At 59.7% G+C, this 57,671-nt stretch carries 50 protein-coding genes (2 of these 50 only partly in view); 12 read left to right on the plus strand and 38 right to left on the minus strand.

Annotated elements, in window-relative coordinates; all coding sequences use genetic code 11:
* Nucleotides 1-557, minus strand: the 5' end (the start) of a protein-coding gene (gene ilvA, locus HMPREF1267_RS08415) for a threonine ammonia-lyase IlvA (RefSeq protein WP_023017264.1). Its footprint begins 712 nt before the window's first position; 557 of the gene's 1,269 nt are visible here — the first part of the coding sequence; the start codon lies at nucleotides 555-557; its stop codon lies beyond the left edge, outside the window.
* 122 nt (nucleotides 558-679) lie between these two features.
* Between ilvA and HMPREF1267_RS08420 the strand changes: the two genes are divergently transcribed.
* Together HMPREF1267_RS08420 and HMPREF1267_RS08425 are read left to right on the plus strand one after the other, a co-directional pair.
* Nucleotides 680-2,569, plus strand: a complete 1,890-nt coding sequence (locus HMPREF1267_RS08420; RefSeq protein WP_023017263.1) for a choice-of-anchor I family protein — start codon at nucleotides 680-682, stop codon at nucleotides 2,567-2,569.
* A gap of 65 nt (nucleotides 2,570-2,634) precedes the next feature.
* Nucleotides 2,635-3,114, plus strand: coding sequence for a hypothetical protein (locus HMPREF1267_RS08425; RefSeq protein WP_023028951.1), 480 nt, complete (start codon nucleotides 2,635-2,637; stop codon nucleotides 3,112-3,114).
* Nucleotides 3,115-3,281: 167 nt separating this feature from the next.
* Here the strand turns inward: HMPREF1267_RS08425 and dnaE are convergent, their stop codons facing one another.
* Nucleotides 3,282-6,854, minus strand: a complete 3,573-nt coding sequence (dnaE, locus tag HMPREF1267_RS08430; protein ID WP_005278490.1) for a DNA polymerase III subunit alpha — start codon at nucleotides 6,852-6,854, stop codon at nucleotides 3,282-3,284.
* Between the two features lie 45 nt (nucleotides 6,855-6,899).
* Here dnaE and rarD point away from each other — a divergent pair, with 45 nt between their 5' ends.
* On the plus strand, nucleotides 6,900-7,775 hold the full coding sequence (gene rarD / locus HMPREF1267_RS08435) for an EamA family transporter RarD (protein WP_023028952.1): 876 nt from the start codon (nucleotides 6,900-6,902) through the stop codon (nucleotides 7,773-7,775).
* Nucleotides 7,776-8,046: 271 nt separating this feature from the next.
* Here the strand turns inward: rarD and HMPREF1267_RS08440 are convergent, their stop codons facing one another.
* From HMPREF1267_RS08440 to lspA, 4 genes are read right to left on the minus strand one after another with little or no spacing between them, the layout of a single operon-like run.
* The gene (locus tag HMPREF1267_RS08440) at nucleotides 8,047-9,069 is read right to left on the minus strand and encodes an HNH endonuclease signature motif containing protein (RefSeq protein ID WP_034667156.1); all 1,023 of its coding nucleotides are present in this window, start codon (nucleotides 9,067-9,069) and stop codon (nucleotides 8,047-8,049) included.
* Nucleotides 9,070-9,129: 60 nt separating this feature from the next.
* Complete coding sequence (locus HMPREF1267_RS08445; RefSeq protein WP_023028954.1) at nucleotides 9,130-9,669, minus strand: hypothetical protein; 540 nt, start codon at nucleotides 9,667-9,669, stop codon at nucleotides 9,130-9,132.
* Complete coding sequence (locus tag HMPREF1267_RS08450; protein ID WP_023028955.1) at nucleotides 9,666-10,592, minus strand: RluA family pseudouridine synthase; 927 nt, start codon at nucleotides 10,590-10,592, stop codon at nucleotides 9,666-9,668. The genes HMPREF1267_RS08445 and HMPREF1267_RS08450 overlap by 4 nt, the downstream gene beginning before the upstream one ends.
* Complete coding sequence (gene lspA, locus HMPREF1267_RS08455) at nucleotides 10,585-11,085, minus strand: signal peptidase II (protein WP_023017259.1); 501 nt, start codon at nucleotides 11,083-11,085, stop codon at nucleotides 10,585-10,587. Before lspA ends, HMPREF1267_RS08450 begins: the two co-directional genes overlap by 8 nt.
* 32 nt (nucleotides 11,086-11,117) lie before the next feature.
* Between lspA and HMPREF1267_RS08460 the strand changes: the two genes are divergently transcribed.
* Nucleotides 11,118-12,062, plus strand: coding sequence for a hypothetical protein (locus tag HMPREF1267_RS08460; protein ID WP_023028956.1), 945 nt, complete (start codon nucleotides 11,118-11,120; stop codon nucleotides 12,060-12,062).
* 6 nt (nucleotides 12,063-12,068) lie between these two features.
* Here the strand turns inward: HMPREF1267_RS08460 and HMPREF1267_RS08465 are convergent, their stop codons facing one another.
* Entirely contained in the window at nucleotides 12,069-12,704 is a 636-nt protein-coding gene (locus HMPREF1267_RS08465; RefSeq protein WP_023028957.1) for a hypothetical protein, read from the minus strand.
* Nucleotides 12,705-12,811: 107 nt separating this feature from the next.
* Here HMPREF1267_RS08465 and HMPREF1267_RS08470 point away from each other — a divergent pair, with 107 nt between their 5' ends.
* Nucleotides 12,812-13,726, plus strand: coding sequence for an asparaginase (locus HMPREF1267_RS08470; RefSeq protein WP_023028958.1), 915 nt, complete (start codon nucleotides 12,812-12,814; stop codon nucleotides 13,724-13,726).
* Here the strand turns inward: HMPREF1267_RS08470 and HMPREF1267_RS08475 are convergent.
* Nucleotides 13,723-15,108, minus strand: a complete 1,386-nt coding sequence (locus HMPREF1267_RS08475; protein ID WP_034667158.1) for a DNA polymerase IV — start codon at nucleotides 15,106-15,108, stop codon at nucleotides 13,723-13,725. The genes HMPREF1267_RS08470 and HMPREF1267_RS08475 overlap by 4 nt on opposite strands.
* A gap of 79 nt (nucleotides 15,109-15,187) precedes the next feature.
* On the opposite strand from HMPREF1267_RS08475, the gene HMPREF1267_RS08480 reads away from it, so the two are divergent.
* On the plus strand, nucleotides 15,188-15,832 hold the full coding sequence (locus HMPREF1267_RS08480) for a GntR family transcriptional regulator (RefSeq protein WP_034654123.1): 645 nt from the start codon (nucleotides 15,188-15,190) through the stop codon (nucleotides 15,830-15,832).
* Entirely contained in the window at nucleotides 15,829-17,061 is a 1,233-nt protein-coding gene (locus tag HMPREF1267_RS08485) for an MFS transporter (protein WP_023028960.1), read from the plus strand. The genes HMPREF1267_RS08480 and HMPREF1267_RS08485 overlap by 4 nt, the downstream gene beginning before the upstream one ends.
* 18 nt (nucleotides 17,062-17,079) lie before the next feature.
* Here HMPREF1267_RS08485 and xylB read toward each other — a convergent pair whose 3' ends face one another.
* Entirely contained in the window at nucleotides 17,080-18,459 is a 1,380-nt protein-coding gene (xylB, locus tag HMPREF1267_RS08490) for a xylulokinase (protein ID WP_023028961.1), read from the minus strand.
* An 18-nt stretch (nucleotides 18,460-18,477) separates the two neighbouring features.
* Nucleotides 18,478-19,422, minus strand: coding sequence for a DeoR/GlpR family DNA-binding transcription regulator (locus tag HMPREF1267_RS08495; protein WP_232215128.1), 945 nt, complete (start codon nucleotides 19,420-19,422; stop codon nucleotides 18,478-18,480).
* Between the two features lie 129 nt (nucleotides 19,423-19,551).
* Here HMPREF1267_RS08495 and HMPREF1267_RS08500 point away from each other — a divergent pair, with 129 nt between their 5' ends.
* The 3 genes from HMPREF1267_RS08500 to HMPREF1267_RS12770 are packed head-to-tail and all read left to right on the plus strand — an operon-like array spanning nucleotide 19,552 to nucleotide 23,431.
* Nucleotides 19,552-20,898 (plus strand): MFS transporter, encoded by a 1,347-nt coding sequence (locus HMPREF1267_RS08500; RefSeq protein ID WP_023028963.1) that lies wholly within the window; start codon nucleotides 19,552-19,554, stop codon nucleotides 20,896-20,898.
* A gap of 9 nt (nucleotides 20,899-20,907) precedes the next feature.
* Complete coding sequence (locus HMPREF1267_RS08505) at nucleotides 20,908-22,404, plus strand: mannitol dehydrogenase family protein (RefSeq protein ID WP_023028964.1); 1,497 nt, start codon at nucleotides 20,908-20,910, stop codon at nucleotides 22,402-22,404.
* Between the two features lie 22 nt (nucleotides 22,405-22,426).
* Nucleotides 22,427-23,431, plus strand: a complete 1,005-nt coding sequence (locus tag HMPREF1267_RS12770) for a zinc-binding dehydrogenase (protein ID WP_023028965.1) — start codon at nucleotides 22,427-22,429, stop codon at nucleotides 23,429-23,431.
* Nucleotides 23,432-23,533: 102 nt separating this feature from the next.
* Here the strand turns inward: HMPREF1267_RS12770 and HMPREF1267_RS08515 are convergent, their stop codons facing one another.
* From HMPREF1267_RS08515 to HMPREF1267_RS08525, 3 genes are all read right to left on the minus strand, one after another.
* Nucleotides 23,534-24,247, minus strand: a complete 714-nt coding sequence (locus HMPREF1267_RS08515) for an L-ribulose-5-phosphate 4-epimerase (RefSeq protein ID WP_023028966.1) — start codon at nucleotides 24,245-24,247, stop codon at nucleotides 23,534-23,536.
* Nucleotides 24,248-24,273: 26 nt separating this feature from the next.
* On the minus strand, nucleotides 24,274-25,950 hold the full coding sequence (locus HMPREF1267_RS08520; RefSeq protein ID WP_023028967.1) for a xylulokinase: 1,677 nt from the start codon (nucleotides 25,948-25,950) through the stop codon (nucleotides 24,274-24,276).
* Nucleotides 25,951-26,049: 99 nt separating this feature from the next.
* Entirely contained in the window at nucleotides 26,050-26,220 is a 171-nt protein-coding gene (locus HMPREF1267_RS08525; protein ID WP_198012000.1) for a hypothetical protein, read from the minus strand.
* Nucleotides 26,221-26,428: 208 nt separating this feature from the next.
* Between HMPREF1267_RS08525 and HMPREF1267_RS08530 the strand changes: the two genes are divergently transcribed.
* Complete coding sequence (locus tag HMPREF1267_RS08530) at nucleotides 26,429-26,599, plus strand: hypothetical protein (RefSeq protein ID WP_023028969.1); 171 nt, start codon at nucleotides 26,429-26,431, stop codon at nucleotides 26,597-26,599.
* A gap of 131 nt (nucleotides 26,600-26,730) precedes the next feature.
* On the opposite strand, the gene HMPREF1267_RS08535 is transcribed toward HMPREF1267_RS08530, so the two are convergent.
* The 4 genes from HMPREF1267_RS08535 to ileS form a co-directional block, all read right to left on the minus strand.
* Nucleotides 26,731-27,945 (minus strand): hypothetical protein, encoded by a 1,215-nt coding sequence (locus HMPREF1267_RS08535; RefSeq protein ID WP_023028970.1) that lies wholly within the window; start codon nucleotides 27,943-27,945, stop codon nucleotides 26,731-26,733.
* Nucleotides 27,946-28,455: 510 nt separating this feature from the next.
* Entirely contained in the window at nucleotides 28,456-29,430 is a 975-nt protein-coding gene (locus HMPREF1267_RS08540) for a hypothetical protein (protein ID WP_023028971.1), read from the minus strand.
* Nucleotides 29,431-29,870: 440 nt separating this feature from the next.
* Complete coding sequence (locus HMPREF1267_RS13385) at nucleotides 29,871-30,467, minus strand: hypothetical protein (protein ID WP_023028972.1); 597 nt, start codon at nucleotides 30,465-30,467, stop codon at nucleotides 29,871-29,873.
* Between the two features lie 443 nt (nucleotides 30,468-30,910).
* A complete protein-coding gene (ileS, locus tag HMPREF1267_RS08550; RefSeq protein WP_023028973.1) occupies nucleotides 30,911-34,075 on the minus strand; it encodes an isoleucine--tRNA ligase in 3,165 nt (1,054 codons plus the stop codon).
* A gap of 285 nt (nucleotides 34,076-34,360) precedes the next feature.
* Here ileS and HMPREF1267_RS08555 point away from each other — a divergent pair, with 285 nt between their 5' ends.
* Nucleotides 34,361-35,359, plus strand: a complete 999-nt coding sequence (locus HMPREF1267_RS08555) for an HNH endonuclease signature motif containing protein (protein ID WP_034667165.1) — start codon at nucleotides 34,361-34,363, stop codon at nucleotides 35,357-35,359.
* A 344-nt stretch (nucleotides 35,360-35,703) separates the two neighbouring features.
* On the opposite strand, the gene HMPREF1267_RS08560 is transcribed toward HMPREF1267_RS08555, so the two are convergent.
* The 21 genes from HMPREF1267_RS08560 to HMPREF1267_RS08660 all read right to left on the minus strand — a co-directional run.
* A complete protein-coding gene (locus HMPREF1267_RS08560; protein ID WP_023028975.1) occupies nucleotides 35,704-35,910 on the minus strand; it encodes a hypothetical protein in 207 nt (68 codons plus the stop codon).
* A 140-nt stretch (nucleotides 35,911-36,050) separates the two neighbouring features.
* Nucleotides 36,051-37,247: a DivIVA domain-containing protein gene (locus HMPREF1267_RS08565; RefSeq protein ID WP_023028976.1), complete on the minus strand. Its 1,197-nt coding sequence runs from the start codon at nucleotides 37,245-37,247 to the stop codon at nucleotides 36,051-36,053.
* 208 nt (nucleotides 37,248-37,455) lie between these two features.
* Nucleotides 37,456-37,746 (minus strand): YggT family protein, encoded by a 291-nt coding sequence (locus HMPREF1267_RS08570; RefSeq protein WP_005278444.1) that lies wholly within the window; start codon nucleotides 37,744-37,746, stop codon nucleotides 37,456-37,458.
* Nucleotides 37,747-37,840: 94 nt separating this feature from the next.
* Nucleotides 37,841-38,314 carry a cell division protein SepF gene (locus tag HMPREF1267_RS08575; RefSeq protein WP_005283848.1) on the minus strand — a complete coding sequence of 158 codons (474 nt, stop codon included), beginning with the start codon at nucleotides 38,312-38,314 and terminating at the stop codon, nucleotides 37,841-37,843.
* A gap of 103 nt (nucleotides 38,315-38,417) precedes the next feature.
* Nucleotides 38,418-39,116: a YggS family pyridoxal phosphate-dependent enzyme gene (locus tag HMPREF1267_RS08580; protein WP_023028977.1), complete on the minus strand. Its 699-nt coding sequence runs from the start codon at nucleotides 39,114-39,116 to the stop codon at nucleotides 38,418-38,420.
* The gene (gene pgeF / locus HMPREF1267_RS08585; RefSeq protein ID WP_023028978.1) at nucleotides 39,109-39,846 is read right to left on the minus strand and encodes a peptidoglycan editing factor PgeF; all 738 of its coding nucleotides are present in this window, start codon (nucleotides 39,844-39,846) and stop codon (nucleotides 39,109-39,111) included. Before pgeF ends, HMPREF1267_RS08580 begins: the two co-directional genes overlap by 8 nt.
* Before the next feature lie 24 nt (nucleotides 39,847-39,870).
* Nucleotides 39,871-41,220: a cell division protein FtsZ gene (gene ftsZ / locus HMPREF1267_RS08590; protein WP_005278433.1), complete on the minus strand. Its 1,350-nt coding sequence runs from the start codon at nucleotides 41,218-41,220 to the stop codon at nucleotides 39,871-39,873.
* Between the two features lie 310 nt (nucleotides 41,221-41,530).
* Nucleotides 41,531-42,202: a cell division protein FtsQ/DivIB gene (locus tag HMPREF1267_RS08595; RefSeq protein WP_023028979.1), complete on the minus strand. Its 672-nt coding sequence runs from the start codon at nucleotides 42,200-42,202 to the stop codon at nucleotides 41,531-41,533.
* Nucleotides 42,202-43,665, minus strand: a complete 1,464-nt coding sequence (gene murC, locus HMPREF1267_RS08600) for a UDP-N-acetylmuramate--L-alanine ligase (RefSeq protein WP_023028980.1) — start codon at nucleotides 43,663-43,665, stop codon at nucleotides 42,202-42,204. The genes HMPREF1267_RS08595 and murC overlap by 1 nt, the downstream gene beginning before the upstream one ends.
* Nucleotides 43,666-44,775, minus strand: a complete 1,110-nt coding sequence (gene murG, locus HMPREF1267_RS08605; RefSeq protein WP_023028981.1) for an undecaprenyldiphospho-muramoylpentapeptide beta-N-acetylglucosaminyltransferase — start codon at nucleotides 44,773-44,775, stop codon at nucleotides 43,666-43,668. It abuts the gene before it with no gap.
* 20 nt (nucleotides 44,776-44,795) lie between these two features.
* The gene (locus HMPREF1267_RS08610; RefSeq protein ID WP_023028982.1) at nucleotides 44,796-46,196 is read right to left on the minus strand and encodes an FtsW/RodA/SpoVE family cell cycle protein; all 1,401 of its coding nucleotides are present in this window, start codon (nucleotides 46,194-46,196) and stop codon (nucleotides 44,796-44,798) included.
* A gap of 25 nt (nucleotides 46,197-46,221) precedes the next feature.
* Nucleotides 46,222-47,619 (minus strand): UDP-N-acetylmuramoyl-L-alanine--D-glutamate ligase, encoded by a 1,398-nt coding sequence (murD, locus tag HMPREF1267_RS08615; RefSeq protein WP_023028983.1) that lies wholly within the window; start codon nucleotides 47,617-47,619, stop codon nucleotides 46,222-46,224.
* Nucleotides 47,620-47,658: 39 nt separating this feature from the next.
* Entirely contained in the window at nucleotides 47,659-48,771 is a 1,113-nt protein-coding gene (mraY, locus tag HMPREF1267_RS08620; protein ID WP_023028984.1) for a phospho-N-acetylmuramoyl-pentapeptide-transferase, read from the minus strand.
* Nucleotides 48,772-48,801: 30 nt separating this feature from the next.
* The gene (gene murF, locus HMPREF1267_RS08625) at nucleotides 48,802-50,331 is read right to left on the minus strand and encodes a UDP-N-acetylmuramoyl-tripeptide--D-alanyl-D-alanine ligase (RefSeq protein ID WP_023028985.1); all 1,530 of its coding nucleotides are present in this window, start codon (nucleotides 50,329-50,331) and stop codon (nucleotides 48,802-48,804) included.
* Nucleotides 50,332-50,333: 2 nt separating this feature from the next.
* Nucleotides 50,334-51,869: a UDP-N-acetylmuramoyl-L-alanyl-D-glutamate--2,6-diaminopimelate ligase gene (locus HMPREF1267_RS08630; RefSeq protein WP_023028986.1), complete on the minus strand. Its 1,536-nt coding sequence runs from the start codon at nucleotides 51,867-51,869 to the stop codon at nucleotides 50,334-50,336.
* A 9-nt stretch (nucleotides 51,870-51,878) separates the two neighbouring features.
* Nucleotides 51,879-53,747, minus strand: coding sequence for a penicillin-binding protein 2 (locus tag HMPREF1267_RS08635; RefSeq protein WP_023028987.1), 1,869 nt, complete (start codon nucleotides 53,745-53,747; stop codon nucleotides 51,879-51,881).
* 211 nt (nucleotides 53,748-53,958) lie between these two features.
* On the minus strand, nucleotides 53,959-54,789 hold the full coding sequence (locus tag HMPREF1267_RS08640) for a hypothetical protein (protein ID WP_023028988.1): 831 nt from the start codon (nucleotides 54,787-54,789) through the stop codon (nucleotides 53,959-53,961).
* On the minus strand, nucleotides 54,786-55,826 hold the full coding sequence (gene rsmH, locus HMPREF1267_RS08645) for a 16S rRNA (cytosine(1402)-N(4))-methyltransferase RsmH (protein ID WP_023028989.1): 1,041 nt from the start codon (nucleotides 55,824-55,826) through the stop codon (nucleotides 54,786-54,788). Before rsmH ends, HMPREF1267_RS08640 begins: the two co-directional genes overlap by 4 nt.
* Nucleotides 55,827-55,994: 168 nt before the next feature.
* Entirely contained in the window at nucleotides 55,995-56,429 is a 435-nt protein-coding gene (gene mraZ, locus HMPREF1267_RS08650) for a division/cell wall cluster transcriptional repressor MraZ (protein ID WP_034654127.1), read from the minus strand.
* Nucleotides 56,430-56,869: 440 nt separating this feature from the next.
* The gene (locus HMPREF1267_RS08655; protein WP_023028990.1) at nucleotides 56,870-57,271 is read right to left on the minus strand and encodes a DUF3040 domain-containing protein; all 402 of its coding nucleotides are present in this window, start codon (nucleotides 57,269-57,271) and stop codon (nucleotides 56,870-56,872) included.
* Between the two features lie 130 nt (nucleotides 57,272-57,401).
* Nucleotides 57,402-57,671 carry the 3' portion of an SAV_6107 family HEPN domain-containing protein gene (locus tag HMPREF1267_RS08660; RefSeq protein ID WP_023028991.1) on the minus strand. It continues 174 nt past the right edge of the window, so the window shows 270 of its 444 coding nt (coding positions 175-444); the start codon falls outside the window, past its right edge — the gene reads right to left on this strand; it ends in the stop codon at nucleotides 57,402-57,404.

The raw sequence follows: 57,671 nt of genomic DNA on the forward strand, positions 1-57,671 counted from the left end.
GGAACGACGATGGTATCGACCGAGGCGCCCTTTGCCGAAAGCTGCGCCAAGACCTCCGCCGCCACGGTGCCCTGGCCAATGATCGTATCGCGGGCATCGAAGGGCTCGATGAAGGTGGCGTGGCGCTCGGCGGCATCGGCATGCGCGGCGGCCGCGGCCTCGTCAAAGTTGCCACCCACTACTACGAGTTCCACCTGATCGCCGCCGTGCACGTGGATGCGGTCGCGCTTTTGCATGGGCGTGGGCTCCGGGACGAAAATCTTGCCCGGAATCCCCATGGTGCGGCACGCATACGCCACGCCCTGGGCATGGTTGCCTGCCGATGCCGTCACGATGCCCCTCTCCCGCTCCTCCTGCGACAGGCTGGAGATGCTATTGAGCGCGCCGCGTATCTTATACGAGCGCACGTCCTGGAGATCCTCGCGCTTTAAATAGACCTCACAGCCCGTTTCCGCAGAAAGCCGGGGGCAATACTGCAGCGGCGTCGGCGCGATTTCAGAGCTGATGCGTGCCTGTGCCTGCTGGATATCGGATGCGTGGATGGTCGATTCAGTCATGATTGCAGAGTCTACTCGCCCTACCTAGTGTTCGACCGATTCACCTAGATTTCATTCCGGTGTAGCGCGCCTGTTACGTGGGCCCGAGACAATGGAGCGCTCAACAAGAAAGGACTCTCTCTATGTTTAAGCGCACATCCATCGGCGTGGCTGCCTGCCTTGCGCTCAGCTGCGCCCCGGCCGCCAACGCGCATATCGTCGATAATGTTTTGGAACGCTCCGCCGACGATGCTGCGGTAAAGCTCAGCCCCATTGGCTCCTATGAAGCTGGGGTCATGGGCAAATCAGCAGCGGAAATCGTGGCCTACCACGCCGCCTCCCAGCGCATTCTCACGGTGAACGCGCAATCGGGCAAGGTGGATATCCTGGATGCCTCCGATCCCACCAACCCCAATAAGGTTGCCTCGGTATCTGCCGGCGGCGATAAGGAAATCAACTCCGTGACCGTGCGCCCCGATGGCCTCGCCATCGCCGCCGTGCAGCAGGCAGACAAAACCGAAAACGGCGAGGCCCTGCTTTTCGATGCCGCCTCCGGCGACGAGCTCGGCCGCGTGCCGCTCGGCGCGCTGCCAGATAACGTGCACATCACTAAAGACGGCGCCTATGCCTTGACCGCGAATGAGGGCGAGCCCTCCGATGAGCTCACCGCCGACGGCACCGAATACGCAAAAGACCCAGAAGGCACCGTATCCGTGATTTCCCTGCCTGATGGTGTCGCGGCGCCCTCTGTTGCCGATGTTCGCACCGCCGATTTCCGCGCTTTCGACGGCCCTGATGCAGAACTTGACCCGTCCATTCGCGTCTTCGGCCCAGAAAACCACCACAACAAACCTTCGCTCGACTTCGAGCCGGAGTATATTTCCTCCGCCGATGGCAAGGCCTATGTCACCTTGCAAGAAAACAACGCCATCGGCGTGATCGATATCGCCTCCGCCACCGTAGAAAAGGTGCTGCCCGCCCACATCGCGGATCACTCCGTTGTCCCCCTCGATCCCTCCAATAAGGACGGCGAGGCAAAGCTGCGCACGATCCCTGTGCATGGGCTATCCATGCCGGATTCGATCGGCGCCTTCCAGACCAACGGCCAGACCTACTTCGCAACCGCCAATGAGGGCGATGCCCGCGACTGGGGCGGCTACACCGATGAGGTCAAACTGAAAGAGCTCGTTGAAGAGGGCCAGGTTTGTGATTCCGTCGACCTGCCAGAAGGCATCGAGGACAAGAAATACGCCGGTAACCTCAAGTTAAGCAATGCCTCTGGGTGGAATGAGGAAAAGGGCTGCTTCGATGGCCTGTATTCCTTCGGGTCCCGCTCCTTTAGCATTTACGATGCCGAGGGCAACGTCGTCTTCGATTCCGGTTCCGACTTCGAGGAAATCACCAAAGACATCGAGGGACTTAACTTCAATGCCGATAACGAAGACCCCGACTTCGACGATCGCTCCAATAATAAAGGCCCCGAACCGGAAGCCCTGACGATTGGATCAGTTGGAGATCGCACCTATGCCTTCATCGGCATGGAGCGTGTGGGCGGCATCTTTGTCTATGACGTCACCGACCCCGCTCAAGCCGAGTTCGTCACCTATACCAATAACCGCGATTTCACCGTGGACTACGACGAAGATAATGTCGCCGCCACCAGCTTGGCCGGCGACTTGGGCCCAGAGGGATTGACGTTCGTTAGCAAGGAAGACTCGCCTACTGCCGATGCCCTCCTTATCGCCGGCAACGAGGTATCCGGCACTACCACGGTCTTCTCCGTCGCCGATCTCGTGGGCGGCGCCCAGGCTGAAGGCGACGACGCCGACTCCGATGAAAATGGCGACGATACTCCCGGGGCGTCGCTGCCTGATGACGGTTCCGGCAGCAGCTTCATCGGGAAAGGTATCGGGATTATCGCCGGTGTCATTGCCCTCGGTGCCATGTTGAGCGGGGTGTTGCACTTCATGCCGCAGGTGGCGGATCAATTTTATAAGATGCTTCCTGAACCCATCCGGCAATTACTTCCATAGATTTTTAGCCTTAAAGCTGCTACGTTTTAACAAGCTAAAATCTGAACTTTAAGGAGCCTTTCCCTATGCGTAAACGACTCAGCACCTCTCTCGTCGCTGCCACCGCTGTGGCGGCGGGCCTTGTCACCCCGGCTGTTGCTTCCGCAGATGAGCCCGGCAAGGGGCTCAGCGCTGAATGCCGGGCCCAGGTAGAGGCTGCCAAGCAAGAGCACCTCAAGAACATCGAAGAGGGCAAGGGCGGGGTCAACCTGTCCAACCCAAATAAGTTCCTCGAGGGCTTGCTCAATGGCTACGGCACCGCCGGCATGCCGAAGCAGCCAGATTGCGTGACTAAAGAGGCACAGCAACAGCAGCTCGATAGCTTGACCAAGCTTGGCTCCTCCGAGGAAACTGCAGAAAAGTTCCTGAAGGTCTCGCAGTGGACCGCCGTCATCGCCGGTGCCGTCGCTGCGGTTCTGCAGACCTACGCCGCCATCGCCAAGTTCAACCCGGCAGTTCTCGAACCGCTGAAGGCTGCGCTTGACCGCTTGGGAATTAAGTACTAATCTCCGATTTCCCAAAAAATGGCCGCCGTTGCATGTGCACGGCGGCCATTTCTTTATGCCCAGCTTTTCGCGCAGGCGGCCTGGCGGCTTCGCCCGAGGCCCGTCGCCACCTCAATCCCTGTTCGCCTCAGAAAGAGGGAGCGCAGGGACGAGGCGGGCAAATTCTACTAGCCCAAAATGCCAGCGCCCATGGTGGCCTTCAGATCCCCCATGAGGTTGCCGGATCGTTGCACGCGGAGGTGCTCGCCTAGGACCATCGTGGTGGTTTGATCGCCTTCGACAAGCTCAAGGTAAACATCGGAATCACCGTGGTTTTTGACCAAGACTTGCTTGAGTCGGGCGATATTTTCCATCGTGCACTGGTCCGTGCGCATGGTCAGGCGCAGCGGCAGGCTCGCGCCACCGCCAGGCCCCAGCTCGGGGACGCGAATATCGGAACAAAACAGCGACCGGCGCTCATCGCGCACCTTGACGTTGACGCGCGCCAAGATGATGTTGTCTTCCACGATATGCGGCGCTGCCAGCGAATAGACCTTATTGAATACCAAGATCTCTACCTGCGCGCCGTTGTGGTCTTCTACCGTGACAATCGCCCACGGGGAACCATCGCGCTTAGAAAAGCGCCGGTCCACGCCGGAAATGATGCCGCCGATGATGAGTTCTTGGCCATTGTGTACCTCATCGTTGAGGATCTTGGTCAGCGGAGTATTGGTCTGCGCAGCTAGGGCCTCTTCGAAACCATCGAGTGGGTGGCCAGAAACGTAGAGGCCCAGCATCTCTCGCTCAAGTGCCAACTCGTGCTTGCGATCCCACGAGTCGTCCGGAACATCAATGGCAAAGGCGCCCTCCGAAGAGGCATCGTCACCACCGCCGAAGCCGGCAAAGAGGTCGAATTGCCCCTTATCCGCCGCCTTCTTGGTGGTCTGCACGGCATCGACGGCGTCCTCGTGAATCAACATGAGGCCCTTGCGCGGCTGCTGGAAATCATCAAAGGCGCCGGCCTTAATCAGCGCCTCGGTCACGCGCTTGGAACACGCCGCAAGGTCGATCTTGTCGAGGTAATCGCTAAAGGACGTAAACGCCCCCTTTGCCTTGCGCGAGGCAATGATGGATTCGACCACTTCAGAGCCCACGTTGCGGATAGCGCCCATGCCGAAGCGAATATCCTCGCCCACAGCTTGGAAGTCCTCCTCGGACTCATTGACCGAAGGCGGCAAGACGTTAATGCCCAAGTGGCGGCAGTCCGACAAGTAGATGGCGGACTTATCCTTCTTATCGCCCACAGAGGTCAACAGCGCTGCCATGTATTCCGGCGCGTAGTAGGCCTTGAGGTAGGCAGTCCAGAACGAGACCAACCCGTAGCCCGCGGCGTGAGACTTGTTAAACGCGTACGACGCGAAGGGCTCGATGGTCCCCCACAGCGCATCCATGGCGGATTTGGAGTACCCATTTTCTTGCATGCCGCCCCAGAATTTATCGTATTGCTGGGCCAGGACCTCGGGCTTTTTCTTACCCATCGCCTTACGGAAGCCATCTGCCTCGCCGGCGGTGTAGTTCGCAACCTTCTGTGAGATACGCATGATCTGCTCCTGGTAGACGATAAGACCATACGTCTCATCCAGGATTTCCTTCAGCGGCTCCTCGAGCTCAGGGTGAATCGGGGTGATTTCCTTACGCCCGTTCTTGCGGTCGGCGTAATCCCAGTGGGCATTGACACCCATCGGGCCAGGGCGGTACAGGGCCAAGGAGGCCACGATGTCTTTGAATCCGGTAGGCTTCATGCGCTTGAGCAGCTCCTGCATTCCGCCGGAGTCCAGCTGGAACACGCCCAAGGTATCCCCGCGCGAGAGCAGGTCATAGACCTTGGAGACCTTGGGGTCATCGGCATGCAGCTGCTCGAGCTGCACTTCTTCGCCGCGGTTGCGCTTGATGTTTTCGATGGCATCGCCAATAACGGTGAGGTTGCGCAGGCCCAGAAAGTCCATCTTCAACAGGCCAATGGCCTCGCAGGCGGGGTAATCCCAGCCGGTGATATAGGCGCCATCGGCAGGCCGCTTCCACATCGGGATGTGGTCCATCAACCGCACCGAGGCCATAATCACCGCGCAGGCGTGCACGCCAGCCTGGCGAACAACACCCTCCAAGCCGCGCGCGGTGTCATAAATCTTTTTCACATCCGGGTCAGTTTCCACCATCTGGCGGACCTCGGCGGCCTCGGAATAGCGCTCGTGGTCGGGGTCAGTAATGCCCCGCAGCGGAATATCCTTCGCCATAATCGCCGGCGGCAGCGCGCCGTTGATACGGTCGGCCATCTGGAAGCCGGGCTGGCCAAAGTGTACCTTGGCGGAGTCCTTAATGGCCTGCTTGGTTTTCACCGTACCGAAGGTAATGACCTGGGCAACCTTGTCCTCGCCCCAGCGCTCGGCGGCGTAGGTAATCATCTCGCCGCGGCGGCGATCGTCGAAGTCGATATCGATATCGGGCGCAGATGGGCGCTCGGGGTTCAAAAAGCGCTCGAAGAGCAGATCATGTTCTAGCGGATCAATATTGGTAATGGTCAGCGCGTAGGCCACGAGCGCGCCCGCCGCGGAACCACGGCCGGGCCCCACGCGGATGCCCACCGAACGCGCATACTTAATAAGCTCCGCCACGATGAGGAAGTAGGACGGGTAGCCCTTCATCTCAATCACGGAAATCTCGTACTTGGCGCGCTCGATATACTCCTCCGGCACATCGCGCCCGGGGAACCGCTGCTGCAGCCCCTCCATCACCTCGTGGGTCAGCCAGGAGGTGGGGGTGTGGCCCTCGGGGACATCGGCAATGGGCATGCGGTCGTGGGGGTGTTCCTCCCACACCTCGCTGTAGTCTTGCACGCGCTCGGCAATCCACAGGGTGTTATCGCAGCCATCCGGAATCAGGTCATCCCAGGTATCGCGCATCTGCGCGGCGGACTTGATGTAGTAGCCGGTACCGCCGAACTTGAAGCGGTCCGGGTCCATGAACGTCTTGCCGGTCTGCACGCACAGCATGGCCTCGTGCGCCGGAGCCTGGGATTCCAGCACGTAGTGGCAGTCATTGGTCACCAGCGGCGGCAGGTCCAGCTTCCGGCCGATTTCGAGCAGCCCATCGCGCGTGCGCTTTTCGATGTCCAGCCCATGGTCCATCAACTCCAAGAAGAAGTTGTCCTTGCCATAGATGTCTTGCCACATCGCCGCAGCCTCGAGGGCCTCGTTGAATTGGCCGAGGCGCAGGCGGGTCTGCACATCGCCGGATGGGCAGCCGGTCGTGGCGATGATGCCATCGGCATGCTCGGCGATGAGCTCTGCATCCATGCGCGGCCACTTGCCCAGCTGGCCTTCGTAGGAGGCGAGCGAAGACAAGGTGAACAGGTTGCGCAGCCCGGTCGCGTTTTCCGCGATCATCGTCTGGTGCAAATACGCGCCCGAGGCGGAGACATCGTCGCGCTTTTGGTCCGGGGTGCCCCACAACACACGCTTTTTATTAAAGCGCGATTCCGGGGCCATGTAGGCCTCGATGCCGATGATGGGTTTGACCCCGGCGCTGGTCATGCGCTTGTAAAAGGCGTCGGATCCATACATATTGCCGTGGTCTGTCATGCCCACGGCGGGCATGTTTTGCTTGACCACCTCATCAGCCAACATATCGACCTTGGCCATGCCGTCCAGCATGGAGAACTCGGTATGGTTATGCAGGTGGACGAAGGAGGAGTTTTTGGCCATGCGGTCATCTTAGCGGGGCGGTCAAGATGACGATATTATGCGGTGATGATCTACACGCTCGCCGCATACATCATGTGGGGGTTCTTCCCCGCGTTCTTCCCGCTCCTGCTGCCGGCCACGCCGCTGGAAATCCTCGCCCACCGCGTGTTGTGGACCGCGGTTATCGTCACGGCGTTTTTAATATTCAGCGGCGGCTGGCGCGAATTGGTGCGCATGGACAAGCGCACGTGGGGCTGGCTTGCCGCCGGGGGCGTATTTATCACGGTCAACTGGGGCACCTATGTGCTGGCGATTAATACTGATCACGTGGCCGATGCCGCTTTAGGCTATTTCATCAATCCCCTGGTATCGGTGGCGCTCGGCATGATCTTCTTAAAGGAGCAGCTGCGCCCATGGCAGGCGACCGCCGTCGCCGTGGCGGCGATCGCGGTGCTGTATCTGACCTTCTTTACCGGCCAGGCGCCGTATATCTCGCTGCTATTGGCGACATCGTTTGGCATCTACGGGCTTATCAAGAAGCAGGTGCGGGTTTCGGCAGCGGTCTCGGTCGCGGCGGAGGCATTGGTGGTCTCCCCGGTTGCCATCGCCTATATCGTGTGGCTCGAGCAAGCCGGCCACGGCACGTTCACTTCGGAAGGCACGCCACACATGCTGCTATTAATCAGCGCCGGCCTGATCACCGCGCTGCCACTATTGTGCTTCGCCCAGGGCGCGCGGACGCTGCGCTTGTCGACGATCGGCATGCTCCAATACCTCACCCCCATCATGCAGATGCTATGGGCGCTCTTTGTCACCCAAGAGCACTTTTCCGCGCACCGGTGGATTGGCTTCGCCATCATCGGCGTAGCGGTCAGCATCTACATTGCGGATCTCATTCGCGTTCGCCAAAGCGCGCCGCGCAAGAGTGCGCGGCGCGGGTAAGCGGCCCACAGGAGTGCGCGGCACGGGAGAAGGGTGCCAGAGCGCTGCACGCAAGAATGCGCGGCGCAGGTTAGCGGCGCCCAGAAGTTCGCGGCACGGGTAAGCGGCACGCAAGAGTCCGCGGCGAGGGGGAATGCGAAATGGTTGCGTGCGCAGGAAAACGGTACGCAGGAATGTCCTGCGTGAAAAGGGGTTCGCGAGAGTGTACGGCACGGGAAAACGGCGCGTAATGGTCGCCGCTGAGGGGCGGGCCTTGGGCTCAAAGCTGTGGCTATCTGGGCCCGGTATCAACGAGGTCCGGCGGTGGCGGCTGCCAGGGTTTAATCCACCGCACGCCGCCGTGTACGCGCTCGAAGCGGCCATTGCGGGGGCGGGCGGCGCGGTCGTCGTCATTGCGGCCGTTGTGGTGCGGGCACGCTACGGTGAGGTTCTTGGCATTGGTCCAGCCGCCGCCGGCCCAGCTATAGATGTGGTGAACCTGGCATTCATCGGCTGGGCGGTGGCACCCGCGCGCCGGGCAGACGGGGTTTTCGGCGGCGGCCATCATAAATTGCTTCCACGTTGCCCCGCGGCGCATGCGGTACAGGTTCACCGGCCCCTCCACGGGGTGGAGAAGAGTGATAAAACCTTCCTCCGCCATTGCGCGCTGGGCCAGCTCGGCGCCGCTAATTTGCGCGCCGTTGGTCATGGTGACCGTGACGTCTTTATCGCCCTGCGCGATAGCGCTCAGCTTATCCAGCGGGATTACCACGTTGGTGCGCACGGTGGAGGTGGAGGCGCCGGAGTGGAAGAGGGCGGCGACATCGGCAAGCGTGCCTGCTTGGTTATGCAGCTCCGCGACGAGGCTGGAGCTGCCCGTAATCGTCAGCGTCCATGGTTTGCCGGCGGCTCGGCGGCGCAGCCGCACCCCGGGTTTGGGCTCGCGCGGCGGGCGCAGCGCGCGCACCTTCTTGCGGGCGAGCTTGTCCATCGCCTGGGTATCGGCCGATACCTGGGCAAGCTCCGCGCGCAGGGCCCAAGCCCGGGCTTGGGTGGGCGCGCGGCGGGCGTGCTTTTCGATGACCTCCAACGTCGGCAGCGAGTGCCCATTGCGCCGCGCTCCCTCAACCGCCCGGCGCTGGCGGCGCGTAAAGCTGGTCGGCCCGAAATAAATCTGGGCAAGGTGGGCTATCGACTCGGCGGCGGCATCCGGCATGCCGGCGGCTGTCAGCTCGGAGGCGGGCATATCAGCGGCCTCGGCGAGGATATCCATCGCCGAGTTTAGAGCCGCAATATATGCCCGAATGTGTTCCATGTCCCCGATGCTAAGCCGCACCCCCGCACCCCGCGCGGCGAAGCGTTCAGGATGGCAATTTTAGCTGGGTAGGCGCACGGCGAAGCTGCCCCAGGCGGCATCGGCAGGCGCGGGCTCGACGGCGGCGACGGCGGGGAGGGAGGCGACATCGGCAAGCTGCGTGCCCGTGCCCCACACTACGGCGGCGCTCACCTCGCTGGGGCGCTGGCCGTAGTAGGCGCCGATGCGGTCGAAGGTGCGGTTAATCACCGCGGCGCGATCTTCGCCGGCGATGGGCTCCGGCACCGCGATGGGCGCGGTCGAGCCCATGAGGATGGCGTCCATGCGCGGAATATCGGTCAGGGCGGCGGCGACGGCGACGGGCGGCAGCTCGGTATCGAAGGTGACCAGCGCATACGTTGCGGCATCCGGATCGATGTCCATGGAATTAACGCGCTCAATATACTCCGCGCGGGATTCCCCATCCGGGCCCAGCTGATCGCCTTGCACCCGCGTGGATGCCTGCGTGCCCAGCGTGCCAAAAAGCACCAGGGCCACCACGATCGCCACCAGCACCAGCGCCAGTGCCGCTAGGCGGCGCCGCCGATAAAACTTCCTCATCCCTGCAGGCGCTCCAGGGCCTGGTGCAGGTCATCCGGGTACGGCGCGCGGGCCTCGAACCACTTCCCGGTGCCGGGGTGGGTAAAACCCAGCTGCACCGCATGCAGCCACTGGCGCTCAAGTCCCAGGCGGGCGGAAAGCTGCGGGTTCGAGCCGTACATGGGATCGCCGACGCAGGGATGCCCGGTGGCGGACATGTGGACGCGAATTTGGTGGGTGCGGCCGGTTTCCAGGTGCACCTCGATGAGGCTGGCCTCGCGAAAGGCCTCGATGAGGCGGTAATGGGTGACAGCGGCCTTGCCATCGTCAAGCACGGCGAATTTCCAGCCCGACTTCGGGTGCCTGCCGATGGGCGCATCGATGGTGCCTTCAATCGGATCGGGCAGGCCCTGGACCACCGCGTGATAGGTCTTTTTCACGGTCCGGTACTTAAACGCATGCTTGAGTGCGGAATAGGCGCGCCCGGAGGAGGCCACGACCATGACCCCGGAGGTGCCCACGTCCAGGCGGTGGACGATGCCCTGGCGCTCGGTGGGGCCAAGCGAGGCCACGTTATACCCCGCCGCGCGCAGCCCGCCGATGACCGTAGGACCATCCCAGCCCACGCTCGGGTGCGCGGCGACGCCCACTGGTTTGTGCACGCAGATGATATCGGCGTCGCTATATAAAACGTCCATGCCCTCCACCAGCTCCTCGCGCGGCAGCAGGGGCTTTTCCGGCTCTGGGAGCAGCACCGAGACCACCTGGCCGGAAGCAAGGCGCTCGGATTTACCCAGCTCCTGCGAATCCACGGTGACCCCGCCTTCGGCGCACAGCTGGGCAGTGGCCGAGCGGGAGAGGCCGAGGAGCTTGGCAAGCGCGGCATCGGCACGCATGCCTTCCAAGCCTTCTGGAATGGGAAAACTACGTAATTGCCTATTCATTTTCCGCCCTCCGTTCCGCGAGCAGCATGGCGCCGATGAAGATGACGACGCCGCAAGTAATGGCCGCATCTGCGATATTAAAGACCGCGAACGAGCCCACCGAGATATAGTCCACGACGTGACCGAACCAGAAGCCCGGGTCGCGGAAGATGCGGTCTGCAAAATTGCCCAATGCCCCACCGGCAATGAGCGCCAGCCCCAGCGCCTGGCCGGTGTTGTGGATGCGCGGGGCGGCGATGGCAACGCCTAAGACGAACGCCAATTGAATGGTGGTAAACAGCCAGGTCGATCCCTCGCCACCGATGGAAAACGCCGCGCCCGGGTTAAAGAGCAGGGTAAACCTGAACCAGTCCCCGATGACATAGTGCGGCACACCCTCCGTCAGGACGGTCAGCATGAGTTGTTTTACGGCTTGATCCACAACCGCCACGGCGATAACCACCGCGGCGATAAGACCTGTCTGACTCCTTCGTTTTTGGCTCACCCACACCATTCTAATCAGGAGCGTCCGGTATTTTGGTAAGCGTGTTTCGAGTCAAAGTTTTTACAGCCCTTTCCGCCGTCGCCGTAGCGCTAAGCGCCTGTTCTTATGAGACCCCCGGCCCCGCCGTGGAGCAGCCCGTCGGCCTGACTATCGATGCCCCGCGCCTAACCGTCGAAGAGGCCGGAACCGGTGAGAAGAAATTGCTGGAATATCACGACATCGATTCCTCGCAGGAGGTAACCTACCGCGCCACAGAGGGATTTTCGCAGGACCTGCTGAATAAATCCGCCGCCGCCGATTTCCAGGCCGCGGATGTGGATAAGGCGACCACTACCCTGCCGCTTTCGGCGTCGGTGGATAAGGCCACCGAGGACGTCGAGGATCAGCTCCCGGCCTCGCGCAACGCGTTTGTCACCGCGGGGGATCCGGAATACTCCGGCGATACCGATGTCTCTTCTGCTTCCGGGTTCCAATTTGGCTGGCGCGGCCAAGACAACGGCCAGATGAATTCCCTGCGCTTGGCCGCCCCGCAGGAGGCGAGCGATGAGGCGCGCGGCACCGTCGAGCAGGCGATCATGAAGCTGACCGCGCTGCCCATCGTCTTCCCGGAAGAAGAGGTGGGCACCGGCGCGACGTGGACCGTGGATTCGCGCGTGACCGGGGAATCGACGCTCTTGCAGACGACCCGCTATACGGTCAAGTCCATCGATGGTGACCGCGTCACGCTATCCGTCGAGGTGGAACAGCGCCCCACCCTGGGCGCATTATCCTTCGAGGGCCAAGCCGAAGGCACGGAGTTAAAGGATAAGGAACTCGACGTGCTGGATTCTTCCACCAACTCCTCGGGAAGCATCACGGTGGATCTAACAAAACCGCTCCCCGTGGGCGGTGACGTCTCCTTCGATACGAAGGTAACCTACGGCACCGCCGATTCAGACCTGCGCGTCGTGCAATCAAGCCTGACGGAGCTGGCGTTTTCCGAGTAGCAGGACTTACTCGGCGGGGGCCTCTACGGGGGCCTCGGCAGGCGCCTGCTCTGCACCGGCCGCGGGGGCATCGCCCTGGGCTGGTGCGCCATCACCCTCATCTGCTGGCAGCGCGCCCGCACCGGTATCGGCGCACATCTCCGGCACCTGCTCAGGCGGCACCGTGTTTTGAATCAGCGTGCAGGCCCAGGTCTTCGACAGCTTCCAGGTGCCGTCCTGATAAATAAATTCCACCTGGTCCGCGGTCTGCTCCTGGCCATCGGCCGTGGAGAAATTCACCGTGGTCAGCACGGACTGCGGGTCATAGCCGGGCAAAACCGGATCCACGACCGCGAACTCCGCGCCGGACTCCTCCTTGGAGCGCGCCATGGTGTCGAAGATCTCCGGGGCGGATTCGCCGCCTTCCACGGTGGCGGTCTTTTCTTCCTGCGATGCCTCCGGATCCGTGGCCTTTGCCAGGATGGCGTTCAAATCGGCGGCGGTTGGCAGTGCGGGGGCCGCGGAGTCGCCGTCGGCGGACGCGGATTCGCTGGATTCGCTGTTCTTGGTGGTGTCTTCTTGCTCGTCATCAGAAGAGCAGGCGGACAGGGCGGCCGCCGCGCTCAATGCGAGGCACGCGGCACCAAATTTGCGGAATTTCACTTCTCACTCCTCACGTCTGGGTTATAAACTCCCATCAGTTTACATTTGCACCAGCTTTTCTGGTCCGCGCCTGCCGCCTCGGCGCGTCTTCTTTTATTCTGGAAGGCATGACTAACCTCGCCCTCATCGCCACCGGCGGCACGATTGCCTGCACCACTGTGCGGGATGGTTCCCTCGTCCCCACCGTCACCGGCGCGCAGCTCGCGGCCGATATCGACGCCGAAGTGGTGGAATTTCGCCAGCTCGATTCCTCTTCTATTACGCTCGCGGACCTCGACGAGCTCATCGCGGTGGTCAACGAGCAGACCGCCCGCGCGGACATCGACGGCGTCATCATCACCCATGGCACCGATTCGATGGAGGAGACGGCGATGGCGCTGGAGATTTTTTGCGCCGGCGATACGCCCATCGTGCTCACCGGCGCGCAGCGCTCCTACGATCACCCGCACCCGGACGGCCCGCGCAATCTCCGCGATGCGCGCGAGCTCGCTCTTAGCGGGCAGCCCGGCGTCTTCATCCGCTTTGGCGGCATGACCATCCCTGCGCGCGGGGCCCGCAAGCAGCACACCTCTGACCTGCGCGCTTTTGAGTCCCTGCGGGTCCCGGATGCCACCCCGCGGCTGCAGCCGCAGCCCTTGGCGCCGCACCCGGTAGAAATCATCCCTGCCTACCCCGGCGCGGGGCGCGTGCTTGTCGATGCCGCCCGCACTTCCGCCGCCGGCCTCGTCATCGAGGCCATGGGCGCGGGCAATATGAGTGGGGATATGGGCCGCGCGCTTGCCGATGCCCTCCGCGATGGCCTCCCCGTCGTTATTTCCACCCGCACCCCGTACGGCGCGACCGCGTTGTCCTATGGCGGCGATGGCGGCGGGGCGAGCCTGCATAGCTTGGGCGCGATCAACGCGGGTGCCTTCCGCCCCAGCCAGGCGCGTATTCTTTTGGCCGCGGTGCTGGCCACCGGCACGGACCCTGCCGAGGTATTCCGGCAAAGCCCTGACCCCAAGCGCTACCGCGAAGCCTAGTCTTGGGTTTCCAGCCAGTCTTGCCAATCTAAGGAATCGAGCGGATCCGCCGGCACCAAATCCCGGTCGCTGGCGGCAAAGGATTTCGTGCGGCCGGGTCCGGTGGCGCGGGTTTCAAAACGCACGCTGACCACCCCGTGCCCGGTGCCCTGGATCCAACCGTGGCCAAATTCCGGGTGGTAGACGTCCTGGGTGGCGTGCCACTGATCCTCCACATCGTCTTCGACTACCACGGTGGTCGGCGCCGGTGGCGGGGAGTCATCGCTCACGCCCGTTTCATAGTCGCTATCCGGCAGCACAGGCCGCACGATTTCGCGGTCGAGCTCAGGAAATAGTACGTCTTGGCGCGCGGCTTCCAGCCCGGAATAGCTCACCCCCACCAGGCGGATGGGGCCCAGCTCATCCGGGTAGCGCGCCAGCTTGAAGGCGGCGGCGGTCAATACCTCCAGGTCATCGGTGGCATAGGCCAGGGTGGTCGATCGCGATTCGATGTGGAAATCCGCCATTCGCAGCTTTACCGTCACCGTGCGCGCGCCGCGGCCATCTTTAAGCAGGCGGCGGTGCGCACCCTCGGCCGCGCGGGTAATCGCCGCGTCCACATCCGGTACCGTCAGCAGGTCCTTGGGATAGGTATGCTCCGTAGAAATCTGCTTGGAAATCGCGCGCGGGGCAACTTCCCTATCGTCGATGCCCTGCGCCAGCTGCCACAACTGCAGCCCAACGACGCTGCCGATGGAGATTTCCACCTCCTTTTGGGTCATGGCGGCCAGCGCGCCGATGGTCTCCACCCCGATGCCCTTGAGCTTGGCCTCCGTAACCGGACCGACGCCCCACAGCTTTCCCACCGGGAGCGGATGCAGCATCTCCAGCTGCTTATCCGCTGGGATGACATAGGTGCCATCGGGCTTGGCTTCGCCGGAGCCAATCTTGGCAAATTGCTTGCCGGAGCCCGCGCCGATGGAACACGGCAGGCCCGTTTCCTCCCGGATGAGCGCGCGCAGGTCGTCCGCCCACTGTTGCACCTCATCAGCCGTCGCACCTACCAGCGCCTCTGGCTCCATAAAGGCCTCATCAATGGATAGCTGCTCGATGACCTCCACGTGCTGGGAGATGATCTCGAATACCCGGCGCGAGGCCGCCGAATAGACCGCCCGGCGCGGACTGACCACCACCGCGTGCAGGCCCACCAATTGCTGGGCGCGATACATCGGCATCGCCGAGTGCGCGCCGTACTCGCGCGCCTCATAGGACGCACCGGCAACAACCCCGCGGCCGCCGACCCCACCGACGAGCACCGGCCGGCCCTGCAAAGTCGGTCGGGTCAATTGCTCGACGGAGGCGAAAAACGCATCCATATCGATGTGTAAGACCCAACGTTGCATGCCCTCCAGTCTAAGCCACGCCAACCCCAGAATTGGGAATAGGTTGACGCTTAAACTAACTTGTATGCAAGATGTATGCATGAGCGATACAAGCATGCAGCCTGCCGCGGAGCGGGTTTATGAATTGGTCAAAGAAAGGATCATCGACGGCACCATCGATTCCTCGCAGATGCTGTCAGAAGCCGCACTCGCGGCCGAGGTTGGGGTCAGCCGGACCCCGGCCCACGAGGCTTTCCTGCGCCTGGAGCTCGAGGGCTTTTTGCAGCTTTATCCCAAGCGCGGCGCGCTGGTCGTGCCGATTAGCCCCCAAGAAATCCGCGAGGTCTACGAGGCGCGCCTGCTTGTCGATGCCCACAGTGCCGAAAAGATCTGCGAGCTGGGTGAGGCGGAACGTGGGGGCATCGCCAAGCGCCTGCAAGAAAACATTGCGGCCCAAGACGCCGCCCTGGATGCCGAGGATCTCCGCGAATACACGCGCCTGGATGCCCAATTCCACCAAATCATCATGGATAGCGCCGGCAATAGCCTGCTGGCCAACGTGGGCCACCAGCTGCGCGAGCGCCAGCAGCGTTTTACCGCCACCGCCATCGGGCGCAATGTGGCGCGGGCTCGCGCGTTCGTCGATCAGCACCGCGTGCTTGCCGATGCCCTCCTCACCGCCAACCTGCCCGCCTACCTTTCCGCACTCCGTTCGCACCTGAAGAATTCGAAGGATCAACTATGAGTCAGGACACCACTAATCGCGACTGGTTACCCGTCGCAGGCAGCATGGTGGCCGTTGCCTGGGGCGGCAATGAATTTACTCCCCTGCTCGTGATGTACCGCGAGCAATCCCACTTCTCGCAGGTCACCGTCAACGGCCTCCTGGCGGCCTACGTCATTGGCATCGTGCCCGCGCTGCTTATCTCCGGGCCGCTGTCGGACTATATCGGCCGCCGCCCGACGATGCTGCCCGCCGCACCGCTCTCCCTGGCCGGGTCCTTCCTGCTGTCCATCGCTCCCGAAGAACCCCTCATCATCGCCGCCGGCCGCGTGCTGTGCGGGCTCGCCCTGGGCATCGTCATGGCGGTCGGCTCCACCTGGATTTCAGAGCTCATCACCCGCTCCGGCGGCGACCCCGCCGCAGGCCCCCGAAAGGCATCGATGTGCCTTACCCTGGGCTTCCTCATCGGCGCCGCCCTAGCCTCGGTGCTGGCCCAATGGGGCCCGTGGCCCACCCACCTGGCCTACGTCCTACACATCCTGCTTACCGTCATTACCGCGGTGTGGCTATTGAAAACCCCCGAAACCCGTCCACCCCGCGGCGCGACCGTCAAAGACACGTTCCTGGATTTAAGCATCCGCGATATGCTGCACATGCTGCACATCCCATCTGCCGCGCACCGCCGCTTTTCCCGCATCGTGCTTCCCGTAGCCCCCTGGGTATTCGGCTGCGCCGGTGCAGCCTATGCCCTCTTGCCGCAGCTGCTTTCCGATTCCGCCGGCGATGCCCCCATCGCCTTTTCCGGCCTCATGACCGTCATCACGCTGGGCTGCGGCGTTGGCATCCAAATGTTTGGCAAGGTCATTGATACCCACCGCTCCGCACGCGCTTCCGCCGTTGCCATGGCCGTCATTACCGTCGGCACCATCTTCGGCGCCATCGCCGCGCGCACGCTATCTCTCCCGCTAGGCATCACCAGCGCCGCCGTCATGGGCGCCGGCTACGGCCTAGCACTTGTCGCCGGCCTTTCCGAGGTCCAACGCATCGCCGGAAAAGATGACCTCGCCGGCCTAACCGCCGTGTTCTATTCCGTGTCCTATACCGGCTTCTTTATTCCCATGGCCTTTAGCGCCCTTGCGCCCTACATCGGCTTCACCGCGCTATTCCTCATCGGCTCCCTTCTCGCCACATGCTGCCTCATCAACGTGATTCACGGCTGGCGTGCCCACCTGCCCGGCCCAGTGCGCTAACGACCACGCCGCCGGAAATTAGAAATTTTCGGTTAAATCTCGCAGGCGTTGATATTTATCCACCGTCTCCGGAGCTGGTTTGCCGCTAAAGGTTTGTTCTTTCGCTAATCCCCATTCCGGAAGACTCCCTGCACCGTTGAGGGCCCATGCTGCTTGGCGAGCCGCCCCAAGCGCCACATACTCCGCCGGTTCCGGCACGATGACATCGACGCCAAAAATTTCTGGTGCAATTCGTCGCATTGCCTCACTACGCGCCCCACCGCCAGTTAGAAGGACGCGTTGCGCCTTATTTCCGGTCACCGCTTCGACCGCGTTGATAGCGTCCTGCAGGGAACATAGAATTCCTTCGACGGCAGCGCGAGCTATATCTTCCCGGGTAGTCCGTGTCGTCAATCCGGCAAAATGGCCGGTAGCGTCCGGCCGGTTCGGGGTTCGTTCACCGTCAAAATACGGAAGCATCGTTACTCCCCCAGCTCCCGGCTTACCGCTCAATGCCAACTGGGAAAGTCCTCCATGATCCACACCTAAGAGCATGGCTGCGAAATCGAGAACCTTGGCCCCATTGAGAGTACAGGCCAGAGGTAAGTAATTTCCTGTCGCATCCGCAAATCCCGTCACCAACCCAGAAGGGTCATGCACACTTTCTTTGCTGACCGCGCTTACTACCCCAGAGGTACCAATAGAGACACATACATCTCCGGGCCGGAGGTTTAGTCCAAGGGCAGCGGCCATATTATCGCCCGTTCCCGGTGCGATCAATGCCCCGGATTCAGTCTTGCCCACCACTTCATTCGGCTCCGCAACGCGAGGCAGTTCTAGAGCATGACCGATATACTGTTCTGCTAGATTCGGCAAGCTTTTCCGATCCCGTGTCGAATAGTATCCCGTACCGGACGCATCTCCATGATCTGTTGTTTTCTCTTTCCGACCACCCAAATGCCACGTTAAATAATCATGCGGCAATAACACGGACGAAGTTTTTCTGGCATTTTCAGGTTCATGATTTCGCAACCACCGCAATTTTGTACCGGTAAGCGAGGCCACGAGTACCGACCCCACTGTGTCTGCGCACGCTTGCTCTCCGCCGAGCTCGTCGATAAGCTCCTCGGCTTCGCTGGCAGAAGAGGTATCATTCCACAACATCGCTGGGCGTACAACCTCTCCGTTCGCATCCAACGGCACCATTCCATGTTGTTGCCCACCCACGGCGACAGCATCGGCACGGTCGATCAACCCTGCTGTAGCCTCCTCCATTGCAGTCAACCACGCCTGTGGATCCACCTGTGTACCGTCAGGATGGCTCGCTCGGCCACTATCTACGATTTCGCCCGTGACGGCATCGACAAGCAATGCCTTGCAAGATTGAGTCGAGGAATCAATTCCTAGAACATAAGTCATGTGCTTCGCTTTCGTTACTTAGGACAGAAGAAATGGCGTTGGCACCGTAGGCTCTGGCTTGGGAGTTTCGACCCAGTGTAATTGCGCTCCGGATGATTCTAACTGTTGGCGCTGCTCTTCTGTCGTATTCATATCCATAACAATGTGGTCAAAGTCAGTCAGTTTCGCGACGAAATGCATCCCTGAGTTTGCAAACTTCGAGGAATCACTGACTAAAATCCGGCGCGCGCCCAACTCGAGAAAGGCCGTTTTAGTCACGGCCGCATCCTCATCCGGGTGACACAGTCCTGCTTTCGTGATGCACGTTGTGGAGACAATGGATACCGTCGCGTTCAGACTTTTCAAGGCTCGGACAGAAGAATTTCCCAAAAATGAATCCGTAGCGGCGACATACCTACCTCCAACACCAGTCAAGGTCACCTCCGGCGCTACTTTGCTTACTTCTTGCATTATATGCAAAGAATGCGTTATGACCCCTGCAGGTTTGGTTTCCAGCAAAGAACGCAAGCAGGCTTCTGCAGTCGTCGAATCATCCAAGGCAATTATCTCCCCAGGCTCAACTAAACTGCGGACTTCCTTAGCCAGCGCTGTTTTTATCTCCTTATTGGTAGTCCGCCTGATGGCGACATCCCTTTCGATGAAATCACTATCCACCGAGCGGGCACCGCCCCAAACACGGCTCAGCTTTCCGCTAGCTTCCAGCTCTGCAAGGTCGCGATGGATGGTCATCGCACTCACATTAAACCGTTCCGCCAAGCTCTCGGTGCGAACTGATTTCTCTACTCGCAGTGTGTCCAGTATTCCAGCGCGCCGCGCACGGGCACCCATCTTTTCCACGTAATCCCTCTCTCCGCGACCGAAAAAATTAACATTACATGTGCTAATTATTAGCAGACTTTCCTCATTTTCAACATGATTGAACAAACAAAACATCATTAAGTTTGTAAAATTCCATATTTCCAAGGACTCTCGCCCTAAAAATGTTGACGTTTGTGGATTTGATGTTAGTTTATGAAATACAGATCACATAAACGCTCTTGCCTACCACAGCTCACTAGTTCGGGCAGAGTTGAAATAAGAAACGGAGAACCCATGGCAAAACAACCACTTGTGGACCGCCTTGGTTTGCCAAGGCCACTGGTTTGGGGCTTCATCGGCTTAACAATTTTCATGATTGGTGATGGCGTTGAGACCAACATCTTGGAGCCTTTCCTCTCCAGCGAACACGGTTTCAGCGTCTCCCTTGCGGGCACCCTCGTAACTGTCTACGGCATCGCCGTGGCAATTGCTGCCTTCTTTGCCGCAGCTCTGTCCGACCTGTGGGGTCCACGCAAAGTCATGATGCTCGGTGCCGCTATTTGGATATTTTTCGAACTCATCTTCCTGCTTCTGGCATTGACCACTAGCAATACAGTGCTCATCTTTTTGTCGTATGGGTTACGCGGTTTCGGTTACCCGCTATTCGCCTACGCTTTTTTGGTCTGGATTACCGCGGTATCTCCTGCCAAAAAACTAGGAACAGGCACGGGCTGGTTCTATGTTTCCTTCTCTGCTGGACTTCCCACCTTGGGTGCCCTCGTCGCTACAATTTCCATTTCCTGGTTCAACCTGGATTTCTATCAGACCCTGTGGGTCTCTCTGACCCTGGTCATCATTGGTGCTGCCTGCGCACTTATCGGAGTCAAAGAGCGCATCGGTCGCAAGCCGCTGGTAGAAGATGCTGATGATGTGACACAAACCCTAGGTGCTTCCTTCCGGCTGATTATCCGGAATCGCAAGGCGCGGTTTGTTACTTATATCCGCACCATCAACTCCATTCCTACCTACGCAATGGCGGTATTTTTCCCAGCCTATTTCACCGACGACCTAAATTGGCCCCTGTCATGGTTCCTCATCTTGACCACCGTGATTTACTCCGTGAACCTGCCGTTCAATCTCCTTTTCGGCAACCTCGGAGATAAGCTCGGCTGGTCCAAAACCGTCGTATGGGCCGGTGCGGTCGGCTGCGGAGTCATGATGGCACTGGTGTACTTCGTGCCCATGATGTCAGTCAGCATTGGCCTGCCGGACGGCGTCGGGTTCGCATTGACTCTTGCCTGCGGCGCGCTCTTTGGCGTCACCTTGGCCGGATTCGTACCGCTTTCGCCACTTGCAGTCTCGCTAAATCCTTCTCGCCCAGGTGCCGCGATGGCTGCGTATAACCTTGGTGTCGGTGGCGCCGTCGCTGCCGGCCCTGCGTTGGTGGCCATCTTTTACCCCTTAGTTGGAGCTACAGGTCTCGTAATCATCTTCGTCATCTTATTTGCACTGGCAGCTCTCATGGCGCATAGCCTTCGGGGGACCCAACCAGGCTTTGATGGTGTCCCTGAGCTTGCCGAAGACGAGACTTTTGAAGAAGCCGCGGCCCAAGGTGACGTTCCCCCAATCCAAAAACCATAGGAGTCTTTCATGCACCTATCCACGAATAATCTCAACGCCCTGTCCGCTCAGGTAAAGGTCCCAGACTATGACCGGAGCGAAGTCGCCCCAGGTATCGTCCACTTTGGCGTTGGCGGATTCCACCGCGCGCACCAGGCGCTATACTTAGATAAGCTCATGAGCCAAGGCAAGGCGATGGATTTCGGCATCATTGGAATGGGCGTTATGCCTTCCGATGCCCGGATGCGCGACGCCCTCCACTCCCAAGACTGCCTCTACACCCTGACTGAAAAATCCCCAGACGGTACGGAAGAATCTCGCGTCGTGGGATCGATAATCGATTACGTCTACTCCCCTGATGACCCAGCAGCTGCGGTAAAGCTTCTCGCCGATCCACAAATCCGCATTGTCTCGCTGACGGTGACGGAAGGTGGCTATAATTTCGACCACGTTAAGGGCGAATTCGACCTAAAAAATGAACATGTCGCTGCCGATATTTTGGACTTGCAAAAAGGAGACTTTTCTCAGCTTCGGACCTTTTATGGGTTAGTCACTGCCGCGTTGATTTCTCGCTGGCGCCAAGAAACTGCTCCATTCACGGTTATGTCCTGCGATAATATCCAGGGCAATGGCGAAATGGCGCATCGCATGTTCAAAGCCTTCGCAGGCGCTGTAGATTCCGAATTAGCGGAGTGGATCGAGGGGCATGTTTCGTTCCCAAATTCCATGGTTGACCGCATTACCCCGGAAACAACCGATGCAGACCGCTCGGAAATTAATGAAAAATTTGGCTACGTTGATGAATGGCCTGTTTCCTGCGAGGACTTCACGCAGTGGGTGCTCGAGGAGAATTTCGTCAATGATCGTCCGCCTTATGAAGATGTTGGTGTAGAAGTAGTCGACGATGTTGTTCCTTATGAGCTCATGAAACTACGCCTGCTCAATGCTTCTCACCAGGGCCTATGCTATTTCGGCTATCTCGCAGGTCACCGTCTAGTACACGATGTGATGGCAGATCATCGCTTCCAAGACTTTCTGCTTGCTTATATGGAGCGGGAAGGCACTCCGTCTTTGCAGCCTCTGCCGGGAGTCGACTTGGATGCCTACCGTAAGGAACTCATTGACCGCTTCGGCAATTCGGCCGTCAAGGACACCGTTGCGCGCCTATGTGCCGAATCTTCGGATCGTATTCCGAAATGGCTACTGCCTGTCGTGCGGGAGAATTTGGCCACTGGCAACGCGCCGGTAACCCTGTCGGCGGCAATCGTGGCATCGTGGGCACGCTACGCTGAGGGCATAGACGAGAGTGGTGACGCGATCACTATCGTCGATCCCCTGGCTGACCGCCTGCAGCGCAATGCACAAAGCAACCGCACTGATTCTTTAGCCTTCCTCCGCGACCGAGAAATCTTTGGCGACTTATGCGAGAACTCTATCTTTACCGCTGAGTACGCTCGCGTTCTTGAATCGCTGCATGCCCAAGGCTCCATAGCTACGCTAGATATGCTGCTTTCTGAGCTGGACTAATCGAAAATTCTAAGGAGTACCAATGACTGACACTATGCGCGCTGTGGTAACGACCGGACATGGCGATATCGAAATCAAAAACGTCCCTGTACCCCAGCCGAAGCCCACAGAAGTGGTCATCGAACCGGTAGGAACAGGGATCTGCGGAACCGATTTACATCTAGTAAAAGGTGATTATGTCACTAGCAAGTACCCTCTAATCCTAGGACATGAGATGGCTGGCTACGTCACTAAAGTGGGAGACGATGTCTTGGACATTGCCGTTGGTGATTACGTGGGAGCAAATCCCAATGTCACGTGTGGTAAATGCACATGGTGTAAACAAGAAGCCACCAATCTCTGTGAACAAATCTCGCCAGCCGGCATTATCCAAGATGGTTCGTGCGCAGAGTACGTAGCCATGCCTGCAGAGTTTGTTTATAAGTTATCAGCTGATATTCCCCACCACGTCGCTCCACTGACCGAGCCTCTATCCTGTGTCCTGCATGCGCTCGATCGAGCACCGGATTGGAGGGACCAAGACATGGTTATCTTCGGTGCAGGTTCTATCGGCCTAGTGGCACTTATCGTCGCACTGGATGAAGGCGCTACCAGTGTTTCCGTCGTCGAGCCCAACCCAACGCGTCGCAAACAAGCCCTCAAGCTCGGAGCAGCGCAAGCTGTGGAATCCGCGGCTGAGCTGGAGCGTGATTCCTATGACCTCACGCTCGATGCTTCTGGGCACGCGGACGCGATTTCTGATGCCATTCGCCTCCTTGGTAAACGCGGACGCCTCATCCAAATGGGCGTCGCATCTCCAGATGCCACGATTGACTTCCATCCCATCGATCTCTTCGAAAAGGAAATCTCGCTGATTGGGTCCCAGTCTTTGGCCAATATGTATCCGGCTGCTGCCGAACGCATGGCTTCATTACACGAGAAACTCGGAGATTTGGTCACTGGTACCTTCCCCGTGGATCAGTATGAAGAAGCACTTGAGGCGATGAAGAGCCCAGAACACATCAAGATTTTCATTACTGCTCAATAATTGGACGGTGTCTTGCGGTCAAACCGCGGGGTTACACATCAGCACGTTGCACCATGGAGGACGACGGACTATGAACTGTCGTCCTCTTTTCATTCAGTATTACTATTGCCCATACACATTTTGGTAACGGTTATTTAGGCTTTCGATAGCGTCTTGCGGAATAGGCTTCGGCTCACCTAGTTCTTTGGCCAAGTGCACGGCCCGCGCAACTTCTTCAACCATTACTGCAGCCTTTACAGCCTTTTCTGCATCTGCACCGATGGTAAAAGGTCCATGGTTTTGCATTAACACCGCTGGTGAACGGGACTCGCGCAAAGTTTCCACGATGCCCCGGCCAATGGAATCATCGCCGATAATGGCAAAGGGGCCGACTGGCACTGGACCACCAAACTCATCTGCCATCATGGTCAGAACACACGGTATCTCTTCGCCGCGAGCCGCCCACGCAGTCGCAAAACTCGAATGGGTATGGACAACACCGCCAACTTCTGGCATGTGCTTATACACATAAGCATGGGCTGCAGTATCGGACGATGGGGCACGAGTTCCATCGATGAGCTCACCATCAATATCGCAGACCACCATCGCCTCGGCGCTCAGCTCTTCATAGCGCACACCGGAGGGCTTTATTACAAAAATGTCCTGCTCGCTTGGCTCACCCGAAGGGGCAATGATGATTCGTTCTGAGATATTTCCCGCAGTCCATACCACCAATTCCCATCGCGGCAATTCTGCATGCAGATTGCTTACGCGCTGACGAGTTTCAGCAACCTTAGCCCGTACTTCCGGGTGAAAATCTGAAAGTTGTTGTACCATTGCTTCTCCTTTTTGGTAAATCTGTTTTAGTCTTCTTGAGAATCTATTGGCAGCACTCTCGTAGCCGCTTCCTGCATTTCCAGTCCGGAGACGAAACGGTCAAGGTACGTAGCAAAGCCGTCGATTTCGCGTCGATCTGGTTGACGTACTCGCGTAGCATCATCGCCGCTAAAAATTTCCTCGTTCAAATAATCTGACAGGTCCTTTTCCGAACCCATATAACTCGCGAGAAGGGCGATTCCCCATGCTCCCCCTTCACCGGCTGATTCAGCCACAGCCACTGGTGTCTTTAATGCAGCTGCCAGAAAGCGCTGGGCGACGCCCACGGTGCGGAAGATCCCACCGTGTGCCTGGATAACCTCGACCGAAATTCCCTCTTTTTCTAATAACCGCATGCCCAGGGCGAGGGAGGCGAACACACTGTACAGGTTCGCACGCATCAAATTCGCGAGGGTAAAATTGGCATTTGGAGTACGCGCTACCATGGGGCGGCCTTCAAGTAGGCCCGCTACTGGCTCACCAGCTCGAAATGGGTACACTACTACCCCACCACCGTCGGGCTCACCGCGGAGGGCCTCGGTCAAAATGGCGGTGTAAACATCGTCCATACTGTCAATGCCTTTGGCACCGAAGGCTACCGCTACATCGCTGAAGAGCGACGTCCAGTCCGAAATCTCTTGTGCACCGTTATTACAGTGGACCATTGAAACGGGAATACCCGTTGGAGTAGTAACTGGGTCAATTTCCGGGTAAGCCTGACTCAAAGGATTTTCGTGAACCAGCATTGCGAAAATTGAAGTTCCCACACTGACATTTCCGGTATTTACACTGACGGCATTCGTCGCCACCATTCCGGTACCGGCGTCACCTTCGGGTGGACACAAAGCCACGCCCGATTGAAGATCACCACTTGGATCCAGCAGTTCAGGGTGTTCCAAAACGCCTGCTTCCGCGCCTGCGGACAGTGGAGTCGGCAATAGCGCAGCAATATCATAACCGGTAGTTTCTCGAAACTTCTCTAGGGCTGTTGAATCATATTCACCCGTGTGAGGATCTATGGGAAACATGCCTGAAGCATCGCCGACGCCGAGTACCTTCTTATCGGTCAATTGCCAATGAACATAGCCTGCCAGCGTAGTGAGGAATTTGATGTCTCCTACGTGGGGTTCTTCAGCACGTAGTGCTTGATAAAAATGGGCCACCGACCAGCGCATCGGAATATTGACGCCAAATAAATCGGAAAGCTCTTCTGCGGCCTCTCCGGTATAAGTGTCCCGCCATGTCCGGAATGGAACGAGCTGTTTGCCGTCGACGTCAAATGGCAAGTAACCATGCATCATCGCAGAGACACCCATGCTGCGGAGTCGAGAAAGGCCGTGCCCCGTTTGCTGCTCCACGGTGGCTTTGACCTCTGAGTAGGCGGCACGCAGCCCGGACCAGACATCTTCTAAACAATAGGTCCAGTGCCCCTCGATATAGTCGTTATCCCAGGTATGCGAACCGGTAGCTAGAACCGTGCCCGACTGATTAATCAAACAAGCTTTAATTCGAGTTGAGCCTAGCTCCACGCCCAGCGAGGCTGAGCCGCTGCGGATAGCCTCAGCGAATTCACTTTCGGTGTCCTTGCTCATGAAATTTCTTTCTTGAATGGGGGCCATAATTTCCACCATTCTACGCAATCTCAAGAATACGGATTTAGACATTCCACAGCCTCCTCTCACTGGCCACTCGGACGATGAGAGGAGAGTTTTACTTACTTCTTCGCGACGTTGGCGGTAATCCTGTCGACAACGTCATACGCCTTACCAGGGAATCTCAACCAAGGAGAACTCCGCAGCCAATACCTCGCCGACGATGGTGTCAGCGTGGCGCTGCGCCCACTCCTTCTTATCTTCGGGCACGCAAAGGACCACCGAGAGGCGGTCAGATACGTCAAACCTGTTGTTCGTGCGGGCATCTTGGAGTCCGCGCAAGGCATCGGAGCCGAAAACCGCACAGCTGCCTCTCCACACTCCGCCCACGCCTGAAGAGCCTCCTCACCATTGCCGCCGGCCGTGTCCTGTCAAACCTCGCCCTGGGCATCGTCATGGCGGTCGGCTCCACCTGGATTTCCGACCTCATCACCCGCTCCGGCAGCGACCCGCCGCAGGCCCGTGCCGAGCATCGTTGTGCCTTACCGCCGTGTTCTATTCCGTGTCCTATACCGGCTTCTTTATTCCCATGGTCTTTAGCACCCCTGCCCCCTATATTGGCTTCACGGCGCTATTCCTCATCGGCTCCCTTCTCGCCGCATGCTGCCTCATCAACGTGATTCACGGCTGGCGCGCCCACCTGCCCGGCCCAGTGCGCTAGGCCAAGTCCCGCAACATTTGACCAGACAACACTGAAACCGGAGCACCTCCGCATGGAGGGCTCCGGTTTAGTTACTACTTGGTTCCTAGTCCAGGCTTCAAGCAGCTGTTAATCCGCTAATTCAGGCTACATTAGAACTTGAACAGCGAAAAGAAGTTACGCAGTGGCTGCAAGAAGCGCGCGATGCCAGAGAACTGGTTGAAGAACTTGACAACGCCAGCCACAAAAGCAACCACACCAGCGATTACGCCAAAGGCAGCGCCGAAGTTAGAGCCGCCCTTTTCACCGCCATTGCCCGGAACCTGCGGCTTGCCCGGCTTTTCATCAGCACCACTGCCTGGGCCCTGCGGCTTCTTCTGGTTTTCACCACCATCTTTATCCGAAGCCGGCGGCTTCACCGAATCTTCACCGCCGCCATTGCCCGGGGCCTTTGGCTTCTCCGAGCCTTCACCAGCCCCATTGCCCGGGGCCTTTGGCTTCTCCGACTCTTTACCAGCATCTTTGCTAGGACCCTGGGGTTTCTCCTGGCTTTCACTACCATCTTTACCCGAAGCTGGCGGATTCACCGACCCCTCTTCGGTACCCTTGCCCGGAACCTGACCACTACCGCTGTCAGGGCTCGACTCGGGTTGCGAGTCGCTACTCTCATCAGCTGGCTCAACAGTGACTAAAACAGGTTTATCGATGGGACTATCATAATAAAGTGGGAGGACAGCTATTTTATCGTTAGCCTTTAGCTCAAGCCCTTGAGGAACGTCGAATTCAAAGGTGACAACTTTACCTTTAGGCGTTTCGCCCTCTTCACCAGACTTTTCGTCAAGTTGCAGGTCTTTAGTAGGGTTGATTCCGTTTGGAAAATTAACCTGAATTCTCTTCTTTTCACCTGAGCGCAAAAACACCGAGCCAGTGATTTTCCTAGCCCCCGCTTTGACAGTGTCCACCTTTAAGGGAGAGCCAGTTTGCTCTTCGTCACCAGCAACAACCTTGCTATCAGCGCCGGAAGAATCGTCGTTGGCTCTTACTTCACTAGCAGCCCCGGAAGGCAGTAACTGCTGCAACTCTTCTTCACCAGGAACGGGAGCATTGTCCTTCTCTGAGAGTTCCGTAGAAACCGGCGTCAATTCTTCCGCGCCTAGCTGAGAAGTCTGGTCCTCACTCAATTCGTAGTTTGGCTGCAGATTGTCCGCATCGGTGACATTGATTCCAGAATCAGAATCGCTCCCATTCCCGAATTCCTGTGCGCCGTTGACCTGCTCATCAGATGCCCAGGCAACTGGGGCGACAGCGGTACCTACGAGAGATGCAGAGAGGGCTGCAGAAGCGAGAACACGCTTATTGAGTTTCATACGAACCTTCCAAGGGGTACTACGAACACGGGTTCTATATGCCAGGACATGCTTTCAAGGAATGGAAAGCATGAGCGAACACCGCGGAAAGTGGGATAACACGAACATTATCGTGCCATTTACGTTTTTAAACGCAGGATTAGTAAACCATATTGGTTTCCCGTCTAAAAGTTCCAAACTAGAAAAGTGCGCGAGATCACCCAAATCCCACACTTGTAGCTCAGCGTAACAATTTCCGGCAGTGTCCCCCATGAAACAGGAGCGCCCCCGATCACATCAACCCCCTACAGTATGCACCGGAACAGCACGCAGTTTGGGCGACACAACCATCACAGATCACCAAGTGCCTCAGCCAATGCGAGACTAAACCTATACGTCCAAGGTCCCGTTCCCCAGCCCATCCATCAAAAAAGAAACCGGAGCACCTCCACACGGAGGGCACCGGATTAACTGTTGTTCGAAGCGCAGTCAGGGCATCAAGCCCGCACTATTCCGCCGATTCAGATGGAATTAGAACTTGATGTTGAACTGTGCCAAAAAGTCACGCACTGGCTGCAGAAAACGAACTAAACCTAAGCTATGGTTAAAAATTTTCGCAACGCTTGCCACCACAGCAGCCAAGCCAGCAAGACCAGCGATTACGCCAAAGATACTACCCAAGTCAGAGCTACTCTCTCCAGCGTCACCACCTGGAGCTGGCGGTTTTGGCGGATTCTCATTATCACCTGGTGGCATTGGTGGATTCTGACCATCGCCACCACCCGGAGCCTCATCATTACCATTGTCGGCCGGCTTAACAATAACTGTTACGGGCTTATCCTTATTGGTAGCCTCTTGTGAGTTATCAATAAGCCGACTAACCGTCACTTCATCATTGACTTTTAGTTGAATTTCGTCAGGAACATCGATATTAAAGGTAACAACTTTACCTTTAGCGGTTTCTCCCGCTTCACCAGATTCTTTGCTAAAACGTACCACTTTAGTTTTAACGATCCGACTCGGAAACTGCGCCTGAATTATCTTCTGCTCACCGGGGAGCAAATACACCGAGCCAGTAATCACGGTATCTCCAGCTTTGACTTCCTTTACCGATAGAGCGGGGCCAGACTGCTGTTCTCCATCAGTAGGCCCGTTGCTATTATCGCCTGCTGGAGTGTCGATACCCCTTGCTATATTTACGACATTCTGAGGCGACAAGCCCTTCAACTGTTCTTCAGAATAAAGAGGAGCACCATCCTTCTTGAACTCCCTAGCCACCTCTTTCATAGCGTCAACACTTAGCACAGAGATCTGCTCCACACTCAGGTTGCAGTTACGTCGCAGATGTTTGGCAACCACCAGATTGATATCAGCATCAATGCCGTCCTGAAAGTTCTGTGCACAGCTACGATGCCCGTCTGCAGCCCAAGCGACTGGGGTGACAGCGACACCTACGAGAGATACAGAAAGGGCTACAGAAGCGAGAACACGCTTATTAAGTTTCATACGAACCTTCCAAGGGGTACTACAAGCTACGGGATCTTATGCGCCACGATGCACTTTCAAAGATCAAAAACACGAACCGACACCGCAGAAAGTGGAATAGCACGACCTATATCGCGCCATTTACGTTTTTAAACGCAGAATTAGTAAACCATATTGGTTTCCCGTTCAATAGTTCCCCCACTAAAAAGTGTGCGAGATCACTCAGTGGTGGCGCCTGCAGCAAAGTGTAACGGTTAGCGGTAGTGGGCCCAATTAAATCGGCATGGTCACCGGGCATGCCAGATAGCGCGAGACTAAAGCTAATCGACCATGCTCCGCTTCCCTGACCCCCATTAACTAAAAAGAACCGGAGCACCTCCGCAAGGAGGGCTCCGGTTTAGTTCCCGTCTGAAGCGCAGTCAGAGCACCAAGCTCGCGCTGATCTGCCAATTCAGATTGAATTAGAACTTGATGTTGAACTGTGCCAAGAAGTCACGCAGTGGCTGCAAGATACTGGCCAGGCCTGCGTTCTGGTTGAAGATTTTAGCAATGCCTGCCACCACAGTGGCCAAACCAGCAAGACCAGAAATTACGCCAAAGATATTACCGAAGTTAGAGCTGCCCTCTCCAGATCCACCGCCCGGCAGCGGCAGCTTTGGCATTTTGTCACCGGCACCCGGATTGTCGCCTGGTTCTTTTGCCTTATCGGCAGCTTCATTAATTTCTGCCTCATAGTTGACCTCCGCGGTCGTTAACTGGTCAATCTCCTCGGGACTGATAGCGAAAGAACCGTCCGCTTTCTTCAACTCTTTAGCCACCGACTTCAAGTCTTCAATATTGAGCTTGGAAATCTGCTCGGCGGTCATTTTGCAGTTCCGCATCAAGTGTTCCGCCACATTGCCGTTTGCATCGGCGTCAAAATCACTTCCCACGCGGAAGTTCTGTTTGCACCGTAGATGCGGCGCATCATCATCAGCCCATGCGCCGGGAGCAACAGCGGTAGTAGCGAGGGATACAGACAATGCTGCAGAAGCGAGAACGCGCTTATTGAGTTTCATACGAACCTTCCAAGGGGAACTACAAGCTACGGATTCCATACGTCACGGTTTACCTTCAAGGAAGGGAAAACATGAGCGTACACCGCAGAAAGTGGGATAACACGACTTTTATCGCGCCATTTGCGGTTTTAAACGCAAGATTAGTAAACCATATTGTTTTGCCACCTAAAAGCACCTAACTGAAATAGTGTGTCAGATCACTGAAGAGACGCGGTTTTAGTGCACAATGTAGCGGTTACCAGAGGTGTCCTAGATAAACAGGGGCCACCGATTGCTTCAGTTTCTACGGGACGCTCCACACCACAGTCCGCATTTCCATATCTCGTATTTTAATTTCATTTTCCGCCCTACCGGACACGTTGATTCACAAGAGCACAAAGCGGCCCGACCGAACGCTGTAGATAGCATCCGGCCGGGCCGCTTAAAGCACGCGCTGTGCGCTCTTAGTTCTTCGCTACGGTGGCGGTGACTCCAGTGAGGATATCGTGGGCACCCGCAAGCGGCTCGGTGACCACGGAGAACTCCGTAGCCAGTACCTCGCCTGCGATGGTCTCAGCGTGGCGCTGCGCCCACTCCTTCTTATCTTCGGGCACGGCAAGAACCACGGAGATGCGGTCCGATACGTCGAAGCCGGAATTCTTGCGGGCATCCTGCAGGCCGCGGATGACGTCGGCAGCCCACCCTTCGGCCTCGAGCTCCTCGGTGACCTCGGTGTCCAGAACGACGAGGCCATCCAAGCCCTCGATGCGGGCCGTGGAGTCCGGGTTCGCCGCCTGCAAACGCTCGGTATATTCCTCGGGGCTCAAGATGATGTCACCGTCAACCACGACCTCATCGCCGCGGCGCTCGTAGTTGCCCGCCTTAAGGTTCTTGATGGCCCGCTGGACATCCTTGCCCAAGCGCGGGCCGGCAACCTTGGCGTTGCAGACCACCTGGAAGGTACCGACGGAATCGACATCATCAGTAAGCTCAACCTCTTTGACATTGACCTCGTCGCGGATGATGTCCGCGAAGTCCGCCAGGCTCTGCGAGCCCGCGAAAGCAACGGTGAGCTTCGGCAGCGGCAGGCGGTTGCGCAGCTTATTGGCCTTGCGCACCGAGGACGCAGCCGATGCCACAGCGCGGGTAGCGTCCATGGCAGAAACCAGGTCCGCATCCGCGGGGTAGTCCTCGGCCTTCGGGAAGTCCGCCAGGTGGACGGAGCGCTCACCGGTCAGGCCGCGGTAGATGACCTCGGCGACGTGCGGCAGCAGCGGGGCAACCACGCGCGTGGTGGTCTCCAGCACGGTGTAGAGGGTATTGAAGGCCTCCGGGTTGGCATCTTCGCCGCCCCAGAAGCGATCGCGGGAGCGGCGGACGTACCAGTTGGTCAGCACATCGGCGAAAAGGCGGACCTCTTCGGTGGCGGTGGCGATATCAGTCCCCGCCAGCGCGGCATCGACGTTGGCCACAAGGTCGTGGGTCTTGGCCAGGATGTAGCGGTCGAGCACGTGCGTGGAGCTCGTATCGAACTTGGCTTCCTGCTCGGCGTAGAGCTGCAGGAAGGTATACGCATTCCAGATGGGAAGCAGCGCCTGGCGCACGCCCTCGCGGATGCCCTGCTCAGTGACGATAAGGTTGCCGCCGCGCAGGATGGGCGAGGACATCAGGAACCAACGCATGGCATCGGAACCATCGCGGTCAAAGACCTCGTTGACGTCCGGGTAGTTGCCCTTGGACTTGGACATCTTGAGCCCGTCATTGCCCAAGACGATGCCGTGGGCCACGACCTTCTTGAACGCCGGGCGGTCAAAGAGCGCCGTAGACAGCACGTGCAGCAGGTAGAACCAGCCGCGGGTTTGCCCGGAGTACTCCACGATGAAGTCCGCCGGCGAGTGGGTTTCAAACCACTCCTTGTTTTCAAACGGGTAGTGCTTTTGCGCAAACGGCATGGAACCGGACTCGAACCAGCAGTCCAGCACGTCCGGCACGCGGCGCATCGTGGACTTGCCGGTGGGATCATCCGGGTTGGGGCGGGTCAGCTCATCGATGTGCGGGCGGTGCAGCGACTCCGGGCGCTTGCCGAAGTCCCTCTCCAGCTCATCCAAAGAGCCGTAGACGTCCATGCGCGGGTACTCGTCATTATCGGACATCCACACCGGGATGGGCGCGCCCCAGTAGCGGGTGCGGGAGATATTCCAGTCGCGGGCACCTTCCAGCCACTTGCCAAATTGCCCGTCGCGGATGTGCTCCGGCAGCCACTCGATCTCGTTGTGGTTGAGCTCCACCATGCGGTCGCGGAATTCGGTGACCTTTACGAACCATGCGGGCAGAGCCATGTAGATAAGCGGCTCGCCCGAGCGCCAAGAGTGCGGGTAGGAGTGCTCGATGGTGACGTGGCGCACCACTCGCCCAGCGGCCTTGAGGTCCTTGATGATGGACTTATTCGCATCGAAGACCAGCTGACCCTCGTATGGCGGGACCTGGGAGGTGAACTTGCCGTCCTCATTCACTGGGACCACCAGCTCGATGTCGTACTCATTGGTGGTGTTCATATCGTCTTCACCAAAGGCGGGCGCTTGGTGGACAACACCCGTACCGTCTTCGGTGGTGACGTAATCTGCCAACAGCACCTGGTAAGCATTACGCAGGTCTGGGAAGAAGTCGAAGATCGGCTCGTACTTAAAGCCCTCGAGCTGCGCGCCGGTGAAGGTGTCCAGCACCTCCGCCTCACCCAGCTCCTTTTCCAGAGTGCCCAGCAGGTTTTCGGCCATGATGAACGTGCGGCCGGCGAATTCGCCGTCGGTGGCCTTAAACAGTGCGTAGGAGACCTCCGGGTGAACCGCCAGCGCCTCGTTGGACGGCAGGGTCCAGGGGGTGGTGGTCCAGGCGAGGAAGGAGGCATCGGCAAGCGCGGGGTAATCCGCCAGCGTCTTCTCCGCCGCGGTGCCCTCGCGAGCGCCCGCGACCGGGAAGGTCACCGTCAAGGTGGGATCCTGGCGCATCTTATAGGAATCATCCAAGCGCGTTTCCTGGTTGGACAAGGAGGTATGCTCCGCCCAGGAATACGGCAGGACGCGGAAGCCCTTGTAGATCAGGCCCTTGTCATACAGTTCCTTGAAGGCCCACATGACCGATTCCATGAAGTTGATATCCATGGTCTTGTAGCCATTATCAAAGTCCACCCAGCGCGCCTGGCGGTTGACGTAATCTTCCCACTCATCGGTGTATTCCAGCACCGACTTAGCGCAGTACTCGTTGAACTTGTCTAGGCCCATGTCCTCGATCTGGGCTTTATCGGTGATCCCGAGCTGCTTTTCCGCCTCCAGCTCCGCGGGCAGGCCGTGGGTATCCCAGCCGAAGACGCGGGGGACGTAATTTCCGGCCATCGTGCGGTAACGCGGCACGATATCCTTGACGTAACCGGTCAGCAGGTGGCCATAGTGCGGCAGGCCATTGGCAAAGGGAGGGCCGTCATAAAAGATGTATTCGGGGCAGTCCTTGGTCTTTTCCAAAGAAGCCTGGAACGTATCGTCCTGCTTCCAGTACTTCTGGACTTCTTCTTCCATGTCCGGGAAGCGGCTCGAGCCGCCGGTCATATCGACCTTGGGGTAAATCTTTTTCACCATTATCTTCCTTCACGCTTTAACTTGATGCAGGGACGGGCCAGTGGCTCGCGGTACCACCCTGCTTGAGCTAAAAAGCTCCGCTTCGTTTCGGTGAAGGAGATAACGGTCCCACCCGTTCAGTTCTACTGAGCCTTATGGCCGTTCTTCTGAATTGCTCCCCGGTGATGGCCGGATCATCGCATGTGCCCGCCAGTATAGCGCCACACGAACGCTGTGCACAAAAGTTATCCACAGGTAGAAATTTTCCTGTTGTACGCGGTTGCGCGCGGCCATAGATTATGAAGCATGACCGCGCTCGAGAATTACTTAGCAGCTATGGCCCCGGGGATGGATATCGTCGCCGGGTGCGCTGGCCTGTCTGAGGACGATCTGCGGGCGCATGGTGCGCCGGAGCACACGGCGCGGGAGCTTATCCTGCTCAAAGAGGCTTATTGCGGAAACACCAAATTCACCGGTCGGCGCCGGCGAGCCATGGACGGTGCCCGGCGCAATGGCCATTCCATCGTGGCGTTGTCCATCATCGAAAAGTATGCCCGCAAGATGCCCACGCTTTTCGATGCCTGGCTTCTCCGCGAGCAGCTCTGCACCACCAATGCCGGCACGGCGGATCTAGAAAAACTGGCAAAATCTAAGCTACCTGCGAAAAAGAAGAAGGTTAAGCCTGGGGTGCGCATCATTCGCCGCAAGAATGCGCCTTGGACCCTGGCCATCGACGCGCGTTCCTCGCTCATTGCGGACCTTCATGCCGCGCTAAAAGAGAGCGGCAAGGAGCCGCTCAAGGCAGTGGAGCAGACCTTTTTCGGCGGCGGTACCGCCGTTAAGACCACGGTGATGACCAATGTCCTGGTCAACCTGGATGACTACGTGCGCATCATCAACGGCGATGGCGAGGAAATCCAGCTCCAGATGACCAATGGCGCTACTCTTACCGGCGCCGAGTACCTCGAGCGCGCGCTTAAGGAACGCGGGCTGATTACGCTTATTAGCCCCTATGAGGGAGCGGTCAACCTGTACCGCACGGAGCGTTTTGCCAATGCGAAACAACGCCTGATGGCCGCTGCAGAAAACCCAATCTGCCCGTGGCCGCGGTGCAATAAGCCCGCAGACGAATGTCAGATTCATCATTTGGAGCCGTGGTTGCACGGTGGATTGACCAACATAGGTAACTTATCCACAGCCTGCGCCTACCACAATGGGGTCAATGATGATGACCCCAATGCCCCGCCACTGCGCGGGCACCTCGCCCGCCGGAATGGAACTATCAGGTGGGAGCCCCCAGATTAGATAATTATTATACGGAGTTCGTGGTGAATCCTCGAAGGAGACCGACGAAGGAACGGGATTCACGACCCAGACGCGGGATCTGAGGGATCCGAGGAAACCGCGACCCGGTAAACCGCAGATGGTGCGGATGATTACGGGCGGTGCAGGCAATTGGGGTGGTGCGGTTAGTGCGGTTAGCACTGGCGTTGGACCCACCGGTTAGACAAGGCGCCGCCGTGCGCCTACTTCGGCATGCCGCAATGGATGGAGCTAATACTTCTGACGGAACGTGGCCGAATCTAACCCAGCCTGACCCTACCTGACCCAGTCTGACCGGGGCTGAGCGATCCTGGACGGCTCTCGGCCTAATTCTGCTTCCAGCCTTGGGGCAGGTCTTCTTCAAGGGCGTTATTATCCGCACGGTACTTGCGCGCCCAATCGATAATAAACAACACGATGCCGGAGCCCGCTGCAATGAATACGAGGTACAACGCCCAATCGGCGGTGTTTAAGACATACATCACCAAAGCCACGAAGGCCACAAGGGCAAGGACGAGGGCAGCAACGAGCATGTCAGTTCCTCTCAGAGGGGGTTAAAAGTAGCTATGGGAACAATCATAGCGAGGTGGATAAAACCACAATAGCGCCCACTCCCCTAGAGTCGTGGGCGCTACGGGTAACTAATTTGGTTTAGTTACTGCCAACCAGCTTTTTAGTTCTTGCCGGCATCGCCGTTTGGTGCGGCGGTTCCGCGGGTCTCGAGCTCTTCCAGCTGGGACTCGAGGAGGGTCTTCAAGCGGGTGCGGTACTCGCGCTCGAAGGTGCGCAGCTCGGAGATGCGCGCCTCCAGGGCGGTCTGCTGCTGCTTGACCGTGTTCATGACCTCGGTGTGCTTCTTCTCGGCATCGGCCTGCAGCGATGCGGCCTTCTCCTCTGCCTGGCGAATCTGCGCCTCGGCGCGGGAGGAAGCATCGGACTCGGTCTGCTGAGCCTTCTCCTCTGCCTCAGAAACCAGCTTCTTGGAGCGGGTTTCTGCATCCTGCACCTGAGCGTCGTACTTCTTCTGCGCCTCGGCAAGCTGTGCCTTGGAACGAGAGTCGGCATCAGAAAGCTGCTTCTCGGCGGCCGTGCGGGCCTCGGTCAGCATGGACTCAGACTCTGCGCGAGCCTCAGAGGTCAGGCGGTCCGCCATCTCCTGGGCCAAGCCCAGAACGCGGGCTGCCTGCATGTGCGTATCCGGGGTAGCCAAGCCATCTGCGCCCTGTGCCGCACCAGCACCGGCAGCGGCCGCTGCGGCGCTGGAGGCAGCCGAGTTGGAGGAACCAGCGGCGGAAGCGGACTTCTTCAGGCTCTCGTTCTCGCGCTGGGAAGACTCAAGCTTCTCCTTGGCCTGCTTGGCCTCTGCGCGAGCCTCCTCAGCTTCCTTCTTGGCCTTTGCTGCCTCGTCGCGAGCGGCCTTGAGCTCGGCGGTATTAGCGGCGGCGGTGGCGCCAGCTGCGGTGGCATCGGCACCGCTTTCCTTGGCCTTTGCGGCCTCAGCCTGGGCGGCCTTGACCTGCTCCTGGGCCTTCTTGGTTTCTTCCTTAGCGCGAGAGACCTCGGACTTGGAATCTGCCAACTTGGTTTCATACTCAGCACGCAGCTTGGCCTCAATCTCCTTGCGCAGAGCTTCTTCATCTGCGCCAGAGGTTGCGGCGGCTGCGGCACCAGCCCCTGCTCCGCCGGCCTTGGCGCCGGAGCTAAGATCGCTCACCTGCGCCTGCAGGTCTTCGTTCTCATCCTGCAGTTGGGCAAGGGCGTCCTCAACGAGGTCGAGGAACTGATCTACCTCATCCTCGTTGTAGCCACGCTTGCCAATTGGCGGCTTGCTGAACGCGACGTTGTGTACATCAGCTGGTGACAGTGGCATGACTTGTCTTCCCCTTCGAGTTGATAGAACCCCGGAGGTTCCAGGGCCTTAGGAGCTGCGGTTCCAGTTTATCTAAACCTTCCCCACAAAGTTATATGTGGTTCATGATACGGATTATCGCATTTTATTGTAACCGAAAGTCCACAATAATGGACGTAACGCTGACTCTCAATGTCTACCACAGGTTACGGGGTGATGCGGGGTCGTCCTACAAGAAAATTACCTGCAGGAAAAGCGTCAGGAACGACAGGATGAAAAACAGCACTAGAACGGAAACATCCAGCGCGATTCCGCCCATCTGCAGCGGAGGAATGACCCGGCGCAGCGCCTTGACCGGCGGATCCGTGATGGCGAAAAGGGGCTCAGCGATGATCATAAACCAGCGCGGCGGGTTGAATTGCCGCGAGAAGGATTGAATCATCTCGATAATAATCCGGGCGATCAATACCCATGTATAAACCCTCACCAAGAAGATGAGAATAATTCCAATTTCAGTCACGATTACTCAGCCTATCGAATAGTCCCCCGCACGTGCGCATTGCGCACCGTACGGGGGTTAATGGGATGTGCGTCGTTGTAGCTAGCCCGCGGTCCTAGCGCAGACCGGCAGCGCGCTCTAGTTCAGGCTTGGCAATATCGGCGGACTTAGGCACGACGGCGAATACCTTGCGCTGGGTGTCCATGCCCTTCGACAGGTTGAGCATGCGGCCTTCCAGGCCGAAGCAGAGGCCTGCGGCGAAGTCGATGAAGCGCTTGGCGGTGCCGCGCTCGGCATCGGTAAGCTCAAAGACCACTGCATCGCCGTCGCGGAAGGGCTCGCCCACCTTGGCGGCGTCGTTGAACGAGGTCAGGGAGATTGCCACGATAGTCGGAACGAACTTTTCCTCGACGGGCGCTGGCGCTGGGGCCGGCTCGTAAGCCTGCGGGGCGCGGCGCGGGGCGTAGGCCGCAGAAGTGGCAGCTCCGTTGCCCGCGTAGCGCGGCTCGTCGTTGTAGTAGGCGTCGTCTTCTTCGAAATCCATCGGACCAAGCCCGAAGAAATTCTTCGTCCTATCAATGAATGACATTTTTGGGTCTCCCTCTGACCTAAATTTGTTCAAGTTCAAGCGCGCAAATGTGAATGATGTGACTCATGTGATTTACGCTGTGAAATGCGCTTTTGCGATATTTTCAACCTACTGGGCGCTTTCCCATGATGCTGGTTCCGACACGCACAATATCCGTGCCCGCGGCAATCGCCGCATCCATATCCGCGCTCATCCCGGCCGATAGTTTAAGCTGCCGGCCGAGGCGCTCGGACAGGCGATCCACGTCTGCGCGAACCGTAGAAAATACCTCCTGCGCATCGGCATCAAGGGGAGGAACCACCATGAGCCCGGCGAATTCTAGGTGATCCGCCGCTTCGACAGCCTCGATGACCTCATCCAGCTCCTCGCGGACTACTCCACCGCGGGAGGTATCGCCATCGGCGGAGACCTGAATAAATACCGGAAGGTTGGTGTCTCGCTCACCGCGCTCGTGCGCGAGGCTCACGCCGCGGTCAAGCGCGTTGGCCAGCTTCACCGAATCCACCGAATGCACGCTGGTGGCCCACCGCGCAACGTGGTTAGCCTTCTTGGTTTGAACTTGCCCAATCATGTGAAAGCGCAGCTGTTCTAGTTTCTGCGCCTTTGCCCGGGCTTCCTGCTCGCGATTTTCCGCGGCGTCTTCCACCCCGAGCTCCGCTAGAAGGGCGATGTCCTCTGCGGGATGGAACTTGGTCACGACCAATAGTTGCGGTGATGGGCGCTCATGCTCGGCGGCGATGGCGCTGATGTGTTCCTTCGTTGCGGCGAGATTATCTGCCAGTTCTTGTTTCCGGTTACTCATGATTAGCCTCCAACCAAATCACACCGGCCTGGCGGCCAGTGGTTCCTTCGCGGCGATAAGAAAAGAAATCCGTGTCCTCAATGGTGCAGCGCGGATCCGAATCGATATTGGTAATGCCCAGGCCCATCAATTGGCGGATAAGCCCAGCGCGCACGTCGATGCCCCACGTCCCTTTCGCCGTCCTACACTTCGAGCCGGGAAGGCGCCGTTCGACATCGTTGGCCATTTCTTCTGGCACCTCGTAGTTTTTCCCGGATGCGGCCGGCCCCATGACCACCTGGATTCGCTCCGGCTGAGCGCCAAGTTTCTGCATCTCGCGCACGGTATTGACCACGATGCCGTTGCGGGAACCGAGCCGGCCGGCGTGGGCGGCGGCGATGACGCCGGCGGGGACATCGACAAGCAGCACGGGCGTGCAATCCGCAACAAGGACGCCAAGGCCGAGCCGGCGCTGCGTGGTCACAATCGCATCCGTTGCTGGCACCGGTGTATCGCGCGGGCCATCGATAATGGTGACCGTATTGGTGTGGAGCTGTTCCATCCATACGATGTCCTCGAGCCCGGTCACGCGCAAGAGGCGCTCGCGGTTGGCCGCGACGTTGGCGGGATCGTCGCCGACGTGGCCGCCGAGATTAAAAGACTCATAGGGATATGCAGACGCCCCGCCTGCACGGCTAGTAAAAACCATACGGACGGGGCGGCTGGTGCGATGTTCCTCGTTTACTGGCATGCACACCAGCGTAGCGGTTTGCGCTTAGCGCATGAAGGACGGCACATCGAGATCGTCGTCGCCATCGTCATCGCGGCGCTGGCTTGGCCGGGACAGGCGGTAGTCTTCGCGGCGCTCCTCGCGGAAGCGATCGGAGTTGGTGAACAGGCCGGTGGACTCGCTGCGGCGCTCCTCGGGGCGGCGTTCCTCCACGCGGCGGTCGTCGTAACGGCGATCGTCTACGCGGCGCTCATCAGCGCGGCGGTCCTCCACGCCACCCTGGCCGGCGCGCGGCTCATAAGAGTGACGCGGTGCGTAGTCATCGGCGGCGGGCTGGGCAGGTGCCGGGGTGGCGGAGTTGCCGGACTCGCGGTCGCGGTTATCAAAGAGGGAGCCGGGCTTGCGCTGCTCGGGGGCGCGCTGGGCGGATGCTGCCTGCGCGGCATTGGCCTCGGCGTCGAAACCGGTGGCGATGATGGTGATGCGGATTTCATCGCCCAAGGTGTCATCGATGATGGTGCCGAAGATGAGGTTGACGTCTTCATCGGCCCGCTCCTCAACCATGGAGGCCGCGGAGTTAACCTCGTGCAGGCCCAAGTCGGAGCCGCCGGCGATGGACAGCAGCACGCCCTTGGCGCCTTCCATCGTGGATTCCAAAAGCGGCGAGTTGATGGCCTGCTCAGCGGCGGTCATGGCGCGGTTATCGCCCCGTGCGGAGCCGATGCCCATCAGCGCGGAGCCGGCATCAGACATGACGGAGCGAACGTCCGCAAAGTCGACGTTGATCATGCCCGGGATAGTGATCAGGTTGGTAATACCCTGGACACCATTGTGCAGGACCTCATCGGCCGCGCGGAAGGCTTCCACGATGGAAAGCTCTTCCCCACCGAGCTGCATCAGGCGGTCATTCGGAATAACGATGAGGGTATCGCAGACCTCGCGCAGCTCCTCGATGCCGGCCATGGCCTGGCGGGTACGGCGCGCGCCCTCGAACTTGAAGGGGCGGGTGACAACGCCCACGGTCAACGCGCCCATCTTCTTCGCGATGGAAGCGACTACAGGTGCCGCACCCGTACCGGTGCCTCCGCCCTCGCCTGCGGTAACGAAGACCATATCGGAGCCCTGCAGGGCATCCTCGATTTCGGACTTGTGGTCTTCCGCGGAGGTCTTGCCCACCTCAGGGTTGGCGCCTGCGCCCAATCCGCGGGTGGCCTCGCGACCGATGTCGAGCTTGGTATCGGCATCGGAGAAAATCAGCGCCTGGGAGTCGGTGTTGATGGCGACGAATTGGACGCCCTTGAGGCCTTCTTCGATCATGCGGTTCACGGCGTTGACGCCGCCGCCGCCGACGCCGACGACCTTGATATCCGCGAGATTGTTGTTGGAAGAGATCATGTGAGCAGGTCTCACCTTTCGCTACTTTAAGTCTGCACGTGCATTAAACGAGGATTGTATGCGCTTCACGAGCGTGAATCGCGTTCCCCTCCATCTTTAACGACACACCTGTAATTTTCATGCTCATTTTACGCGTGTCGGGACTCTCAAGTACCACTTTAGGGTTGCTGGCCTGCGGTTTTGTCCGCCACTTCCGCACCATTGACACCACCTAAAAGAGAAAATAAAAGACCCTGCAGCGCATACGCTTCGGGCGCGGCGCGGCAGGGAAATTTTCGGGTCTGTCTCAGTCTCCACCGAGGTATCTACCCTATCCGCGGGTAGTGACCAGCTCGGGGTTGGAGATATTCCATTCTCGGCCCTCCATCTTCAGCACGGTGGCGAAGGCGCGGGCCTTATCGTCGTTATTTTTATCGCTGGCACCCCAGAAAATGCGGCGATCATCCTTGGTAGTGAACTGCAGAGAATAGGAATCGGTGACCTCGAGGGTGGCTACTTGGTGGCGCACGTCATCAGACAGTGCGGCAATGGCAGCCACCGCGTCTTGGGCCTCGGAGGAACCACTGTCGATGTCCCCGGTAAGTTCTACCGCACCTTCAGGCGGCTCTGCGGAAGTAAATTCCTCGCCCTTGTCATCGATGAGGTAGGTGGTGTCGTCTCGCTTCACGAAGGCGACGGGCTTGTGTTCCTGCACGGAAATGGTCAAGGTCGAGGGCAGATCGCGCGAGACCGTCACCGAATCCGCCCAGTCCAAGTTGGCTACGCCGCTGGCGGCCTCGTGCGCGTCCACCCGCAAGAGGTTTTCGCCCTCGGGCACGCCCGCGGCCTCCTGTACCTGGGCGGCATCGAGCTGGTTCACGCCCTCCACCTCAAAGTTTTTCACCTTGAAGATGGGCAGTGCCCATACCGCGGCGCCCACCACCAGCACGAGGGCGAGCAGGCCGCCGATGATGCCGAAAATGAGTTTCTTCGACACCCGCACTAGTGGGCCCGCAATTCATCGAGGATTTCCGCGGCCACGAGGGTGATGGACCCGGCGCCAATGGTCAAGACGATATCGCCCGGCTGCGCGATGGAAACCACGTCCTTGGCTGCGGCGGAAAAGTCTGGCTCGAAGATAACCTCCATCTCTTCTGGCATCTTATTGGTGATAATGCGCGAGGTAATGCCTTCCACGGGTTGCTCGCGGGCGCCGTAGATGTCGAGTACAACGGCGGCATCGGCAAGCGCAAGCGCCTGGGCAAACTCAGCGTCGAATTCCATGGTGCGCGAGTACAGGTGAGGCTGGAAGCAGGCGATGACGCGCCCGCCATTGCCCTCGGCCGCGACCTTGGCGCGCGCAGCCCGCAGCACCGCGGCGACCTCGGTGGGATGGTGGGCATAATCGTCGAAGACGCGGACGCTGCCGCCCTGCCAATCCACGCTGCCCCGGTACTCAAAGCGACGGCGCACGCCGCTGAAATCCGCAAGCCCCTCCGCGATGGTGCTGGGCTCGCCACCGGATAGCACGCCGGCGATCAGCGCCGCCATGGAGTTGAGCACCATGTGGTGGCCGGGAATCTGCAGCTGGTAGCTCACGGATTCCTCCACGCCGGGCAAGGACAGCTGCACGGTGCACGCCATGCCGGCGGCGGTGGTTTCCTCCGCGGTCAGCGTCGCGGCGAGCGGAACGGAGGTGGTGCGGGCCTTTTCCGCGCCGCCATAGCCGATGACGTTGATGCCGCGGCTAAGTGCCTGCTCACCGATCTCGACGGCATGCTCGTCCTCTGCGCAGACGACGAGGTAACCGGTATCCGGGGTGACCAGGTCCGCGAAATCCGCAAAGACCTTGAAGTAGGCGTCCGCGGAGTGGAAGTAATCGAGGTGGTCCGGCTCCGCGTTGGTGATGACGGCGATATCGGGGCTATAGCGCAAGAGCGAGGCATCGGACTCATCGGCCTCGGCAACGAAGGCCTCGCCGGTGCCGCCGTGCGCGTTGGTGCCGGCGCGGTTGAGCTGGCCGCCGATGGCAAAGGAGGGATCCAGCCCCGCGTGCTGCATGGCGCTGACGGCCATCGAGGTTGTCGAGGTCTTGCCGTGCGTGCCGGCCAATAGCACCTGGGTGTGGCCCTCCATCAGCGCAGCGAGCAGATCCGAGCGGCGAATGAGCGGGATATTATTGTCCCGCGCTGCGACGAGCTCCGGGTTATCCTGCGGAATCGCCGCGAAGGAGGTCACGACGGTGGTGGGCAGCTCGCCAGAAAGCTTGAGGTTGTCCGCATCGTGGCCGATGGCTACCTTGGCGCCCATGGAACGCAATACCTCCACCGGGGTGGAGTCCTTCACATCGGAGCCGGTCACGACGGCGCCGCGGGCGGCGAGGATGCGGGCAAGACCCGACATCCCGGAACCACCAATGCCGATGAGGTGGACGCGGCTGAGATCGTACTGTGCGGGATCGGTCATTTACTTATCCTTCTTTCCTGCCTGCAGTTCTGCGTCCTGCACGCGGGTGGCGATGCGGTCAGCGATGATATTCGCCGCATCCCCCGCCTTAGACTGGGCGGCAGCCTGCGTCATGGATTTCAGGCGCTCTGGATCATCGAGGATGGCGCGGACCTCTTCGATGAGGCGATCGGCACCCAATTCGGCATCGGGAATCTGCACCGCAGCGCCGGCTTCTACCAATTCGCGCGAGTTCAGCGCTTGCTCGCCATTGCCGTGCGGCAGCGGGACGTAGATGGCGGGAAGGCCCGCGGCGGAAACCTCTGCCACCGTCATCGCACCCGAGCGGCACACCACGAGGTCCGCCGCAGCGAGCGCGCCGGCCATGTCGTCGATATACGGCAATGCGGCGTAGTTCGGGTGCGGCTTAGGCGGATCGTTTTTCTTGCCATAGGCGTGCAGCAGCTGGAAGTCCTTGGTGAGGTCCTCCGCCGCGCCCGCCACGGCGCCGTTGATGCTGGCCGCACCCTGGGAACCGCCGGTAATGAGGATGGTGGGCAGCTGCGCCAAATCCCACTTCGTGCGGGCATCCGCGGCGGTATTCCCGTCCTTATCTGCGGCAGACGCGGCCAGGCTCGGGCGCACCGGGATGCCGATGACCTCGCCCTCCATGCCCGAATTGGCGTGGGCATTAAGGCCAATGCCGCCGAGCTTGACGCCCAGCTTATTGGCCATGCCTGCCAGAGCGTTGGTCTCGAGGACGTAAAAGGGAATGCCTAAGGTCTTTGCCGCGATATAGGCGGGTCCGGAGACATAACCACCGGTGCCGAAGACGACATCGGCCTCTACATCCTTTAAGACCTTGCGCGCCTGGCGGACGGACCGCGCAAGTTTGACGGGGAGCTTGGCCAGGTTGGTGCTCACTTTGCGGGGAATCGGCACGGGGGTAATCAGGCGCAGGTCCACGCCGCGGGCGGGAATAATATCGCTTTCCAGCCCCTTTTCGGTCCCTAATGCCGTAATCCGGGCGCCGTAGCGCTCGCGCAAAGCTTCACCGACGGCAAGGGCGGGCTCAATATGTCCTGCAGTGCCGCCACCTGCAAGGACGACGGAAAATGGCGTGGAATTCATAGCCTAAAGGCTACCAGCGCCTACCGCCTCGGGCGGTGCTCGGCGCGCGGATACCTCCGCCCGCTTCCGGTCACCGGCCGGCCGTAGCGCTCGTCGCGCACCCGCGGGCGGGCACCCTGCGGCTGGGAGTGACGGCCCCGCGATTTCTTCTTCGCCGCCGGCGGCTCCGGCTCGCCGATGAAAAAGAGGCGATCAAATAGCGGGCGCCCGAAGTTCTGCATGGCAGAAATCTGCATCGGCTCATGGCGGGCCACGTTGCACAAGATGCCCATCGAGCCAATCGTAATAATCGCGGCCGTACCACCCGCGGAAATCATCGGCAGCTGAATACCGGTCACCGGCAGCAAGCCGATGACATAGGCGATATTGATAAACGCCTGGGTCACCACGCCGATGGTTAGCGTGGCGGCCAGCAGGGATTGATACTGGTTCTGCGCGCGGGTGGCGGTGCGCAGCCCCACGTAGCCCAAAGCGGCGAAGAGGAGGATCACCAGCGCGCCGCCCCACAGGCCGAGCTCCTCGCCCACGATGGCGAAGATGAAGTCATTCTTGGCTTCTGGCAGGTAGAACCACTTGGCGCGCGATTGGCCGAGACCAACGCCCCAGAAGCCGCCATCGGCAAGCGAGAGAAAGCCCTGGTAAGACTGAAAGCCCGTGCCCTGGGTATCGGAGATATTGCCAAAGAGGGCATCGAAATAGGTGTGGAAACGGTGGGAGCGGAAGCCGCCGATGAGAAACACGGCGACCAGGCCCAGCGCACAGAGGATGCCGATGATGATGGGCACGCGCCTGTTGACGCCGGCGAAAAAGAGCGTGAAGACCACGACGAGGGCAAAGGACAAGGCCATGCCCAAGTCGCCCTGCCCCACGATGAGCAGGAACATGAGGCCCGCAATGAGCGAGTACATCATGAACGGGTCCGAGAGCTTGAGGGAATGGTGTTCCTTATCCGCGAGCACCGAGGCACCGAACATGCCCACCGTGATGCGCGCCAGCTCGGAGGGCTGCAGGGAAATCGGGCCAATGTAGATCCACGACTGGGAGCCCACCTCCTCGCGGCCGGTACCGATGCCAGGGATGAGCACCGCGATGAGCAGCAGAATGGAAAGGGCCAATAGCCACGGGATAAATTTGCGCAGCGTATGCGGGGAAACCTTCAGGCCGAGCCAGAACGCGCCCAAGCCGATGATAACCATGGCGGTTTGGCGCAGGGCCTGGTTCCACACGCCGCCATCTTCTGTCAGCGACGTGGCCATGGACGAGGAAAAGACCATGACTACGCCGATGCCAATGAGCGAGAAGATAATCAGGCGCAAAAGCAGATAATCCAGGCCGGGATGCTGGCGGGCTTGTTCGCGCACGTCATTAATCCGCTCGCGCGTGCTCTTTGCGCGGGGGCGCTGCGGGGAGGTGGCCGTCATGAAGTCTCCTAATTTTGAAAAAGGTCTAATGCGCGCGGGCGATATCCCGCGCCGCTGCGGCAAAAAGGTCGCCGCGTTGGGCCATTCCGGTGTACATATCCAACGATGCCGCAGCCGGAGCCAAGAGGACGGTATCGCCCGGCTCGGCGTGTTGCGCGGCGGCGCCCACGGCAGCATTCATTGCCGCCTGCGGATCGGTATCCTCGATGAGCTCAACCGGGGTTTGCGGGGCGCGGCGGGCCAGCGCCTCGGCGATGATGCTCTTGTCGATGCCCACCAGCACCGCCGCCTTCAACCGCGCGGCGTGGGTAGCGATGAGCTCATCTACATCCGCGCCCTTGAGCTGGCCGCCGGCGACCCAGACCACCGAATCGAAGCCTTCTAGGGCGGCATCGGCCGCATGCGGGTTGGTGGCCTTGGAGTTATCGATATAGGCCACCCCGCCGTGCTCGTGCACCACTGCGCCGCGGTGACCGGCCACCGCGTAAGCTGCTAGGCCTTCCTGGATGGCGGCGGGGCTAGCGCCTGCCAAGCGGGCCACGCTCGCGGCCGCCGCCGCGTCGAGGACACCCGCAAGGCCCGCCGGCTCGATGCCCTCGGCGGAGGCGAGATCTATGGCGTCCTCGCCGTCTAGCCTGGAGACCAAGCGCCCGGCGCTCACCCCTACCTCACCAGTGGCCGGTTCGCCGGCGGTAAAGCCGTATACGCCGTTGATTCCAGCGGCATAGCGGCCCGCCGCGGCATCGTCCTTGCCCACCACGGCGCGCGTGCCATGGAGGGCCTTGGCCTTGGCGAGGGCATAGGCGTCAAAGGAACCGTGCCAATCCAAGTGGTCTTCGGCCACGTTGAGCAGCACGCCGACATCGGGGCGAAGCTCGCTGGACCAGTGCAATTGGAAGGACGAGAGCTCGGCGCACAGGATGTCGACCCGCGGGGAGGCGGTCAGGGCATCAAAAAGCGAGACGCCAATATTGCCCACGGCTTGCGCACGCAGCCCGCTGCGAGCGGTATCGGCCTGCATGATTTTGGTCAGCATTCCCGTGGTGGTGGTCTTGCCGTTCGTGCCGGTGACCACCAGCCAAGTGCGAGGTGGGCCGAAGACCTCGGCGCGGTCGAGGCGATAGGCCAGCTCGACATCGCCGATGACCTCCACGCCGGCGGCTTGGAAGGAATCTAAGAGGGCGGAATCGGGCCGCCATCCCGGCGAGGTCACCACCAGGTCATACTCGCCCGGTGCCGGGGCGTCGGTCGGTACCGTAGCCACGCCGAACTCTTCCGCCAGGGCCGCTAGGGCAGCGGCATTGGAATCGGCGACGGTGGTATCCACGCCGAGGCGCGCGAGCATCGCCACGCACCCGCGGCCAGAGACGCCGGCTCCTGCGACGAGGACGCGCCCGCGCAGAAAAGGTGGTAGCTCAACCATGATGAGTGCCTCAATCCTTAAGTATCTAGTGCCAAAACTTTATTGCAGGTTTCCGAAGCTGACTGCAGAGAGCCAATCGCCGTAGAAGATGCAGATGCCCGCCATCGCGGCCATCGCGCTTAATAGCCAGAAACGCGTGACAACCGCAGTCTCTGCCCAGCCACCATTTTCAAAGTGATGGTGGATGGGCGCCATGCGGAAAAAGCGCTTGCCCGTCGTGCGGAAGACCACGATCTGGATGACTACGGAGACCGTCTCGATGACGAAGATGGCGCCGATGACGATCATCAGCAGCTCGGTGCGGGTAGTCACAGAAAGGCCGGCGACGAGGCCGCCGAGCGCGAGCGAACCGGTATCGCCCATGAAGATCTTCGCCGGTGCGGCATTCCACCACAGGAAGCCGAGGCAGCCGCCCAGGCCCGCGGCTGCGAGCACCGCGAGATCCAAGGGATCGCGGACCTCGTAGCAACCGGCGGCCGGGGAAATCGAGCACGAGTTGCGGAACTGCCAGAAGCTAATGAGCGTATAGGCCCCCATCACCATGGCGGTGGTGCCTGCGGCTAGGCCGTCCAGGCCATCGGTCAGGTTGACCGCATTCGACCACGCGGCGATGAGCAGGTACAAAAAGACCAAGAAAATGATCGTGCCAATAACGGCGCCGCCGACGGCGATATCGAACGTATCAAAGTCGCGGACGAAGGACAGGTTGGTCGAGGCAGGGGTTAGCCCATTGGCATCCGGGAATTGTAGGGCGAGGATGCCGAAGATGAGCGCGATGGCCAGCTGGCCTACCAGCTTGGCGGTTTTATTGAGGCCGAGGTTGCGCTTTTTGAACAGCTTGATGAAGTCATCGGCAAAACCCAGGCCGCCGAGTCCCATGGTCAAGAAGTAGACCAATAACCCCGAGGGGCTAAATCCACCGTTGTCGGTCGCGCGGGCATAGATGCCAACGATGAGGTAGGCCACCGTGATGGCCAGCAAGATCGCCAGACCGCCCATCGTCGGGGTGCCCCGCTTGCGCAGGTGGAGCTGCGGGCCGTCTTCGCGGATTTCTTGGCCTTTTCCGACGCCAGAAAAATACCGAACCAAAACTGGGGTGGTAAAAATCGCGACGAGGAAACTAACGACGCCCGCGATAATGATCTGAGTCATTGCTAGAGATCTTTCTCCTTGAGATAGGGACTAACGGCGATTGAGCTGTTCTGCCACGCGCCACAGGCGCTGGGCATTCGAGGATTTCACGAGGACGACGTCCTTGGCCGCGCGCGCGGACCAGTCCTCCACCCCCGCAGGGGCGACCCGGAGGATATTTTCTACGGCCGCCGTCACGGCCTCAATATCGGGGCAGAGTTCGGTCTGGATGCCGTGTGCGTGCGCGGCCTCCACCATGGCTACGGTATGCGCTCCCTCTCCTACCGCGACGAGGTAATCCACGTGGTACTTAGAGAGGACCGAGCCTAAGATGCGGTGGGCTTCGACGGCTTCGCCGCCGAGCTCGCCCATCTCCCCCAGCACCGCGATGGAGCGGGCATCAGGACGAGCCGCGGAGGTATAGGCCAAGGCGGCAATTGCCGCGTGCATCGAATCCGGGTTGGCATTGTAGGAGTCATCGATGACGGTGACGCCATCGCGGCGCGTGCGCACGTCCATGCGGTGCGCCGAGCTCGTCTGGTGCCCGCTGAGCGCCCGCGCGACAACGGCGGGTTCCACGCCCGATTCGATGGCCGCCGCGGCCGCGGCCAGGGCATTGGAGACCTGGTGCTTGCCAAAGACCTGCAGCTTAATGCTCATCGGCGCGACGCCGGGGGCATGGAAGGTAAAGGACGGGCGGGCGACATCATCAAGCTCAATGTCTGTGGCATAGTACTGCGCATCCGCGGCCTGCGGGCGATTGGCGGAATAATAGACCACCTTGGCCTGCGTGCGCGGCGCCATCGAGGCGACGAAGGGATCGTCCGCATTCAGAACCGCTACCCCGCCGTCTGCGGCGGCAGGCAGGGCCTCAATGAGCTCGCCCTTGGCCTGGGCGATATTCTCGCGCGAGCCAAACTCCCCCAGGTGGGCGGTGCCCACGTTGAGCACCACGCCCACCGTCGGGGCCGTGATCTCAGTCAGGTGGCGAATATGGCCAATCCCGCGCGCGGACATCTCCGCCACGAGGAAGCGCGTATACTCATCGCAGCGCAGGGCGGTATAGGGAAGGCCCACCTCGTTGTTAAAGGAGCCCGGCGGGGCGACGGTTTCGCCCTCGGCGCGGAAGATGGTGGCGAGCAAATCCTTGGTGGAGGTCTTGCCCGCGGAGCCGGTAACGCCGACGATATCCAGGCCTTGCTCTGCGGCGAGCCGGGAGGTCACCTCGCGCGCGAGATCGGATAATGCCCCAATCACAGCGGCGGCGGAGCCATCCTCATCGTTGGCATAAATATCGGCATTGGCGGCATCCCCGGTCACGCGGCCTTGGGGCTTGACGATGATCGCCGGTACCCCCACCGGCCGAGCGGCCAGCACGGCCACGGCGCCTTGCTCTATGGCCTTTTCGGCAAAATCATGGCCATCGACGCGGGCACCGGGTAGGGCTACGAACAAGCTGCCGCTGGTGACCTTGCGCGAATCAAACTCTACGAAACCGGTCACGCGTTCATCGGGATCATCAACGCTATCCAGGCTACCGCCGGTTATCGCGGCGATATCTCCAATAGAAAGTGGAATCATTACTACTCCTTCGTATCCCTAAGAGTATCGCGATGCGCCGTTCCCGCCAGCTTTTCCTCAATGGCGCGCGCCATTTCCTCTCGGTCATCAAAGTGCAGGGTGCGCTCGCCCACGAGCTGGCCTACCTCATGGCCCTTGCCGACGACGATGATGGCATCGCCCGGCTGCGCCCAATCCACCACTTCATCGATGGCGCGTGCGCGCGAGCCCTGCTCCCGAATATCGGCATCCGGCGCAGCCCGGCGAGCGCCTTCAATGACCGCCGCGCGTATTGCGGCTGGGTCCTCGGTGCGCGGATTATCATCGGTCACCACCGTAAGATCCGCCCGGGTGGCCGCAGCCTCTCCCATAATCGGGCGCTTGGTGCTATCGCGATCACCGCCGGCGCCCACGACGACGCCCACGCGCCCGGAGGTGCCCTCCAATTGCAGGCGCAGGGTATCGAGCACCGCCGCGATGGCTGCGGGCTTGTGGGCATAATCCACCACGGCCACGAAGTCTTGTCCGCGGTCGATCCTTTCCATGCGCCCGGGAACGGCGACGTTTTCCACGCCGGTCAAAAAGACCTGTGGATCTTCGCCCACGGCAGTGGCCATGCCCAGGGCGAGCGAGGCATTGGCGATATTGAATTCGCCGGGCAGCGGCAGCCGGAAGGAATAGTCGGTGCCATCTAGGTTGAGGACAACCTCCTGCGCACCGGTCACTTCGGTAGCCGTCTGCCGGGCGGAGATCGTGGCATCGCCTGTACGCGTTGCCACCGTCGTTACCGGGGCGCCCGCATCTTTCACCATTCCGCGCAGGCGCTCGCCCCACTCATCATCAACGCAGATGACCGCGCGCTGGGCGGCCTGCTCTCCCAAAAATAGCCGGGACTTGGCCGAAAAGTACTCTTCCATCGTGGGATGGAAATCCAAGTGGTCTTGGCTAAGGTTGCTGAAGCCAGCCACGGCAAAGTTGGTTCCGCGCACGCGGCCGAGCTCCAAGGCGTGGGAGGAGACCTCCATGACCACGTGGGTCACGCCCTCTTCCTTCATGCGGGCGAAAAGCTCTTGCAGCCGTGGGGCTTCCGGAGTGGTCAAGGAGGTGGGCACCGGCGTGCGATTGATGCGGGTGCCGGTGGTGCCGATTAGGCCTACGGAGTGCCCGGCCTGCAGTAGCCCGGCTTCGAGGAGGTAGCTAGTCGTGGTCTTGCCGGAGGTGCCGGTAATCCCCAAGACCGTGAGATCGCGGGTGGGGTGTCCGTAGATTTCTGCCGCAATCGGGCCTAAGACGGCGCGGATATCATCCACCACGATGATCGGGCGGGTCTCGTTGGCCTGGCGGAGGTGGTCGAGCCCGGGGGCATCGGTAAGCACCGCGCCCGCCTTGGTATCCCCGACGAACTGCGCGCCATGCACGCGCGTGCCGGGAAGGGCCGCAAATAACGCGCCTTCGGGAAGGCTCGCGGAATCCAAGCCGCACGCGCTGACCTCAACGGTGCCATCACCGATGACGCGTCCGTGCGAAAGCTGCGCAAGTTTTTCTAAGGAAACAGACATTTCAAGCTCCTATTGTTCCCGCAGGGTCATCCGCGGCGCTGGTTTCGAAGTGGGAATATTATCGCGATTGAGCAGCCAGGAAGAGATATCCCGGAAGATGGGAGCCGCGGACTGGCCGCCGCCGCCATTGTCTTCCACGCCGGACTTGGGCTCATCGAGCATGACCGCGACGACGAATCGTGGGTCATCGGCAGGCGCAATGCCCGCAAAGGTGATCCAGTAGGCGGAATTAGAATACGCCCCGGAATTCGGATCCACCTTTTGGGCGGTGCCGGTCTTGCCGGAGAGCTGGTAGCCGTCCAATTGGGCGTTGGCGGCCGTACCGTTTTGCACGCCGGCATCGTCATCTTGGAAGACGGCGCGGAACATATCCACCGCAGTCTTGGCGGTTTCCTTGTCCACTACCTGGGTCTTCTTTGGCTCGGGTAACTTTTCCGTCTCGCCGTCGGGGTCTTTAATCTCGTCGATGATGCGCGGCTCGATGCGCTCGCCGCCGTTGGCCAATGCTTGGTACACGCTCGCCATCTGCAACGTCGTCCACGCCTGGCCCTGGCCGATGGGCAGGTTGGCAAAGGTACCGCCCGACCACTGCTCTTGATCTGGCACCGTGCCGGCGGATTCATTGGGCAACTCAACGCCCGTGGTCGCGCCCAAGCCGAACTTTTTCAGGTACTCCGCATACTTTTCGGGCCCAAGCTTATCCGCGATCATCAAAGTGCCCACGTTGGAGGACTTACCAAAGATGCCGGTGGTGGTATAAGGCTCGGTGCCGTGAGGCCAGGCATCGTTAACGGTCACGCCAGCCATGTCGATGGAACCTGGGACCTGGTGCACCTCATCCGGCGTGGTAATGCCCTCCTGCAATGCGGCCGCCGCCGTCACTATCTTGGCAACGGAGCCTGGCTCATAGGGGTGGGAGATACTGCGGTTCTCGAAGTCCTTGCCCTCCTTGAGCTGGTCTTCGATATTCTTATTCGGGTCCACCGTATCGGTATTAGCCATGGCGAGCACCTGGCCCGTCGCGGCATCAAGAACTACGGCCTCAGCGCCCTCCGCCTGGGAATTGGCCTTGGCCTTTTCCAGCTTTTGCTGGACGTAGGTCTGCAGATCCAAATCCAGGGTGAGGGTGACGTCGCGGCCATCGACGGCATCCACGACATCGCGCAGGGTGCCGGGGATGACCTGCCCGTCGGTGGAAACATCCTCCGTGGACTGACCATCGATGCCGGTTAATTCGGTATCGCGGGCCGCCTCAAAGCCGAATTGGCCGTGGCCATCCATAGAGACCTTGCCCACGACGTTTTCTGCAATCGCCCCATTTGGGTACTGGCGGATATCTTGCCGGTCAGCCGCCACACCGTGGTACTTATTGGAAATCTCTACGGCGACATCCGGGTCCACATTGCGGACCAGGACCTCGTACTGCGTATCGGCCTTGAGCTTGTTTTTAATATCGCTCGCATCGACCTTGGAAGCAGAGGCGCCCGAATCCTCAATCATCTTCGGGATGCCCTCAGCCATCTCCTTGAGCTTGTTCTCCATTTGTTTGGTGAGGTACTCATCCTTCTTGCCCTCATCCATGCCCTCGAGTTTTCCCTCGGAGGTGGCTTCCATCTTGGCCTGCTCTTTGAGTTCATCGCGCAGGCGCGTGGGAGAGACAGTCAAGGAACGAGACTTCATTGTATAGGCCAAACGCTGGCCATCCCGGTCCAGGATCTCTCCCCTGCGGGCCGGGTCAATATAGACGCGTTCGCGCTGGGTGACGGCCTTCGCCGCAAGGTCCGGGCCCCAGACTAATTGGACCCACGCAAGGCGCCCGCCCAAAGCGACGGTGGCGACGACAACACAGGTCAAAATGATGCGCAGGCGCTGGCGCATGATCGCTTTTTGGGGCACAACAGAGCTAGCAGCGCGGCGCGGCCGCGGACGGTACCCACGGTTGCCACCATTATTCGGTGCAGTCACGGTGCTCAGTCACCTTCCCTTCGCCGCCACAGGTTCTTGCGTGTATCGATTGTGCCCTACAAGATGGGCAATGCCCGCGCTACCACGCGCGAGCACAGAGAATTTCACCACTTATTCTGTCCGTTTAATCAGCCTGGCTGGTGTACGGCGCGCGGGCGGGAAGGTTGGGGCGATTATCGTCTGCGCTATCGCGATTATCGGCATCATCGCCGCCGCGTTGCTCGTCCCGGTTCTCGTCCGCATCGTTGCCGCGGGCATGTTGCTGCTGCCCGCGCGGCACGGCGTTGAGGGAATCAGACATTCCCTCCGTATCCTTCGGGTCGCTCGAGGCTTGGCCTGGGCGGATGGGCTCACCGTTGACATCGATAAGCTTTTCCGTATCCGGGGTGCCTTCGCGCTTGGCGATGATCTCGCCATCCCCGCCGACCTCAGTCACGCCGGGCTGCTTGGGCACGGCCATGCCCAATTCATCCGCGCGGCGGGCAATATCCGCCGAGGAGCTTAAGTTTTCTGCGTCCCGGTTCAGCGATTCAATCTGGTTATCCAACTGCGATTCCTGCACCGTCAACTGCTGGATCTTGAACGTCTGCGAGGTAGACAAACCAGATAGCCACATGGCCAGTGCTACCCCGCCGATGACCAAAGTAACGGCCAAGACAGCAACGCGGGTAAAAGCATTATTCTGCTTCGTCTGCTGTTGCACCCGCCGGCCGCGGAAGCTGACGACCTGCTTCGAACCAAGCCGCTTCGCCCCGCGGTGCGGAACCCGGGTACGGCTAGGCGCCGTCCGCCGCGCCGTTTTCCCGGTAGCCCTAGGGGCGGTGCGCTCGCGCACAGCGGTAGGCGCTCCGGTGTCGATTCCGGTGGTGAAGTCTCGGCTGGCGCCCATGCTGCGAGTGGCCTCTCTGTCGCGGCTGTCCGTTAAGTGCTGGTTTCGGCGTGGGATGGTGCTCATTTCTTGCCTCCCGGTGGTAAAAATTCTGGCGTGCCTTCAAGCCGTTCAAGGGCGCGCACGCGCACCGACGCGGCGCGGGAATTTTCTTCTACCTCCGCCGCGGATGCCTTTTCGGCCCCGCGGGTGACCGTGGCGAATTCCGGTGCGGTGCCCGGCAGGTCCATCGGTAGACCGGCAGGCGTGGTGGACGTAGATAGCTCCTTGAATGCTGCCTTTACGAGGCGGTCTTCTAAAGACTGGTAGCTCATAAAGACCGCGCGCGCACCAATGGACAGCGCACTGGTGATAACGGGAAGCACATTTTCTATGGCCTCCAACTCGCGGTTGACCTCTACCCGCAGCGCCTGGAACGTGCGCTTTGCCGGGTGCCCGCCCGTGCGGCGCGTTGCCGCCGGAATGGTCGCGTAAAGCAGCTCGACCAGCCGGCCCGAGGTGCTAAACGGTTCCTTCTCGCGCTCCTTGAGCACGGCGGAGGCAATCTTTCCCGCGAAACGCTCGTCACCATAGGTCTTGAGAATCCGCGCCAAGTCCCCGTGCGAATACGTATTGAGCACATCAGCGGCGGTAAGTCCGTGGCTCGGATCCATACGCATATCCAGCGGTGCATCCGTCTTATAGGCAAAGCCGCGCTCTGCCTGATCCAGCTGCATGGAAGAAACGCCCAAATCGAAGAGGGCTCCCGCAATACCGTGGGCGCGGGCAGCATCAAAGATATCGCCCTCGCCCTGGGCAATGGCGGTACCCAGCTCATCGAAGCGAGCATTGACCGCGCAAAAACGCGGGCCGAAGGGCTCTAGCCTCGCCGAAGCATTCTGCAATGCCTGCTCATCGCGGTCCACACCGATAACGTGTGCCTGCGGAAAGGTCTGGAGGAAGTACTCGCTGTGGCCGCCGGCACCTAAGGTGGCATCGACAAGCACAGCCTGCGAGCCCGCAGCCTCTACCCCGGGGCGCAGGAGCTCTGCCATGCGCTCGCGCATGACCGGCACATGGCCGTGATTATCCGCCACATCGTAATTAAGGTTAGTTGTAGCCATGTCTCCCCGCGTCCCCCTTTCTTATTTCCGCTGTGCAGGACTTCCTATCGTGGAAAGCACGACGAGTGCATATAGGGCCCTGTCCGAGGCAGGTTTCTGATATCGGGGAAGTACACCAGAATCATCCGCCTCGGACAGAGTCCTTACACGCACTCGAGATGCGGGCGCTTACAGCAATCCCGCAAGTACGTCATCGGCATCTGCTGCCGAATAAGCATCTTCAGTTTGCGATTGATACTCAGCCCACGCGGCTGCATCCCAAATTTCGAGGAAATCTACCGAGCCAACCACCACGCACTCTTTGGACAAACCCGCGTACTCACGGTGGCCTGCGGACAAGGTGATGCGACCATGCCCGTCGGGCCGCTGTTCGTCCGCACTTGCAGCCAAGTTACGAATGAAAGCGCGCGCTTCCGGATTGGTTCGAGAAACCGCCGCAGCCTTCCGTGCGCGTTCGGCGAACTCTTCGCGCGGGTACACGGCCAAAGAATGGTCCTGCCCCTTGGTAACCATCAGGCCACCGGCGAGCTCGTCGCGAAATTTTGCAGGAAGCGTTAAGCGCCCTTTGTCATCAAGTTTCGGAGTGTAGGTTCCGAGAAACATCCCGGCGTCCACCTTCCTCACTCGACAACTCCGGATTCCCTCACGTCAGAAGAGAGTTTTTCAACCCCATTCCTCCGCTGCGCCCCACTCTACCCCACTTTCCCCCACATGCCCCATTTAAATCGCCATATTCTCAGCAACCCAAAACGTATGCGCAGCTAAAAGTATGTTTTTTCGGTGGGGAGAAATCCCGTGCCCCACCTTGACAACCCCGAAAATCCACCCCTTTAGACCCACTTACAACATCAAGATCGCCCCACCTCATACACCACATACAGCGCAATGCCTGCATATTGGACCTGCTACTGTCCTCTACCACCCACAATCCCCCACCGCGCCGCGGTTTTGGTCAGAAGGTGGGGCAAAGTGGGGAATTTTGGTAAGGCGTAAAAAATCCCCAGCCACCCTTCCTGGTGACTGGGGAAATGGAAAGTTCGCGGCTAGCTTTCTTCAAAGCGCCGACGGAAGTTTTCTTCCAGCTTGCTGCCTACTCCACCGTTACGAGACGAGGCTGCCTTCTTTGACCGCCCATTGGTGGACTTTTTCTTTCCGCTACCAGCAGGCCGATCGCCCCGGAGCATCCACACGCCGGAAGCGAACATGACTAAGAACCCGGCGATGGACAACGCAATAAACCACAAGCTTTGCTGCGCCAAGGCCACGCCGCCAACAAGCATGCACAGACCAACCACGATGAGCGCAATCCCACGCAGGGTAACTGCGCCGCCGGAACCGCCGATCGAGGTAGATTCAGACACAGAAGCGCCAAATTTAGGATCGTCCGCTAATAACGATTCCTCTATTTCACGGAGCGTGCGTTGCTCCTGCTCAGAAAGAGACACTTTTCCTCCAACTAGGGACTGGGCTTCGGCCGATATATCTTCTACCAATACTAACGTCCAGAGTAACCAGTATGTTCCCCAAAAGGTAGTTATTCCCCTCAACAGTGATTATGGCGCCGCTATGCTGCTGCTATGCCGCAAAGGATCCCAGAATCGTCTCGGCTTCACTCTCATCTAAAAATTGCGCCGCCTGCTGCATTAACCCGTAGACATATTCCTCATCCGGCGTTGCATCCAAGCCAGACGCCACCCGGGCACGGGTACGAGAGTAGGACTTAAAAGCCTCGGCCCACTGCTTTTCCTCGGCCCCCACCAAAGCCAAGCGGTCCCACGCGCTCGTTGGCAGACGCCGGCGGCGAGAGACCACCGATACAGCTACTCGCGCACCCGCCGTACGCAA

The sequence above is a fragment of the Corynebacterium sp. KPL1824 genome (assembly GCF_000478095.1).
In the GTDB taxonomy this organism is placed as follows: domain Bacteria; phylum Actinomycetota; class Actinomycetes; order Mycobacteriales; family Mycobacteriaceae; genus Corynebacterium; species Corynebacterium accolens.

Excerpts from the sequence above, each read along its gene's own strand:
- HMPREF1267_RS08420 (WP_023017263.1), top strand. The coding sequence starts at position 680 with ATGTTTAAGCGCACATCCATCGGCGTGGCTGCCTGCCTTGCGCTCAGC.
- HMPREF1267_RS08425 (WP_023028951.1), top strand. The coding sequence starts at position 2,635 with ATGCGTAAACGACTCAGCACCTCTCTCGTCGCTGCCACCGCTGTGGCG.
- dnaE (WP_005278490.1), bottom strand. The coding sequence starts at position 6,854 with ATGGCCAAAAACTCCTCCTTCGTCCACCTGCATAACCATACCGAGTTC.
- rarD (WP_023028952.1), top strand. The coding sequence starts at position 6,900 with ATGATCTACACGCTCGCCGCATACATCATGTGGGGGTTCTTCCCCGCG.
- HMPREF1267_RS08440 (WP_034667156.1), bottom strand. The coding sequence starts at position 9,069 with ATGGAACACATTCGGGCATATATTGCGGCTCTAAACTCGGCGATGGAT.
- HMPREF1267_RS08445 (WP_023028954.1), bottom strand. The coding sequence starts at position 9,669 with ATGAGGAAGTTTTATCGGCGGCGCCGCCTAGCGGCACTGGCGCTGGTG.
- HMPREF1267_RS08450 (WP_023028955.1), bottom strand. The coding sequence starts at position 10,592 with ATGAATAGGCAATTACGTAGTTTTCCCATTCCAGAAGGCTTGGAAGGC.
- lspA (WP_023017259.1), bottom strand. The coding sequence starts at position 11,085 with ATGGTGTGGGTGAGCCAAAAACGAAGGAGTCAGACAGGTCTTATCGCC.
- HMPREF1267_RS08470 (WP_023028958.1), top strand. The coding sequence starts at position 12,812 with ATGACTAACCTCGCCCTCATCGCCACCGGCGGCACGATTGCCTGCACC.
- HMPREF1267_RS08475 (WP_034667158.1), bottom strand. The coding sequence starts at position 15,108 with ATGCAACGTTGGGTCTTACACATCGATATGGATGCGTTTTTCGCCTCC.
- HMPREF1267_RS08480 (WP_034654123.1), top strand. The coding sequence starts at position 15,188 with ATGAGCGATACAAGCATGCAGCCTGCCGCGGAGCGGGTTTATGAATTG.
- HMPREF1267_RS08485 (WP_023028960.1), top strand. The coding sequence starts at position 15,829 with ATGAGTCAGGACACCACTAATCGCGACTGGTTACCCGTCGCAGGCAGC.
- xylB (WP_023028961.1), bottom strand. The coding sequence starts at position 18,459 with ATGACTTATGTTCTAGGAATTGATTCCTCGACTCAATCTTGCAAGGCA.
- HMPREF1267_RS08500 (WP_023028963.1), top strand. The coding sequence starts at position 19,552 with ATGGCAAAACAACCACTTGTGGACCGCCTTGGTTTGCCAAGGCCACTG.
- HMPREF1267_RS08505 (WP_023028964.1), top strand. The coding sequence starts at position 20,908 with ATGCACCTATCCACGAATAATCTCAACGCCCTGTCCGCTCAGGTAAAG.
- HMPREF1267_RS12770 (WP_023028965.1), top strand. The coding sequence starts at position 22,427 with ATGACTGACACTATGCGCGCTGTGGTAACGACCGGACATGGCGATATC.
- HMPREF1267_RS08515 (WP_023028966.1), bottom strand. The coding sequence starts at position 24,247 with ATGGTACAACAACTTTCAGATTTTCACCCGGAAGTACGGGCTAAGGTT.
- HMPREF1267_RS08520 (WP_023028967.1), bottom strand. The coding sequence starts at position 25,950 with ATGTCTAAATCCGTATTCTTGAGATTGCGTAGAATGGTGGAAATTATG.
- HMPREF1267_RS08535 (WP_023028970.1), bottom strand. The coding sequence starts at position 27,945 with ATGAAACTCAATAAGCGTGTTCTCGCTTCTGCAGCCCTCTCTGCATCT.
- HMPREF1267_RS08540 (WP_023028971.1), bottom strand. The coding sequence starts at position 29,430 with ATGAAACTTAATAAGCGTGTTCTCGCTTCTGTAGCCCTTTCTGTATCT.
- HMPREF1267_RS13385 (WP_023028972.1), bottom strand. The coding sequence starts at position 30,467 with ATGAAACTCAATAAGCGCGTTCTCGCTTCTGCAGCATTGTCTGTATCC.
- ileS (WP_023028973.1), bottom strand. The coding sequence starts at position 34,075 with ATGGTGAAAAAGATTTACCCCAAGGTCGATATGACCGGCGGCTCGAGC.
- HMPREF1267_RS08555 (WP_034667165.1), top strand. The coding sequence starts at position 34,361 with ATGACCGCGCTCGAGAATTACTTAGCAGCTATGGCCCCGGGGATGGAT.
- HMPREF1267_RS08560 (WP_023028975.1), bottom strand. The coding sequence starts at position 35,910 with ATGCTCGTTGCTGCCCTCGTCCTTGCCCTTGTGGCCTTCGTGGCTTTG.
- HMPREF1267_RS08565 (WP_023028976.1), bottom strand. The coding sequence starts at position 37,247 with ATGCCACTGTCACCAGCTGATGTACACAACGTCGCGTTCAGCAAGCCG.
- HMPREF1267_RS08575 (WP_005283848.1), bottom strand. The coding sequence starts at position 38,314 with ATGTCATTCATTGATAGGACGAAGAATTTCTTCGGGCTTGGTCCGATG.
- HMPREF1267_RS08580 (WP_023028977.1), bottom strand. The coding sequence starts at position 39,116 with ATGAGTAACCGGAAACAAGAACTGGCAGATAATCTCGCCGCAACGAAG.
- pgeF (WP_023028978.1), bottom strand. The coding sequence starts at position 39,846 with ATGCCAGTAAACGAGGAACATCGCACCAGCCGCCCCGTCCGTATGGTT.
- ftsZ (WP_005278433.1), bottom strand. The coding sequence starts at position 41,220 with ATGATCTCTTCCAACAACAATCTCGCGGATATCAAGGTCGTCGGCGTC.
- murC (WP_023028980.1), bottom strand. The coding sequence starts at position 43,665 with ATGACCGATCCCGCACAGTACGATCTCAGCCGCGTCCACCTCATCGGC.
- murG (WP_023028981.1), bottom strand. The coding sequence starts at position 44,775 with ATGAATTCCACGCCATTTTCCGTCGTCCTTGCAGGTGGCGGCACTGCA.
- HMPREF1267_RS08610 (WP_023028982.1), bottom strand. The coding sequence starts at position 46,196 with ATGACGGCCACCTCCCCGCAGCGCCCCCGCGCAAAGAGCACGCGCGAG.
- murD (WP_023028983.1), bottom strand. The coding sequence starts at position 47,619 with ATGGTTGAGCTACCACCTTTTCTGCGCGGGCGCGTCCTCGTCGCAGGA.
- mraY (WP_023028984.1), bottom strand. The coding sequence starts at position 48,771 with ATGACTCAGATCATTATCGCGGGCGTCGTTAGTTTCCTCGTCGCGATT.
- murF (WP_023028985.1), bottom strand. The coding sequence starts at position 50,331 with ATGATTCCACTTTCTATTGGAGATATCGCCGCGATAACCGGCGGTAGC.
- HMPREF1267_RS08630 (WP_023028986.1), bottom strand. The coding sequence starts at position 51,869 with ATGTCTGTTTCCTTAGAAAAACTTGCGCAGCTTTCGCACGGACGCGTC.
- HMPREF1267_RS08635 (WP_023028987.1), bottom strand. The coding sequence starts at position 53,747 with ATGCGCCAGCGCCTGCGCATCATTTTGACCTGTGTTGTCGTCGCCACC.
- HMPREF1267_RS08640 (WP_023028988.1), bottom strand. The coding sequence starts at position 54,789 with ATGAGCACCATCCCACGCCGAAACCAGCACTTAACGGACAGCCGCGAC.
- rsmH (WP_023028989.1), bottom strand. The coding sequence starts at position 55,826 with ATGGCTACAACTAACCTTAATTACGATGTGGCGGATAATCACGGCCAT.
- mraZ (WP_034654127.1), bottom strand. The coding sequence starts at position 56,429 with ATGTTTCTCGGAACCTACACTCCGAAACTTGATGACAAAGGGCGCTTA.